This window comes from Enterocloster sp. (genome assembly GCF_057861365.1).
Genome location: NZ_DBMACH010000006.1, coordinates 1 through 57,671, shown reverse-complemented (window position 1 = coordinate 57,671; position 57,671 = coordinate 1). Strand labels below are relative to the sequence as shown.

Annotated in this window: 51 protein-coding genes, 1 riboswitch and 1 other annotated feature (1 of these 53 running past the window's edge); of the genes, 30 read left to right on the top strand and 21 right to left on the bottom strand. The window is 48.6% G+C overall.

Features of this window, described 5'->3' with window-relative positions; genetic code table 11:
* From ACZM6M_RS08065 to ACZM6M_RS08025, 9 genes are all read left to right on the top strand, one after another.
* A protein-coding gene (locus tag ACZM6M_RS08065; RefSeq protein WP_066550462.1) for a xanthine phosphoribosyltransferase crosses the window boundary here: on the top strand, positions 1-429 show its 3' portion. The gene continues 156 nt to the left of window position 1, outside the view; the window shows 429 of its 585 coding nt (coding positions 157-585); the start codon falls outside the window, past its left edge; it ends in the stop codon at positions 427-429.
* Complete coding sequence (locus ACZM6M_RS08060) at positions 407-1,213, top strand: HAD family hydrolase (RefSeq protein ID WP_337934239.1); 807 nt, start codon at positions 407-409, stop codon at positions 1,211-1,213. The genes ACZM6M_RS08065 and ACZM6M_RS08060 overlap by 23 nt, the downstream gene beginning before the upstream one ends.
* Positions 1,214-1,247: 34 nt before the next feature.
* On the top strand, positions 1,248-2,801 hold the full coding sequence (locus ACZM6M_RS08055) for a metallophosphoesterase (protein WP_484074131.1): 1,554 nt from the start codon (positions 1,248-1,250) through the stop codon (positions 2,799-2,801).
* Positions 2,798-2,901: riboswitch (TPP riboswitch) on the top strand. Its footprint overlaps the gene before it by 4 nt.
* Positions 2,902-2,964: 63 nt before the next feature.
* Positions 2,965-3,723: an ABC transporter permease gene (locus tag ACZM6M_RS08050; protein WP_417045640.1), complete on the top strand. Its 759-nt coding sequence runs from the start codon at positions 2,965-2,967 to the stop codon at positions 3,721-3,723.
* Positions 3,724-3,726: 3 nt separating this feature from the next.
* Positions 3,727-4,746 (top strand): ABC transporter substrate-binding protein, encoded by a 1,020-nt coding sequence (locus ACZM6M_RS08045; RefSeq protein ID WP_418763649.1) that lies wholly within the window; start codon positions 3,727-3,729, stop codon positions 4,744-4,746.
* A gap of 69 nt (positions 4,747-4,815) precedes the next feature.
* Positions 4,816-5,550, top strand: coding sequence for an ABC transporter ATP-binding protein (locus ACZM6M_RS08040; protein WP_296034582.1), 735 nt, complete (start codon positions 4,816-4,818; stop codon positions 5,548-5,550).
* A complete protein-coding gene (locus ACZM6M_RS08035; protein WP_417045638.1) occupies positions 5,547-6,413 on the top strand; it encodes a TatD family hydrolase in 867 nt (288 codons plus the stop codon). The genes ACZM6M_RS08040 and ACZM6M_RS08035 overlap by 4 nt, the downstream gene beginning before the upstream one ends.
* Positions 6,410-7,621: a MalY/PatB family protein gene (locus ACZM6M_RS08030; protein ID WP_066550435.1), complete on the top strand. Its 1,212-nt coding sequence runs from the start codon at positions 6,410-6,412 to the stop codon at positions 7,619-7,621. The genes ACZM6M_RS08035 and ACZM6M_RS08030 overlap by 4 nt, the downstream gene beginning before the upstream one ends.
* A gap of 37 nt (positions 7,622-7,658) precedes the next feature.
* Positions 7,659-8,870: a cation:proton antiporter gene (locus tag ACZM6M_RS08025; protein ID WP_337434476.1), complete on the top strand. Its 1,212-nt coding sequence runs from the start codon at positions 7,659-7,661 to the stop codon at positions 8,868-8,870.
* Here the strand turns inward: ACZM6M_RS08025 and ACZM6M_RS08020 are convergent.
* The gene (locus ACZM6M_RS08020; RefSeq protein WP_418497171.1) at positions 8,842-9,873 is read right to left on the bottom strand and encodes a DUF3810 domain-containing protein; all 1,032 of its coding nucleotides are present in this window, start codon (positions 9,871-9,873) and stop codon (positions 8,842-8,844) included. The two genes, ACZM6M_RS08025 and ACZM6M_RS08020, sit on opposite strands and share 29 nt — an antisense overlap.
* 256 nt (positions 9,874-10,129) lie before the next feature.
* Here ACZM6M_RS08020 and ACZM6M_RS08015 point away from each other — a divergent pair, with 256 nt between their 5' ends.
* Positions 10,130-10,525 carry a DUF6483 family protein gene (locus ACZM6M_RS08015; protein WP_417045637.1) on the top strand — a complete coding sequence of 132 codons (396 nt, stop codon included), beginning with the start codon at positions 10,130-10,132 and terminating at the stop codon, positions 10,523-10,525.
* Between the two features lie 23 nt (positions 10,526-10,548).
* Positions 10,549-12,540: a helicase-related protein gene (locus ACZM6M_RS08010; protein WP_066550424.1), complete on the top strand. Its 1,992-nt coding sequence runs from the start codon at positions 10,549-10,551 to the stop codon at positions 12,538-12,540.
* On the opposite strand, the gene ACZM6M_RS08005 is transcribed toward ACZM6M_RS08010, so the two are convergent.
* Genes ACZM6M_RS08005 through sfsA form a run of 3 tightly spaced genes read right to left on the bottom strand, consistent with a single transcriptional unit; the run spans position 12,493 to position 14,876 of the window.
* Positions 12,493-13,806, bottom strand: coding sequence for an MATE family efflux transporter (locus ACZM6M_RS08005; RefSeq protein WP_417045636.1), 1,314 nt, complete (start codon positions 13,804-13,806; stop codon positions 12,493-12,495). The genes ACZM6M_RS08010 and ACZM6M_RS08005 overlap by 48 nt on opposite strands.
* A gap of 19 nt (positions 13,807-13,825) precedes the next feature.
* A complete protein-coding gene (locus tag ACZM6M_RS08000) occupies positions 13,826-14,059 on the bottom strand; it encodes a FeoA family protein (protein WP_066550418.1) in 234 nt (77 codons plus the stop codon).
* 49 nt (positions 14,060-14,108) lie between these two features.
* Positions 14,109-14,876 (bottom strand): DNA/RNA nuclease SfsA, encoded by a 768-nt coding sequence (sfsA, locus tag ACZM6M_RS07995; RefSeq protein WP_337434481.1) that lies wholly within the window; start codon positions 14,874-14,876, stop codon positions 14,109-14,111.
* Between the two features lie 259 nt (positions 14,877-15,135).
* On the opposite strand from sfsA, the gene thrC reads away from it, so the two are divergent.
* The 17 genes from thrC (at position 15,136) to ACZM6M_RS07910 (ending at position 38,940) form a co-directional block, all read left to right on the top strand.
* Positions 15,136-16,632, top strand: a complete 1,497-nt coding sequence (thrC, locus tag ACZM6M_RS07990) for a threonine synthase (RefSeq protein WP_417045635.1) — start codon at positions 15,136-15,138, stop codon at positions 16,630-16,632.
* 145 nt (positions 16,633-16,777) lie between these two features.
* Positions 16,778-17,647 carry a class II fructose-1,6-bisphosphate aldolase gene (gene fba, locus ACZM6M_RS07985; RefSeq protein ID WP_066550414.1) on the top strand — a complete coding sequence of 290 codons (870 nt, stop codon included), beginning with the start codon at positions 16,778-16,780 and terminating at the stop codon, positions 17,645-17,647.
* A gap of 206 nt (positions 17,648-17,853) precedes the next feature.
* On the top strand, positions 17,854-19,968 hold the full coding sequence (locus tag ACZM6M_RS07980) for a glutamine synthetase III family protein (RefSeq protein ID WP_066550989.1): 2,115 nt from the start codon (positions 17,854-17,856) through the stop codon (positions 19,966-19,968).
* Positions 19,969-20,099: 131 nt separating this feature from the next.
* Positions 20,100-20,780: a response regulator transcription factor gene (locus ACZM6M_RS07975; protein WP_066550410.1), complete on the top strand. Its 681-nt coding sequence runs from the start codon at positions 20,100-20,102 to the stop codon at positions 20,778-20,780.
* Positions 20,770-22,014, top strand: coding sequence for a sensor histidine kinase (locus ACZM6M_RS07970; protein WP_417045634.1), 1,245 nt, complete (start codon positions 20,770-20,772; stop codon positions 22,012-22,014). Before ACZM6M_RS07975 ends, ACZM6M_RS07970 begins: the two co-directional genes overlap by 11 nt.
* Before the next feature lie 406 nt (positions 22,015-22,420).
* The gene (locus ACZM6M_RS07965; RefSeq protein ID WP_337434484.1) at positions 22,421-23,137 is read left to right on the top strand and encodes an MFS transporter; all 717 of its coding nucleotides are present in this window, start codon (positions 22,421-22,423) and stop codon (positions 23,135-23,137) included.
* Between the two features lie 36 nt (positions 23,138-23,173).
* Positions 23,174-24,166 carry an ABC transporter ATP-binding protein gene (locus ACZM6M_RS07960; RefSeq protein WP_066550396.1) on the top strand — a complete coding sequence of 331 codons (993 nt, stop codon included), beginning with the start codon at positions 23,174-23,176 and terminating at the stop codon, positions 24,164-24,166.
* Entirely contained in the window at positions 24,163-25,026 is an 864-nt protein-coding gene (locus ACZM6M_RS07955; RefSeq protein ID WP_489490092.1) for an ABC transporter permease, read from the top strand. The genes ACZM6M_RS07960 and ACZM6M_RS07955 overlap by 4 nt, the downstream gene beginning before the upstream one ends.
* Positions 25,026-26,444, top strand: a complete 1,419-nt coding sequence (locus ACZM6M_RS07950; protein ID WP_418762368.1) for a GldG family protein — start codon at positions 25,026-25,028, stop codon at positions 26,442-26,444. The genes ACZM6M_RS07955 and ACZM6M_RS07950 overlap by 1 nt, the downstream gene beginning before the upstream one ends.
* Positions 26,431-27,861 (top strand): DUF4340 domain-containing protein, encoded by a 1,431-nt coding sequence (locus ACZM6M_RS07945; RefSeq protein ID WP_418762369.1) that lies wholly within the window; start codon positions 26,431-26,433, stop codon positions 27,859-27,861. Before ACZM6M_RS07950 ends, ACZM6M_RS07945 begins: the two co-directional genes overlap by 14 nt.
* Before the next feature lie 144 nt (positions 27,862-28,005).
* On the top strand, positions 28,006-29,874 hold the full coding sequence (locus ACZM6M_RS07940) for a phosphotransferase (protein ID WP_418762370.1): 1,869 nt from the start codon (positions 28,006-28,008) through the stop codon (positions 29,872-29,874).
* Between the two features lie 132 nt (positions 29,875-30,006).
* Positions 30,007-31,050, top strand: coding sequence for a PspC-like choline-binding domain-containing protein (locus ACZM6M_RS07935; RefSeq protein ID WP_417045795.1), 1,044 nt, complete (start codon positions 30,007-30,009; stop codon positions 31,048-31,050).
* Between the two features lie 119 nt (positions 31,051-31,169).
* Entirely contained in the window at positions 31,170-33,032 is a 1,863-nt protein-coding gene (locus tag ACZM6M_RS07930; protein WP_418762371.1) for a GH25 family lysozyme, read from the top strand.
* A gap of 129 nt (positions 33,033-33,161) precedes the next feature.
* Positions 33,162-33,860: a polysaccharide deacetylase family protein gene (locus ACZM6M_RS07925; RefSeq protein ID WP_417302208.1), complete on the top strand. Its 699-nt coding sequence runs from the start codon at positions 33,162-33,164 to the stop codon at positions 33,858-33,860.
* A gap of 13 nt (positions 33,861-33,873) precedes the next feature.
* Positions 33,874-35,190, top strand: coding sequence for a replication-associated recombination protein A (locus ACZM6M_RS07920; protein WP_066550351.1), 1,317 nt, complete (start codon positions 33,874-33,876; stop codon positions 35,188-35,190).
* A gap of 209 nt (positions 35,191-35,399) precedes the next feature.
* A complete protein-coding gene (gene rho, locus ACZM6M_RS07915; protein WP_418497157.1) occupies positions 35,400-37,094 on the top strand; it encodes a transcription termination factor Rho in 1,695 nt (564 codons plus the stop codon).
* A gap of 109 nt (positions 37,095-37,203) precedes the next feature.
* The gene (locus ACZM6M_RS07910) at positions 37,204-38,940 is read left to right on the top strand and encodes a phospho-sugar mutase (protein WP_337434494.1); all 1,737 of its coding nucleotides are present in this window, start codon (positions 37,204-37,206) and stop codon (positions 38,938-38,940) included.
* A 62-nt stretch (positions 38,941-39,002) separates the two neighbouring features.
* Here ACZM6M_RS07910 and ACZM6M_RS07905 read toward each other — a convergent pair whose 3' ends face one another.
* From ACZM6M_RS07905 to ACZM6M_RS07875, 7 genes are all read right to left on the bottom strand, one after another.
* Positions 39,003-39,872: a putative ABC transporter permease gene (locus ACZM6M_RS07905; RefSeq protein WP_296034527.1), complete on the bottom strand. Its 870-nt coding sequence runs from the start codon at positions 39,870-39,872 to the stop codon at positions 39,003-39,005.
* Positions 39,873-39,903: 31 nt separating this feature from the next.
* Positions 39,904-40,758, bottom strand: a complete 855-nt coding sequence (locus ACZM6M_RS07900; RefSeq protein WP_418926361.1) for a tyrosine-type recombinase/integrase — start codon at positions 40,756-40,758, stop codon at positions 39,904-39,906.
* Positions 40,759-40,773: 15 nt separating this feature from the next.
* Positions 40,774-41,538, bottom strand: coding sequence for a tyrosine-type recombinase/integrase (locus tag ACZM6M_RS07895; protein WP_242963042.1), 765 nt, complete (start codon positions 41,536-41,538; stop codon positions 40,774-40,776).
* A 141-nt stretch (positions 41,539-41,679) separates the two neighbouring features.
* Complete coding sequence (locus tag ACZM6M_RS07890; protein WP_340275816.1) at positions 41,680-42,555, bottom strand: tyrosine-type recombinase/integrase; 876 nt, start codon at positions 42,553-42,555, stop codon at positions 41,680-41,682.
* A gap of 15 nt (positions 42,556-42,570) precedes the next feature.
* A complete protein-coding gene (locus tag ACZM6M_RS07885; protein WP_489490087.1) occupies positions 42,571-43,422 on the bottom strand; it encodes a tyrosine-type recombinase/integrase in 852 nt (283 codons plus the stop codon).
* A gap of 239 nt (positions 43,423-43,661) precedes the next feature.
* Entirely contained in the window at positions 43,662-44,831 is a 1,170-nt protein-coding gene (locus ACZM6M_RS07880) for an N-acetylmuramoyl-L-alanine amidase family protein (protein WP_296034524.1), read from the bottom strand.
* A 137-nt stretch (positions 44,832-44,968) separates the two neighbouring features.
* Positions 44,969-46,780: an argininosuccinate lyase gene (locus tag ACZM6M_RS07875; protein ID WP_489490085.1), complete on the bottom strand. Its 1,812-nt coding sequence runs from the start codon at positions 46,778-46,780 to the stop codon at positions 44,969-44,971.
* A gap of 389 nt (positions 46,781-47,169) precedes the next feature.
* Here ACZM6M_RS07875 and ACZM6M_RS07870 point away from each other — a divergent pair, with 389 nt between their 5' ends.
* Both ACZM6M_RS07870 and ACZM6M_RS07865 read left to right on the top strand, forming a co-directional pair.
* Positions 47,170-48,165, top strand: a complete 996-nt coding sequence (locus ACZM6M_RS07870) for a PD-(D/E)XK nuclease family transposase (RefSeq protein WP_417045411.1) — start codon at positions 47,170-47,172, stop codon at positions 48,163-48,165.
* A 182-nt stretch (positions 48,166-48,347) separates the two neighbouring features.
* Positions 48,348-48,902: a hypothetical protein gene (locus ACZM6M_RS07865; RefSeq protein ID WP_418762411.1), complete on the top strand. Its 555-nt coding sequence runs from the start codon at positions 48,348-48,350 to the stop codon at positions 48,900-48,902.
* Between the two features lie 102 nt (positions 48,903-49,004).
* Here the strand turns inward: ACZM6M_RS07865 and rplL are convergent, their stop codons facing one another.
* The 10 genes from rplL to ACZM6M_RS07815 form a co-directional block, all read right to left on the bottom strand.
* On the bottom strand, positions 49,005-49,379 hold the full coding sequence (gene rplL / locus ACZM6M_RS07860; protein ID WP_066550292.1) for a 50S ribosomal protein L7/L12: 375 nt from the start codon (positions 49,377-49,379) through the stop codon (positions 49,005-49,007).
* Between the two features lie 106 nt (positions 49,380-49,485).
* On the bottom strand, positions 49,486-49,986 hold the full coding sequence (gene rplJ / locus ACZM6M_RS07855; protein WP_066550294.1) for a 50S ribosomal protein L10: 501 nt from the start codon (positions 49,984-49,986) through the stop codon (positions 49,486-49,488).
* Between the two features lie 49 nt (positions 49,987-50,035).
* Positions 50,036-50,172: a sequence feature (ribosomal protein L10 leader region), on the bottom strand.
* A 108-nt stretch (positions 50,173-50,280) separates the two neighbouring features.
* Complete coding sequence (rplA, locus tag ACZM6M_RS07850) at positions 50,281-50,976, bottom strand: 50S ribosomal protein L1 (RefSeq protein WP_296039212.1); 696 nt, start codon at positions 50,974-50,976, stop codon at positions 50,281-50,283.
* 77 nt (positions 50,977-51,053) lie between these two features.
* Positions 51,054-51,479 (bottom strand): 50S ribosomal protein L11, encoded by a 426-nt coding sequence (gene rplK, locus ACZM6M_RS07845; RefSeq protein WP_066550301.1) that lies wholly within the window; start codon positions 51,477-51,479, stop codon positions 51,054-51,056.
* A 101-nt stretch (positions 51,480-51,580) separates the two neighbouring features.
* Positions 51,581-52,096: a transcription termination/antitermination protein NusG gene (nusG, locus tag ACZM6M_RS07840; RefSeq protein ID WP_066550304.1), complete on the bottom strand. Its 516-nt coding sequence runs from the start codon at positions 52,094-52,096 to the stop codon at positions 51,581-51,583.
* 21 nt (positions 52,097-52,117) lie between these two features.
* Positions 52,118-52,372, bottom strand: a complete 255-nt coding sequence (gene secE / locus ACZM6M_RS07835) for a preprotein translocase subunit SecE (protein ID WP_066550307.1) — start codon at positions 52,370-52,372, stop codon at positions 52,118-52,120.
* Positions 52,373-52,398: 26 nt separating this feature from the next.
* The gene (rpmG, locus tag ACZM6M_RS07830) at positions 52,399-52,563 is read right to left on the bottom strand and encodes a 50S ribosomal protein L33 (RefSeq protein WP_278284752.1); all 165 of its coding nucleotides are present in this window, start codon (positions 52,561-52,563) and stop codon (positions 52,399-52,401) included.
* Between the two features lie 142 nt (positions 52,564-52,705).
* Positions 52,706-53,440: a ComF family protein gene (locus ACZM6M_RS07825; protein WP_417045945.1), complete on the bottom strand. Its 735-nt coding sequence runs from the start codon at positions 53,438-53,440 to the stop codon at positions 52,706-52,708.
* Positions 53,428-55,716, bottom strand: a complete 2,289-nt coding sequence (recD2, locus tag ACZM6M_RS07820) for an SF1B family DNA helicase RecD2 (protein WP_417045944.1) — start codon at positions 55,714-55,716, stop codon at positions 53,428-53,430. Before recD2 ends, ACZM6M_RS07825 begins: the two co-directional genes overlap by 13 nt.
* A gap of 106 nt (positions 55,717-55,822) precedes the next feature.
* Positions 55,823-56,872 carry a rod shape-determining protein gene (locus tag ACZM6M_RS07815; protein ID WP_066550321.1) on the bottom strand — a complete coding sequence of 350 codons (1,050 nt, stop codon included), beginning with the start codon at positions 56,870-56,872 and terminating at the stop codon, positions 55,823-55,825.
* Positions 56,873-57,671: the final 799 nt, after the last annotated feature.

The window sequence follows — 57,671 nt, the reverse complement described above, 5'->3', positions numbered from 1 at the left end:
AAGATCCTCACCATCGAGGCATCCGGTATTGGAATTGCATGTATCGTAGCCCAGTATTTTGATGTGCCGGTGGTATTTGCAAAGAAAAACCAGACCAAAAATATCGCAGGAGAGGTTCACACCACCAAGGTAGAATCTTTTACCCATGGCAGGGTGTACGATATCATTGTGGCAAAGGAATTTTTAGGAAAAGGCGATAAGGTTCTTATTATCGATGATTTCCTGGCAAATGGCAAGGCGCTGGAGGGACTGATCGCACTGGTAAGAGATTCCGGAGCCGAGTTGGTAGGAGCTGGTATTGTAATCGAAAAGGGCTTCCAGGTAGGCGGAGATCTGATCCGTTCCGAGGGGATCCGTCTGGAGTCCCTTGCGATCGTAGACAGCATGGACGAGGAAACAAATACCATTGTATTCAGGGATGATGAATAAAATGAAGGCATTATTTTTTGACATAGACGGAACCCTTCTTTCTGAAAAGACGCGGCAGATTCCTGAGAGCGCAAAGGAAGCCCTTAAGGAAGCCAGACGCAGAGGCCATCTTGTATTTATCAATACGGGCCGCGTGTACTGCCACCTGTCTCAGATCCGCTCTGAGGTAGAGGCAGACGGCTTTCTCTGCGGCTGCGGCACCTGTGTGGTAGTTCAGGATCAGATTCTCTACCGCCACGCGATTCCCTATGAACGGGGGCTTCAGATGAAGCGCGATATTGATGCGTGCGGCCTGGACGGCATCCTGGAGGGAACAGAAGGGTGCTATATGCATAAAACGCCTTCCCGCATCCCAAGAGTTGAGGAGCTTAAGAATGCGATCCGGGCAGGCGGCTGTGTCATTCCCCATGACTGGGAGGATGAAGGCTATGTGTTTGACAAGATTTATCTTGGATCCGATGAAAACAGCCGTCCCAAAGAACTTTTTGGACGAATGAAGGACATGGAGATCATTGACCGGGGAAATGGCTTTTATGAATGTGTGCCAAGAGGTCATTCAAAGGCAACCGCTATTGACCAGGTGTTAAAGCACTGCGGCATTTCCCTGGAAGACGCCTATGTGTTCGGAGACAGCAGCAATGACCTGTCCATGTTCCGATATGCTTCCAACTGTGTCCTTATGGGCCATCACAGCCCGGTGCTGGAGCCCTATGCTTCCTTTGTTACAAAGACAGTAGAGGAGGACGGGATTGCGTATGCCATGAAGGAGCTGGGGATTATTTAGCCCCGGTTCGGAAATGGAAAGCAGGATATAACGGATGAAACAGAAAACCTGGATCATAAGTGCCCTGATGTGTGCCATGGTTATCATGGTATGCCTCGGGGTACTGCACCTTTTAAAGGAAATGACAGAAAACAATGCACCCTCAGGGACTGTGGCTGAGGAAAGCACAGACCATACAGAACCGGAAATCGATTTTGCAGAGGAAGAGGAAACGAAAGAGGACATAGCAGAGACGGGTCCGGAGGAAGAGGAAAGCGATGTTCCCGTAGAGAGGGAAGAAGGATACTATGGATGGAAGCAGGAGCTTCCCCAGATTTTTCCTTCTGTTCCGGAGGAGGTTCCCTATGAGCCGCCCAGGCTGATCCTTGCGACCGATCTTCACTATCAGAGCGCCCAGGCAGATGACGGCGGAGCCGCCTTTCAGCTTTTTGTGGAGCGGGGAGACGGCAAGGTGGTGGAATATCTGCCGGAGCTTTTAGAAGCATTTATGGATCAGGTCATAGAGGAACATCCCTCGGCTCTGGTTTTAAGCGGCGATATCACCATGAATGGGGAAAAGATAAACCATGAGGAGCTGGCCAGAGGGCTTATGCGGGTACAGGACGCCGGGATTCCGGTACTTATTGTTCCCGGAAACCATGATATCAACAATCCCCATGCAGCCGTGTATTTTGGTGAGGAAAAGGCAGAGGCAGATCCGGTGACGCCGGAAGAATTTTACAATATTTACCATATGTACGGCTACGACCAGGCTATCAGCCGGGATGATGCTTCTTTGAGCTATGTCTATCAGCTGGATGAGAGAAATCGTCTCCTGATGCTGGATACCTGCCAGTATGAGCCTAAGAATATGGTAGAAGGGCAGCTTAAGGTGGAAACCTTCCAGTGGGCAGATGAACAGCTTAAAAAGGCAAAGAAAGATGGGATAAACGTTCTTCCCATCGGCCACCACAATCTTCTGGCTCAGAGCCGGATGTACACGACCCAGTGTGCCATGAACAACAATGGCGATGTGATCGAGCTGTTCCAGAAGTATGAACTGCCGCTGTACTTAAGCGGCCACCTTCATGTTCAGCGGATCCGCAAGCATAAGGCAGAACCGGGAGCGGCAGATGATTCATACGGAATCATGGAGATTGTCACGGACGCACTCAGCATACCGCCCTGTCAGTATGCGCTTCTGGAATGGAAGCGGGACGGCAGTATGGAATACAGCACAAAGGCAGTGGATGTATCGGCCTGGGCGGCGCGTACCGGAAGCCAGAATCCGGATCTTCTGGATTTTGAGGGTTGGTCGGAGCTCTATATCCAGAAGCTGATCATTGACCAGATCCGGGGTATTGTAAAGAATCTGGGAAATGACGTGGAGCACTCCATGGCAGAGGTGTATGCTTCCGTTTATATTGATTATTATGCCGGACGCCGCATCGATGCAAAGGGTATAAGAAGTTCCAAGGGCTACCGCTGGTGGGAGAGAAATATGCCGGACAGTTATCTGTTAAAGGAGCTGGACGCCATGATCGACGACTCGGACCGCGACAACAATTACATGCTGCTGCCGGAGGTAAATGCCGCGGCAGAGGAATAAGACAACAGGGGAGCCTGTATACAGGCTGAGAGGAAATTGTAATTTCGACCCATAACCTGATTTGGATAATGCCAACGTAGGGAAATACAGAGTATATGAATGCTTTTGGCCTCTGTCCTGCGGGATGGAGGCCTTTTAACATATAAGGAGGATAAGATTGAACATGAAGCAGGTAAGCAGCCGGATGGCTCCGGCAGGTTATATTCTGGTGATTTTACTCCTGTGGGAGCTGGCGGTAAGGCTGTTTCATATCCCTCTCTATATTCTTCCCGCACCTACAGCCATAGCTGCTGCTTTGGGAGAAGAATGGCCGGTTCTGGCTTCCCATGGGGCCGTGACGGTATTGGAGGCACTGGCTGGTATTCTGATCTCTCTGATTTTGGCACTGGCCCTGGGAATCCTTATGGACCGGTTTCCGGCAGTGCAAAGAGGCATATACCCTCTTTTGGTCGTTACTCAGACCGTACCCATGATCGTACTTGCCCCGATTTTGATCATCTACATGGGCTTTGGTCCCGGCCCGAAGATTCTTACCGTGGTTTTGATGTGCTTTTTTCCTGTGGCGGTGAGCTTTTCAGACGGCCTGTCCCGTGTGGATGAGGAATACGTTCACCTGGTACGTTCCTATGGTGCGGGAAAATGGGGAGCGTACCGTCTGGTAAAAATTCCTGCTGCCCTTCCTGCGCTGTTGTCCGGTCTTAAGGTGGCTGCAACTTACAGTATCAGCGGGGCTGTGGTAGGAGAGTGGATTGGTTCCCAGCAGGGACTTGGATATTATCTGCTGCGGGTAAAAAACGGATATATGCTGGACAAGGTTTTTGCCTGTGTGGCTGTGATCATTGGTCTCAGCCTGTGCATGAATGGGGCTGTGCGCCTGCTTGGGCGGATCTGCCTTCCCTATGAAAGAAAGAGGAGGAAATAAGAGATGGGAAACTATGGAATATTTGTGAGAAAGATAGCGGCAGGGATTTTGGCTGCAGCAGTTGCAGCAGGATTGTCCGGCTGTGCAGACACTGCTTCTGAGAAGTCGGCAGAAGGAGAGAACCCCGAGAATGTTACGGTAATTCTGGATTATGTTGCCAATACCAACCACACAGGAATGTATGTGGCTCTGGATCAGGGGTATTACAAAGAGGCCGGAATGGATGTGAGTATCGTGGAGCCTACAGAGGGAGCCACAGCTACGCTGATTGCTGTGGGAAAGGGAGATTTCGGCATCAGCTATCAGGAGGATGTGACCATAGCCCGAACCTCGGCCGATCCTCTTCCGGTTAAAGCGGTTGCAGCTTTGATCCAGCACAATACCTCAGGCTTTGTGACCTATGGGGATAAGGATATCCATTCTCCGAAGGATTTTGAGGGAAAAACCTATGCAGGCTGGGGCGGTCCGGGAGAGGAGGCCGTGTTAAAGGCAGTGATGGCAAAGGACGGAGGGGATTTTTCAAAGCTGGATATGGTGATTTCAGACGGCTCCGGCTTTGAGGCGCTGAAGGATAAGGTTGACGTTATGTGGTTTTTTGAAGGATGGGACAATATAAAATGCCGGCTGAATGATTTTCCTATCAACTATATGGAGCTGCGTCAGCTGGACAAGCGTCTGGATTACTATACCCCTGTTATTATCGCCAGTGAGGATACGCTGAAAAATAAGCCGGAAATGACGAAGAAATTCCTGGAGGCTACTGCAAAGGGATATCGGTATGCAATCGAACATCCAAAGGAAAGCGCAGAGATCCTTCATAAATATGCACCGGATTATTCTCTGGAAATGCTTACCATGTCACAGGAATATCTGGCAGGCAAATACATGGAGGATACAAAACGCTGGGGCGAAATGAAGGATTCTGTATGGGATAATTACACGGATTTTCTGGTGGAATATGGCGTAATTGAAGAGGATATCCCGGCAGATCAGTGTTATACCAATGAATTTCTTCCCCAATAAAAATGCGGCGGATGATAAAACAGGACAGACCATAAAAAGGAGGGGCAGGAGCATTTCCCTGCAGATACAATGAAATTAGAGATTTCCGGTCTTACATTCAGCTATGAAAACAAAAAGATATTTGACGGTCTGGAATTTTCCATCCGGGAAGGAGAGTTTGTAAGCCTTTTAGGGCCCTCCGGCTGCGGCAAATCTACCCTTTTAAAGCTTCTTACCGGGGTGATCGCTCCTGAAAAAGGCCATATCCTGACAGATGGACAGGAAATCCGAGGGATTACGGAGCATTTTGCATATATGCCCCAGAACGACCTTTTATTTCCATGGAAAACCATTTTGGAAAATGTGTGTCTTTACGGCAGGATCCATGGAGGGCAGGAGCAGGTAAAAAAAGAAGCCCTGTCACAGATGGGAGCCTTTGGTCTGGAAGGCTATGAAAATGAATACCCCTCTGCCCTGTCCGGGGGAATGCGCCAGAGAGCTGCATTTTTAAGAACCCTTTTGTGCCGTGCGGATATCCTGCTTCTGGACGAACCATTTGGGGCGCTGGATGTGATCACCAGAGGAGAGATGCAGGACTGGCTTCTGGGAGTCCGAGCCAGATTAAACCGCACCGTTCTTCTGGTGACTCACGATATGGACGAGGCCATCTATCTATCCGATCGGATCCTGATCTTAGATCCCGGCAGAGGCAGGATCGGAAGCGAGATAGAGATTGCAGAAAAGAACCGGAGCCGGGACTGGCTTTACAGTCAGGGGGAACTGCGCCGCAGGATTTACAGAGAGATTATGGGAGACAGAACGTGAAAATAGGAGAAAACAGCACAGCAGAACAATATGTGACAGAGGCAGGCAGGTTTTGGGAAGAAGGGGATGGTCTGATCGATGCCCACGCTCATATAGGGACAGAAGAGGAGATCCGGGAACGCATTCGGGATGGAATCCCTTCTGTGATATGTGCGGGAAGCCCAAAAGAGGCGGAGCAATTAAAACGGCTGTTCAATCGTTTTGAGGTGCATCCGGTCATCATTCCTGCCACAGGGCTTCATCCGTGGAACAGCGATAAGTATCGGGCAGAGGAAATGTTTCCCTTTATGGAAGAATGGCCGGTCATGGGGGAAATCGGTCTGGACACGTTGTGGTGTGACGTACCTCTTAACGTACAGAAAGAGGCGTTTGAATGTCAGCTGGATTTTGCCGTCAAAAAGCGTAAACCAGCGGTTCTTCACACCAAGGAGCAGGAGGCTGAGATTGCCGGGATCCTGCGAAGATATCCTAACCGTTATCTGGTTCACTGGTATTCCTGCGGACAGCATCTGGAGGAGTATCTGGATCAGGACTGCTATGTCTCTATCGGGCCGGATGTGGTGTGGAATCCGGCGGTTCAGGAGGCAGCCAGACAGGTGCCTGAGGATCGGCTTCTCATAGAAACAGATGGTCTTGGGGCTGTGAAATGGGCCTGGGAGGAAGGAGAAAAGCATGGTATAATGGAGTCACAGTTCCATACAGCTCTGCCTGAACTTACAGTCCGCAGTTCTCTGGAGCAGACCTTACGGGAAGTATCCCGGCTCCGGGGAGTGGAGATGAATGTGCTTGCAAAAGCAATTAAGCGGAATTTCCGCAGATTTGTATGGGGAGACAATACCGGACAAAAGGAGGAGAACAGATGAAGTACGATTTTACAAGCATTATGGAACGTCATGGAAAAGATGCCATTGCAGTTGACGGACTTGGCACAATGCCGGGGTTCGCACCGGATCCTCCAAAAGAAGGCTTTGATATCATCCCCATGTGGGTAGCGGATATGAATTTTCCTACTGTACCTACAGTCCAGGAGGCTATGGCTGAACGCATCGGACATCCGGCGTTTGGATACTTTTCTCCGTCCGATGATTATTTTAATGCAATTATCCGGTGGCAGGAAAGGAGAAACGGGGTAAGAGATCTGGAAAAGAAGCATATTGGATATGAAAACGGTGTGCTGGGCGGTCTTCTCAGCGCCTTAAATGTATTTTGCTCCAAAGGGGATCATGTGCTTTTAAATTCTCCTACCTATATCGGCTTTACTAAATCTCTTGCCAATAACGGATACCGCGCTGTCCACTCTCCCCTGTATCTGGATGAGGAAAATGTATGGCGCATGGATTATGAGGACATGGAGAAAAAGATTGTGGAATATAAGATCCATGCAGCTGTTTTCTGTTCCCCCTATAATCCGGTCGGACGGGTGTGGACACGGGATGAGATCGAACGTGCTATGGAGATTTTTAAGAGGCACAATGTATTTGTTGTATCAGATGAAATCTGGTCGGATATCATCACTCTGGGCCATAAGCATATCCCCACACAGAGCGTCAGCGAGGATGCCCGCCAGCGAACCGTGGCTCTCTATGCGCCCAGCAAGACTTTTAATCTGGCAGGCCTGGTCGGAAGCTACCATATTATTTACAATGACTGGATCCGCGACCGGGTAGAGAAGGAGTCCTCCCTGTCCCACTACAATGAGATGAATGTGCTGTCCATGCACGCCCTGATCGGCGCTTACAGGCCGGAGGGATATGAGTGGGTGGACGAGCTGTGCGCGACCATTACGGGAAATATTGATTATGCGGCAGATTATATCGAAACTCATTTTGAAGGAGTAAAGGTTTCACGCCCGGAAGGCACCTATATGCTGTTTATTGATGTGGAGGAATGGTGCAGGAAACATGGAAAGACACTAGAGGAAGTGGAAAAAGCCGGCTGGGATGTGGGCGTGGCATGGCAGGACGGAAAGATGTTTTTCGGTCCCTGGAGCATCCGCATGAACCTGGCCCTTCCCTTAAGCCGTGTAAAGGAGGCCTTTGAACGGCTGAGAAGGTATGTATTTCAGGGGTAAGTCCGGGACGGTACATATTTATTAAGGAGAAACCAACATGCTCACATCCCTGTCATTTATTTTTCTGCTGGGGCTGGCTATGGCGGCTGTGTGTCAGCGGCTTAAGCTGCCCCGCATCATCGGTATGCTCTTAACGGGCATCCTTTTGGGGCCTTATGCGCTGAATCTGCTGGATCCTTCCATATTGGCTGTATCGGCAGACCTGCGCCAGATGGCTCTGATCATTATTTTGCTAAAGGCCGGATTGTCGCTTAATCTGGCAGATTTAAAACGGGTGGGCCGTCCGGCCGTTATGATGGCCTGCGTTCCCGCCAGCTTTGAGATTTTGGGATTTCTTATTTTTGCACCCCATATTTTGGGAGTTACAAGGGTAGAAGCCGCTGTCATGGGCGCTGTACTGAGCGCTGTTTCGCCTGCGGTGGTAATCCCAAGGATGGTTCAGCTCATGGAGGAGAGGTACGGTACAGATAAAAGCATCCCTCAGATGATCATGGCAGGAGCATCCTGTGATGATATTTTCGTCATTGTCCTTTTCTCCACCTTTGTCACCATGGCCCAGGGCGGAGCGGTTCATGGAACGGATCTGCTGAATGTGCCTGTTTCGATTATCCTTGGGGTTGCTTTGGGTGTGGGAACCGGGTACGCCTTAAGCCTGTTTTTTGAAAAAGCCTATGTCTGCGGCCGTTATGTGAGAAACAGCACAAAGGTTATTATTCTTCTGGGAGTATCCTTTCTGCTGATGGCAGTGGAAACATGGCTGAAGGAAATCGTATCCATATCCGGTCTTCTGGCTGTAGTAAGTACAGCTTGCGTGCTGAAAATAAGGAGCATTCCAGATGTATCATCCCGTCTTTCGGAAAAATTTGGAAAACTGTGGATCGCGGCAGAGGTTATTCTTTTTGTTCTGGTTGGAGCCGCTGTAGATATCCGCTATACGCTTGAAGCCGGACTTCCGGCACTGGCCATGATTGCTGCAGCCCTTGTGTTCCGTTCTCTGGGCACCATGTTCTGCCTGTTCGGAACCGCTTTGAATTTGAAGGAGCGCCTGTTCTGCATCATCGCTTATCTGCCTAAGGCCACGGTTCAGGCTGCCATCGGTTCCGTGCCCCTGGCCCTGGGGCTTCCCTGCGGAGCACTGGTGCTGTCCGTAGCAGTTCTGGCGATTGTTATCACAGCTCCTCTGGGAGCATTGGGAATGGATCTTACCTATAAGAAGTTTCTCAAAAAGAACGGTAGTATACCAGCATAAGATCCACCATCCGCCCATAGCTTTTGACCCCGTCGGTCTGGCTGTGGGCTTTTAAATAGGTGTCATTTACTTTCGTGGATACCTCTGCCACCGTTCCTTCAAACTGGTCCCAGAACCGGTTGTTTTCTCCTAAGTCCTCTATTGCTTGAGGATCTAATTGTTCATACAGGCGGCAGTAGCCCTCAAAATCCGCTTTTGCCAGGGCATTTCCCGCATAAACCCATCCGGTCAGATATCCGCTGTATTGAAACGCCTCTGCATCGGATCCGATACAGGCCAGATATCCGATAAAATTTGCCTCATCTTCTCTCATATACCCTTTTAGATGAGAAAGTTCATGGCAGATCGTATGGGGAATATTGTAAAATGGCATCTCGCTGTTGTAATTTGCTTCAATGGTAAAGGGAGAGTAGATTCCTGTAAGCTGTTGTACAGATAGAAGCCGGGGATTCAGTAACGGTTTGGTGTAAGGATACCAGCCCCCAAGCTGGGGAAAATCAGCCCCCAAATTTGCCATAGCCTCCTGTCCCAATTCCCCCATAGAACGGAAAAAGAAAGCATTGCGTTTGGGAGAGTCTTCCCCTGGCACAGTTTCATTTACCTGCTTTACCAGATATTCGCAGAGCGAATAAAGCTCCGCAGTCGTACTGCCTTTTTTTAATTCTTCAGAAAATCCGGCCTCTTCGGAAAAGGGCTTTCTGTAATAATTGATTCCGCAGTTTATTGTATAGATAAAAAATAAAAGCGAGGCAAGAAAAAAGGCATTTTTAAAAAGCAGGAGAGGGCGTTTTAAGCTGTGGAGTATCCAATACAGGCAGAAAGCCAGAAGAAGGTAAAGTCCTGCCTCAGACAGTGAAAATGGAAAAAGGCCGGAAAACCGTGCGATGGTATTTTTAAGACCGGCATAAATGGTTACGGAGTACCACTGGGCAAATACAGGAAATGTTCTGGCACAGCCCAGGAGCAGAACAGATAAAACGGCCAGAATGAGACTTGATGTCATTTTTTTGTCCGGTTTTTTTATAAAGGAAAATGGGGTTGTGTTCCTATCATTTAGTTTCATATACACATTTGTTCTCTTTCGTATTTTTTCCATTATAATTGCTGGGAAAATGGGAGTCAAGGGGAGGGAAAGGCAAAGGGGGAATGAAGCATCTTGACTCAGCTGGCGGTATCCCCTATACTTAGTAGAAAATAAGTCCCCAAAGGTCTGCTCTCTGGGACTGGAATGGGCAGCAAACAATCAGGAGTGAACAACTATGGCATATCAGGATGATTATGTAATGCGTACGATTACCGACCTTGTTCGGGCCATTGCCGGACTGGCACTGGGGAAAAATGAAATTGATTATGACCTTCCTCTCTCAGAGGCGGCTTACACGCCCGTGGATCGGGCTTACCGCCGTTTAAAGGATCTTGCAGATGCAGGAGACATTAACGGGGCTGAGAATGAGCTGTATGAATGTCTGGATACCAGTGACAGGGCGTATTTGGAAATGGCTCTGGCATTTTATATGTATTTAAACCAGCTGGATGATGATGCTCTTTATACCGCCAATTTTTCCAGAGAGGAAATTGCAGAAGGGATTAACAGTATCAGCGCTCAGTTTGGCATCTCCGGTTTTGAGAATTTCGTAGACACTACTATGGTATAAGCATGTCTGAAAGGGAGCGGTTAATGGAAATAAGAAATGAATGCGCCGTCTGTCTGGCCGACTGCTATAAGGAACTGTTTTTTGGTCCGTCCAACAGACGCTGCCGGGCCATGACAGGGGCAGAGCTGCGAAATCGTCTGTCCCGGTTAAATGATGCGTGTCTGGAAAAAATTATAAAACCAAACGAATTAAGCGATATACACGCCATGCTGGCAAAAGTCTGTGCGTTCCTGATGCATAAAGAGGGACGCATAAAGCCCGGTCCTCAGCTTACCCGGTGGGAGGAGAATTGCCGGTGTATGGAGAAATTCTGTGAGCATCTGGCAAAAAAGGATCTGGAATTTCTGCCGGAACTTACGCAGGAGGAGCTGGAGCACGTATTAAAAATGCAGGGGATCCGCAGATATCTTCTAACGAATTCACTGGAACGGGCTTATCAGCTTTTCTATATCCCCAAAACCATTAAAAAGGGGATCAGGGAGTCGGTCAAGCGCCGTCCGGAGGATGAATACCCGGAGACACGGGCCATGAAGCGCCGTTTTATCCTTCATATCGGCCCTACTAACAGCGGAAAAACACATGACGCACTGGAGCGGTTAAAACAGGCAGAGCACGGAGCCTATTTCGGCCCCCTTCGCCTTTTGGCGCTGGAGGTTTACGACCGTTTAAACAGTGAACATGTACCCTGCTCCATGATTACCGGAGAGGAGACGCTGGAGGTTCCCGGAGCGGTCTGTCAGGCCTGTACGGTGGAAATGTTAAATGATCACGAATACTTTGACGTAGCCGTGGTAGATGAATGTCAGATGGCAGCAGATCCTTACCGGGGCCATAACTGGACCCGTGCTGTGCTGGGGCTGCGTGCGGAGGAGATCCACCTGTGCATGGCTCCTGAGGCAGAAGATATCATGGTGCAGATGATCAAGCGCTGCGGGGATTCCTTTCAGATCGTGCGCCACAAAAGAAGTACGCGCCTTACCCTTGAGAAGAAGCCCTACTCCCTGAAGCGGGATCTGAAAAAGGGAGACGCTCTGATCGTATTTTCAAAGAAGTCCGTTCTGGCTCTGGCCGCCCATCTGGAAAATCAGGGGGTGCGCTGCAGTGTGATCTACGGAAGCCTGCCGCCTGCTACCCGGAGGGAGCAGGTGCGCCGTTTTCTGGAGCGTGAGACGGAGGTGGTGGTAAGCACAGACGCCATTGGGATGGGATTAAATCTTCCCATCCGCCGGATCGTGTTTGTGGAAACAAGAAAATTTGACGGCACGGCCAGACGCAGTCTTCTGCCGGAGGAAATCCGTCAGATCGCAGGACGGGCGGGCCGCTTTGGCCTCTATGACGAGGGCTTTGTGACGGCCATTGACGATATAGAAACCATTGAGGACGGCTTATCCGCCCGCCCTCTTCCCATTATGAAAGCCTATGTGGGTTTTCCTGAGCAGCTTTTGAACCTGCCTGCAGAGATTGACACTTTGGTAAAGATCTGGGCCGGTATGGAGGCGCCTGCCATTTATGAAAAAATGGAGGTGGATGAGCTGTTATCTCTCTACATGAGCTTTGAGCGGATCCACGGAGATCATCTGGAAGAATTTACCAAACAGGAGATCTATAAGCTTATTACCTGCTCGGTAGACATTGATAACCGTCTGGTGATGGATCTGTGGAAGGATTACTGCCGGGAATACAGAGAAGTGGATGAACTAGAATTTCCCTACAGTCCGGGAACGGATCTTTACGATATGGAAAGCTATTATAAAATGCTGGATCTTTATTTTCAGTTTTCACGGAAGACAGGACTTCCTGTCCAGGAAGAAAACCTGTTCCATGAAAGGCGGAGCACAGAGGAGGAGATCAGCCGTATCCTGCGCACAGAATGCGGCAGCTATACCCGGAAATGTTCCATCTGCGGCAGAGAGCTTTCCTGGGATCATCCATTTTCCATCTGTGAGCGCTGCTTTGAGCGGGGCCGTTCATCGCAGAAGCGCTCTCGTTTTCACGATCAGCGGTATAACCATTAAAACCCATACAACAGGCTCTGCCACGATGATTCCCCAGTACTTAAAAATATCCGCCAGAAGGAAGGCGGCAATGATTTTTCCAGCCAGTTCGATCATGCTGGAGCATATGGGAGTCACATGATCGCCCATGCCCTGAAGGCTGTTTCTCAAGATAGAAATAGCAGCCGGAGCAAAATAAAACAGGGTGTTGACCTTCAGATACAGAGCTGCGGTATTGAGAACCGTCTCGTTTTGGGAGCCTGTAACCATAGAAGCCAGCCGGGGAGAAATGGTCCAGCTTAAAAGGATTATTCCTACGGCCCAGATCCAGGTCAGAAGAAGGGATTGGCGGATTCCCGTCCGGATGCGGTCCATGCGGCCGGCTCCCGTATTCTGTCCGCAGTAATTTGCCATGGTTACGCCCATGACGCTGAAGGGAAGCATACAAAATTCTGTAATTTTCCGGGCGGCTGTATGGGCTACGATGATATCCTGGCCAAAGGTATTGATGGCGCACTGGAGCGACAGGGTGCCGAAAAATACAAGGGACATCATGGCAGCCATAGAGAGGCCGGAGGCGTAGAGTTTTTTGACCTGTTCTCCGGATATTTTAAAATCAGCCGGGCAGAAGCGGAAGATCCGGTATCTGCAGAACATATAGATCAGGCTTAAGCAGGCCGCCACCCCCTGGGACAGAACCGTAGCAAAGGCGGCTCCTTCTATGCCCCAGCCAAAGTACATGATAAAAACCAGATCTAAAACCACATTTAATACAGCTGCAAAAATCAGAAACAGCAGAGGGGCTGTTGTATCGCCTACAGCCCGCAGGACAGAGGCGCAGGCATTGTACAGCATGGTGACAAACAGTCCGGACAGAATGACGCGGATATAGCTGTCTGATTGGATAAGAAGCTCCTGGGGCACGTTTAAAAGTCCGAGGATCCATGGGAGGCCTGCGAGACAGGCCAGTGTGAGGGACAGGGCAGTCACAGCTCCAAGGAGCAGGCTGCCTGCGGCAAAGCGTTTTACTCCTTCTTTGTTTCCTGCGCCGAATTCTCTGGCGATTAGCAGAGAAAAGCCGTTTGTAAGGCCGGACAGAAAGCCGATAAAAAGAGTGCTGATGGAGGCGGTGGCCCCCACAGCTGCCAGAGCAGTTTCTCCCAGGGCGCTTCCTACTACGCGGGTATCAGCCAGACTGTAGCACAGCTGAAACATATTTCCAAGGGCTACGGGAACAGCAAAGCTGATCATGATCCGGGCCGGTGTGCCTTTTGTAAGATCCTTCATATGTAAATCCTTTCGTGTTTTAAGTGTTTTTCCGTACCAGAATTTCACGGGTGGTCCGCTGGCGGATCCCAACGACCCGTTTATGAAGACGATATGCCGACAAGCCTGCCGTTTTGCTTTTAAAAATACAGGTTACCGGCTCTCCGAAGCGAAAGCCCAGGCGGCTCAGACGGCGCTCCATGGCAGGCTCGGATATGATCCAGGCTACCTGGGCTGTTTCTCCGGCTTTCAGATCGCATAAGGGAAATACCATGTTTTATCCATCCTTTTGACCCTGATACCATAGTATATGATAACAGGACTTAAGAGAGACTGATTTTTACCTCTCTGCGGATTTTCATGGAAGCTTCCTCTACCTCACAGTCATAGGCCAGAATATGCAGTCCGGCTCTGGCTCCTGCCCGCAGGGCGTCCCCAAAGGCTTTGTGTGTTTCATCATTGGGACGAAATTCCCTTACTCCTTCCATCTGTATGACAAAGAGCACAAAGGCCTCAAAGCCTTCGGCAACAGCTTCGGACAGGCCCTGAAGGTGCTTTACACCCCGCTCTGTGGGAGCATCGGGAAAGCGGACGATTCCATTTTCTTCCAGGGTTACGCCCTTTATCTCCATGAAGGCAGGTTTTAAGGCTCCGGTCTGCTGGTTTTCCAGCATAAATGCCAGATCGAACCGGGAATCTTTGTGGACTACCTCCCGCCGGATCTTACGGGGCAGCCAGATGCTCCCAGATGGATCAAAGGGCTGGAGCATCCGGAGCGCGTTGTCGTTTGGCTCCTTTTGGGAGAGGTTCTCCATCCATTCCAGGGCAGCCCGGTTGGGCGCCTGGGAATCCATATTGATCAGAAGGTTTCCCTTATAGACCGCGATTAGGTCAAATTCTGTTTTCCTTCCCATTTCCCTGGCGTGGGGGTGAAATTCCAGCACCACGGTACAGCCGGAGGTAAGCAGTTCTCTGCAGCGTCCTGTATTTTTTACATGGCAGATAACACGCTGGCCGTTTACCTCCACATAGGCGATAAAGCGATTGGGACGTTCCAGAAAACGTCCCTTCACTGTATGTTCATATCTCATGTCAACCTCATTTTTCCGGAAAAATCCGGTTTTTGTTTCGGCTATCATAATAAGGCAAATTTTGGGTTCACGCAAGTGTTTCCTGCGGCCGTTTTCTTCTTTTACAACAGTAATTTCAAGAAAAATTCCCGTTCCTGCCCCTTAACAGTTGCACCTCTCATTAAAATATGCTAAACTTTCTGCAAATAAGGGTCCGGGGCTGTGCGTTCAGACTGGCAGTCCCTCAAAGTATACATCGCATAAAGAAAGGAAATTGATTATGGCATTATCTTACCAGAGTACCAGAGGCGGACAGACCGGGGTCACGGCATCCCAGGCTGTCCTTCAGGGTCTGGCTGCCGACGGCGGCCTGTTTATGCCCACTGAAATTCCGAAGCTGGATGTTTCCATGGAGAAGCTGGCCGGTATGAGCTATCAGGAGACCGCATACGAGGTGATGAAGCTGTTTCTCACAGATTATACGGAGGAGGAGCTGAGATCCTGTATTGCGAAAGCCTATGACAGCAAATTTGACACAGAGGAGATCGCTCCGTTAGCAAAGGCCGATGGCGCTTATTATCTGGAACTTTACCATGGGAGCACCATTGCGTTTAAGGATATGGCATTATCTATTCTGCCTCATCTGATGACCACTGCGGCAAAGAAGAACCATGCAGATAAGGAAATCGTGATCTTAACGGCTACTTCCGGCGATACCGGAAAGGCAGCTATGGCAGGCTTTGCGGATGTACCCGGCACCCGTATCATCGTATTTTATCCCAAAGGCGGCGTAAGTCCGGTGCAGGAGCGCCAGATGCGCACCCAGAAGGGGGAGAACACGGCAGTTGTCGCCATCCACGGCAATTTTGACGACGCCCAGACCGGAGTAAAGAATCTTTTCAATAACAAGGAGCTGGCAAAGGAGCTGGCAGAGAAGGGATTCCAGTTTTCCTCCGCCAATTCCATTAACATTGGCCGTCTGGTGCCTCAGGTTGTGTACTATGTATACGCCTATGCAAAGCTTCTGGCAAATGAGGAGATCGCTGCCGGGGAGGAGATCAATGTGGTGGTTCCCACAGGCAATTTCGGCAACATTCTCGCAGCCTATTTTGCCAAGAAAATGGGGCTTCCCATCCGTACTCTGATCTGTGCCTCTAATGATAATAAGGTGCTGTACGATTTCTTCACCACAGGCACTTATGACCGCAGAAGGGAGTTTATTCTTACCAATTCTCCGTCCATGGATATTTTGATCTCCAGCAATCTGGAGCGCCTGATCTATTTAAGTACAGGCTCGGATCCGAAAGCAAACGCCGCTCTGATGAAGGAGCTGGCAGAGGATGGCCATTATACCATTACGGATGAGATGCGGGCCTTTATGGCTGATTTTAAGGGCGGTTTTGCCACAGAGGAGGAAAATGAAGCTGCGATACGGACCATTTTCCAGGATACAGGCTATCTCATCGACACACATACAGGCGTGGCAGCGGCCGTATACGGACAGTATAAAAATGAAACAGGCGATCAGACAAAGACGGTTATTGCGTCCACGGCCAGTCCCTTTAAGTTCTCACGCAGTGTAATGGATGCTGTAAAGGGTAAAGCGGCCACAGAGGGAAAGGATGAGTTTGATGTGGCCGATGAGCTGGCTGCAGCTGCCGGCCTTGTGCTTCCAAAAGCGGTAGAGGAGATACGTACTGCGCCCATCCGCCATGACAGAGAGTGCGCTGTGGATGAGATGGAGGAAACCGTTAAGAATATCCTTGGGATTTCATAAAAGTTCTTCCATTTTTGGATGGTATGGTTTATAATGAATTCGAAACTGTTAAAAACATAACAAAGTAGAACTGCGTTCCAGGGCTGTTATCCGGGTTCCGGGTTCATGCAGCTGGGGGAGCGCCCAAGTATAAGGAGGAAATATTATGTTAGTATCAGCAAAAGATATGCTTGAAAAAGCAAGAGCAGGCAAATATGCAGTAGGTCACTTCAATATCAATAATCTGGAGTGGGCAAAAGCAGTTCTTCTGACTGCAGAAGAGCTTCAGTCCCCGGTTATCCTGGGTGTATCCGAGGGTGCAGGCAAGTACATGACCGGATTTAAGACCGTAGCAGCTATGGTTTCTGCTATGCTTGAGGAATTAAATATTACCGTACCGGTGGCACTTCACTTAGACCACGGCTCCTACGAGGGCTGCTATAAGTGCATTAAGGCCGGATTCTCCTCTATTATGTTTGACGGCTCTCATTATCCGATCGAAGAGAATGTGGAGAAGACAAAAGAGCTGGTTAAGATCGCTCATACAATGGGCCTGTCCTTAGAGGCTGAGGTAGGCTCTATCGGCGGCGAGGAAGACGGCGTGGTAGGCGCAGGCGAGTGTGCAGATCCTGCAGAGTGCAAGGCTATCGCTGATCTGGGTGTTGACTTCCTTGCAGCAGGTATCGGAAATATCCACGGCAAGTATCCGGAGAACTGGCAGGGCTTAAACTTCGACGTACTGGAGAAGGTTAAGGAAGCAACCGGCGATATGCCGTTAGTTCTTCACGGCGGTACAGGTATTCCCGAGGATATGATCAAGAAGGCTATCAGCCTGGGCGTTGCAAAGATCAACGTAAATACAGAATGCCAGCTTTCCTTCGCAGAGGCTACCAGAAAGTACATCGAGGCAGGAAAGGATCAGCAGGGCAAGGGCTTTGACCCAAGAAAGCTGTTAGCTCCCGGCGCAGAGGCAATCCGCGCAACTGTAAAAGAGAAGATGGAGCTGTTTGGTTCTGTTGGAAAGGCAAATGCATAAGCTCTGTGAATTAAAACTTATTAGAATAAACTGATTCTGTTTTTGGAAAAACCGCTTGCATTTTCACGGGAAATGGTTTATTTTATAACAAAAGAACGAGGGCGTTCTCTTTTTGAAAAAGGAGAGAACGCCTTTTGCTGTACAAAACCGCCTTTTGGGGTGCATTGGGGAAAGGGGACACCATGAAAAGAGAGGATGGAGAATCTATGAGCAAAGTAATAAGTGTTACAGAGATGTTTGGCAAGGATGTGTTTAATGATGCCGTGATGAGAGACCGTCTGCCTAAAAGCGTATATAAGAAGCTTAAAAAGACCATTGAGGATGGCGCAGAGCTGGATCCCAGTATTGCAGATGTGGTAGCTCATGCTATGAAAGACTGGGCGATTGACCATGGTGCAACCCATTTTACTCACTGGTTCCAGCCTCTTACAGGCGTTACGGCTGAGAAGCACGATTCCTTTGTTTCCGCTCCCGTTGAAGGCCGTGTGATCATGGAGTTTTCTGGAAAAGAACTCATAAAGGGTGAACCGGATGCTTCCTCCTTCCCCTCCGGCGGCCTGCGCGCAACCTTTGAGGCCAGAGGCTATACGGTATGGGACTGTACCTCTCCGGCTTTCTTAAAAGAGGACGCTATCGGCGTGACCCTCTGTATTCCTACCTCCTTCTGTTCCTATAAGGGTGAGGCTCTGGATAAAAAGACCCCTCTGCTGCGCTCCATGCAGGCCATCAATGAGCAGTCCCTGCGGATCTTGCGCTTGTTTGGAAACACCACTGCAAAACGGGTCAATCCTTCCGTGGGACCAGAGCAGGAGTATTTCCTGGTTGACCGCCAGAAGTATCTGCAGAGAAAGGATTTAATTTATACCGGCCGCACCTTATTCGGCGCTATGCCGCCAAAGGGGCAGGAGATGGACGACCACTATTTCGGCATCATCAGAGAGCGGATTGGCGCCTATATGAACGATGTAAATAAGGAACTGTGGAAGCTGGGAGTGCCTGCCAAGACCCAGCACAACGAGGCAGCCCCGGCCCAGCATGAGCTGGCTCCCATCTATGAGGGCGTGAACCAGGCCGTAGACCACAATCAGCTGGTGATGGAGACATTAAAAAAGGTAGCCGGACGCCACGGCATGGCCTGCCTTCTCCACGAAAAGCCTTTCTATGGGGTAAATGGCTCCGGTAAGCACAACAACTGGTCCCTGACTGCCGACGACGGCACCAACCTGATGAACCCCGGCGATACGCCCCATGAGAATATCCAGTTCCTTCTGGTTTTAGCCTGCATCATCAAGGCCGTAGACCGCCATGCAGATCTGCTCCGTGAATCTGCCTCTGATGTGGGAAATGATCACAGACTGGGAGCAGACGAGGCTCCGCCGGCAATTATTTCCATTTTCCTTGGAGAGCAGCTGGAGGATGTGATCGACCAGCTCTGCGACACCGGAGAAGCGACCCATTCCAAGAAGGGCGGAACTCTGCGCACCGGCGTAAATATCTTGCCGGATCTGGACAAGGATGCCACCGACCGGAACCGCACCTCACCCTTTGCTTTTACAGGCAATAAATTTGAGTTCCGTATGGTAGGTTCCTCTGATTCCGTAGCATCTGCCAATACGGTGTTAAATACCATTGTGGCAGAAGCCTTTAAGGAAGCGGCTGATCAGCTGGAGCAGGCCGAGGACTTTGATATGGCAGTCCATGACCTCATTAAAGAGCTTTTGGCAGCTCATAGAAGAGTTATCTTCAATGGAAACGGCTATTCTGAGGAGTGGGTAAAGGAAGCCGAACAGAGAGGGCTTCCCAACCTTCGCTCTATGGTAGACGCGATCCCGGCTCTTGTGACAGACAAGGCGGTAAAGCTGTTTGAGGAGTTCGGCGTATTCACCAGAGCCGAGCTGGAGTCCAGAGCCGAGGTAGAGTACGAAAGCTATGCAAAGAGCATTAACATTGAGGCAAAGACTATGATCGATATGGCAGGAAAGCAGATCATTCCTGCAGTGATCCGCTACACCACCCAGCTGGCAGGTTCCATTTCCGCGGTGAGAAATGCCTGCCCGGAGGCAGACGTGAGCACACAGACAGAGCTTTTGCTGGAATCCTCAGACCTTCTGGCTGAGACAAAAACAGCCCTGTCTGCCTTGGAAGATGCAACGGCCCGCTGCGCAGCCATGGAAAGCGGAAAGGATCAGGCACTGGCATACCACAGTGAGGTCGTTCCTGCCATGGAGGCCTTAAGGACTCCTGTAGACCGTCTGGAGATGCTGGTGGACAAGGATCTGTGGCCCATGCCAAGCTACGGCGATCTGATTTTTGAAGTGTAATACGACAATTGTTTAACTGGTCATTTTAGAAGACAGAGCCTGCGGCTGCCCGGAAGGGGATAGCTGCAGGCTGTTTTCTTTGGCCGCTTTGCTGTATAATAGGGATATTATCAGTAAGTAAGGGGATGTATATGAAAATTCTGATCATAGAGGATGAGCGGCTGCTGGCCGGTTCTATAAAAGATCTTTTAGAGATCCAGGGTTTTGAGGCCGAGGCTGTATATGACGGAGAAACCGGTTTTACATATGCAGGCACCGGGATTTATGATCTGATCATACTGGATGTGATGATGCCGGGAAAAAGTGGCTATGAGGTGGCAAGGGAGCTTCGGGCCAGCCGTCTGGGAACGCCCATTCTAATGCTTACGGCCCGTTCTGCTCTGGAGGATCGGATCGCAGGGCTGGATGCCGGGGCAGATTATTATCTGACAAAGCCCTTTGACGCCAGAGAGCTTACTGCCTGCGTCCGCGCCTTGCTTCGCCGCCAGGGAGGACAGGTGGATGAGGTAGGGATGGGAAAGACCTGTTTGGATCTTTCGACGGCTGTTTTAAGCTGCGGGGACAGACAGATCCGGCTTTCTGCGAAAGAGTTTGATATTATGCGCCTTTTATTTCAGTCCGGGGCAGGAAATCTTTCTAAGGAAATGATCCTGGAAAAGGTGTGGGGCTATGATTCAGATGCAGTGGAAAACCATGTAGAGGTTTATATTGGTTTTTTGAGGAAAAAGCTGTTAAGCATTGGGTCAGATGTACGTATTGAGTCCATCCGGCGAATGGGATATCATCTGGAGGTGGCAGAACATGATTTATAGGCTGAGAGTGAAGTTTGTAGTTATCAACATGACGATAGTGGTTCTGATGATGAGTGTGGTATTCGGCCTGGTGTACCATTTTACAAGAGCAGATCTGGAAGAAAAGAGCATCCGCATGATGGAAAAGATTGCAAACCGACCCTTTCAGATTGAGATGCCCGGAGAACAGAGCGAGCAGATCCGTCTTCCTTTTTTTATCCTGCATCTGGGAACCGGGGGAGAACTGATCGCCAGCAGCGGCGGCTATTTTGATCTGTCTGATCAGGAATTTCTCATGGATCTCATTGTAAGGGCACGTTCCTCCCATCAAAAGGTAGGAGTGATAAAGGAATACGGCTTTCGGTACTATAAGACCAATACGCCCTACAGGTATAGCCTGGTATTTGCGGATATTTCCAGTGAAACGGCGGCGCTAAAGGGGCTGGTGAGAACCTGCGCCCTGATCGCGGGTCTGAGTTTTATCCTATTTTTAGCCATCAGCATCTGGCTTTCCGGCTGGGCGGTGCGGCCGGTGGAAAAGGCCTGGAAACAGCAGCGCCAGTTTGTGGCCGACGCCTCCCACGAGTTAAAAACGCCTTTGACTGTAATTATGACCAATGCGGAGCTTCTGCAGTCCTCCGGCTGTGGGGAAGAAGAGCAGAGACGTTTTTCCGAAGCCATCCTTGCCATGTCACGGCAGATGAGGGGGCTGATCGAACAGATGCTGGATCTGGCCCGTGCTGACAGCGGACAGGCAGAAGCAGCTTTTGAACAGGTGGATTTAAGCCGGACAGCAGAGGATTCGCTTCTTCTTTTTGAACCCCTTTATTTTGAACAGGGATTAACGCTTTATGCAGAAATAGAAGAAGGTATTCTGATCTGGGGCTTAAAGGACAGGCTGAGCCAGCTTCTGGATATTCTTTTAGACAATGCCTGCAAATATTCGAGCCAGGGCGGAACCACCTGGGTAAAGCTTAAAAAACAGGGAAAAAGCCACTGCATACTCACTGTAGAAAATCAGGGTCCTTCGATTGATCCCGAAGACTTAAGCCAGATCTTCAAACGCTTTTACCGCGCCGATCCCGCCCGCAATACCTCCGGAAGCTACGGCCTGGGCCTTTCCATTGCGGAAAAGACCGTACAGCTTCATCACGGAAAAATACACGCTGAAAGCAGGGATGGGATCAATCGATTTTGGGTGGAGCTGCCCTGTGTTCTGGGGCCTGGTGTGCAGGGCTACGGTTTCCGGCTATAAAGTCGGATGATTCCCTCTTGCATCCATATATTTCCAGTGCTATACTGAAGCCATACTTCAGATTTTTAAAGGAGAGGCCAGATGTTAATTTGATCCATTTATTTTGACGCATGAAGATTTGTCTGTGCAGGCGCAATACCGTGAAAGCGTCCTGTTATTTCATGTTGCCCAAAATGGATCGGATATCAGGTTCTCTCTTTTTATGCCGTATATTATACCGCACACGCCAGCCGCCCATCTTTCAATGGGCGGCTGGCTGCTGGGCCCGGCCCTATCTAAAAGAGAAGATACTATGCAGAGATCCTTTGGCAGCAGAGGGTCTCTGTTTTTTTATTTCACAGGAAAGTGCGGTCTGACACAGGTGGAAAAGCATATAGCAGCATATATTTTAAGAGGATAATTAGAAATGAAAACAATATTTGAGAAAATGTTCGGCCAGTACAGAGGTATGAGAAGAGAATTATATATTCTTTTCTGGGGAAAGGCAGCAACAAATATGGGAGCTATGATATGGCCCATGCTGACGCTGATTTTAAGCAATAAGCTGGGAATGAATGCACAGGAGATCGCCAAGATCACCATAGCTATGGGAGTGGTACAGTTTCCTGCAAACCTGCTGGGAGGAAAGCTGGCAGACTGCTGCAATAAGAAAAAGCTCATCATTATCTGCGATTTGGTAACGGTCATCTGTTACCTGACAGCAGCGGTTCTTCCTGTATCCATGGCACAGATCCTGCTGTTTTTTACAGCAGGAATCTTTCAGACAATGGAAAATCCGTCCTATGACGCACTGGTAGCCGATCTGAGCACCTCCGAAAACAGGGAAAAAGCCTACAGCCTTATGTATCTGGGACTCAATCTGGGGATCATTCTGTCCCCAACCATAGGAGGAATCCTGTTTGAGAACCATCTGGGCCTTGCTTACGCCATTGACGGGCTCACGACCCTGTCGTCCACCATTTTGATCCTTCTTTTTATAAAGGACATCACTCCGGTAAAGGAAAAACAAACCATTTATGAAGAGGCAAAAGAAACCCAGTCCACATGGAAAATCCTCAGGGAGCAGACGGGAGGCGGCGTATTCCATAAATTTTCAGCCCCATTTCAGCATAAATTGTTATAATGCCAGAAAAACAAAAATCCAATCAGGAGGTCAACCATGATACAGGTAGAGCATTTAACAAAATGCTATGGGGATGTGACAGCGGTAGATGATCTGTCCTTTGAGATAGAAGGCGGCCATGTATACGGCTTTTTGGGTCCAAACGGCGCAGGAAAATCCACCACCATGAACATCATGACAGGATGTCTGTCAGCCACAAAGGGAAGCGTAAAGATTGACGGCTTCGACATTTTTGAAGAACCGGCCCAGGCAAAGAAACGGATCGGCTATCTTCCGGAGCAGCCGCCCCTTTATATGAACGAGACACCGGCAGAGTATCTGCGCTTTGTAGGAGAAGCAAAGGGGCTTAAGGGAAAAGAGCTGCACAGCCAGATTGACAGTGTGATCGGGAGGACAGGTCTAGACCATGTGCGAAACCGCAGGATCAGCGCCCTGTCTAAAGGATATAAACAGAGAGTCGGGATCGCTCAGGCCCTTCTGGGGGATCCGAAAGTGATCATACTGGATGAGCCGACAGTAGGACTGGATCCCTTACAAATCATAGAGATCCGCGATTTGATCAAAGATCTGGGAAGAGAGCATACGGTCATTTTCAGCTCCCACATTCTTTCCGAGGTTCAGACTATCTGTGAGAAAATCCTTATTATTGCCAGAGGAAAGCTCATCGCCTTTGACGAGCCGGAAAACCTTGAAAAACGCCTCCTTTCACCGGGAGAGATTACTCTGGTAGCAGAGGCGGACGCCAGGGAAACAGAAGAACTTCTCTCCGGTATGGAGCACATTACAGAACAGACCATAGAAGAAAAGGAGATAGGACGGACCGCAGCTACCCTCCATTCGGACTGCGAGGATATCTATGAGGTGTCAAAAGCCCTGTTTAAGCGTTTTTCAGCCGCCGGCAAACCCCTTCTTGAAATGAATGTGAAAAAGGCGGATCTGGAGGAAATATTTATTGAGCTGACAGAGAGCGCCCAAACAGAAGATATTAAAACCGAGGAATCCGAAGCAGGAGAGGAGGAAATGGCATGACCGCCGTATTAAAGCATGAGCTCCGCAATTATTTCCATACCCTGACCGCCTATGTATTCGGCGCATTTTTGCTGGCCTTTATCGGTCTGGGAGCCACCTTATATAATCTTCAGGCAGCAGTAAGCAATTTTGAGTTTGTATTAAGCTTCGGCAGCCTGGTATTTGTAGTAATTGTACCTATTTTAACCATGCGCGTCATTGCAGAGGAGAAGAAGCAGAGAACAGACCAGCTGTTATACTCCCTTCCCATTACCACCACAGAGGTTGTACTGGGAAAATATCTGGCGCTTCTTGTTGTATATCTGATCCCTTTGGCGGTTGTTTCCGTATATCCGCTGATATTTGCCCGCTATGGAGATGTATACCTTTTGACCTCCTACGGCTCTATCTTTGCCTTTTTTGTTTTGGGCGCAGCCTTGATCGCTCTGGGAGTATTCATTTCCTCCCTGACAGACAATCAGGGCTTTGCGGCAGGAATCGGCATTGCGGTGATCCTGCTCAACTACTACAGCGCCAGTCTGTCCGAGTATGTATCTTCTACTCCGGCAGGCGCCCTGATCGTAGCCTTTGCTCTGGTGATCGTCCTGGGAGTGGTAATACGCCATTTAACAAAAAATGAACATCTGGCTTATGGATTTTATTTCCTGGCTGGCGGCGCAGTGCTTATTTTATATCTGGCAGACCCGGAAGCTTTTTCCGGACTTCTGCCCTCAGTTATGAAAACGCTTTCCCTGTTTGAACGTTTTTATGTGTTTGTAAACGGGGTGTTTGATCTCACTGCGATCGTATATTTTGTGACCTTTGCCGCATTTTTCCTGTTTTTATCGGTGCAGTCACTGGAAAAAAGGAGGTATAACTGATGAAACAGAACCGTAATGCCTTTTGCGGCGGAGCCTATTCCCTGATTCTTTCCGCAGTGGTTCTTACAATCCTTATTGTAGTCAATATACTGGTAAACGCCCTTCCGGAGAATCTGACAAAATACGATATCAGCGCGGCAAAGCTCTATTCCATTACCAGCAATACAAAGGCGGTGGTAAACGGGTTGGATGAGGATGTAACCATTTACTGGATCGTGCAGGCAGACAAAGAGGATGCGGTCATTGAAAACCTGTTAAATAAATACGACAGCCTTTCAGACCATATCCAGATCGTAAAGAAAAATCCGGATGTATATCCTACCTTTGCAGAGCAGTACACAGATGAAGAGGCCGCCAACAACAGCCTGGTTGTAGAATGCGGCGAACGCAGCCGTTTTATCGGTTATGATGATATTTATGTTCAGGAGGCAGATATCTACTCCTATTCCTACAATACCTCCTTTGACGGAGAGGGAGCCATTACTTCTGCCATTGACTATGTGGTAAATGAAGAGCAGCCCAAAGTATATCTTTTAGAGGGACATGGGGAAAGAGAACTTCCCGCCTCCTTCAAGGAGCAGATTGAAAAGGAAAATATCCAGTTAGAGCAGCTGTCTCTTCTGAATGTAGATTCCATTCCTGAGGATGCAGCCGGAATTATGATCTATGCGCCCTCCAGCGACATTTCCGGAGAAGAACAGACCATGCTTGCAGATTACACCAAAAAGGGAGGAAAGCTTTTTGCGGCAGCAGGGCCTGTAAAGGAAGGAAATCTTGACAACCTTCACGGCCTTTTAGAGGAATACGGCGTTACCGCACAGGACGGAATCGTAGTAGAGGGAGACAGAGAGCGCTATGCTCTTCAGACGCCTTACGCCCTTCTTCCTCAGATGGAGAGCAGCGATATTACAGACGCTCTCATTGAAGAGCACTATTATCCCATTCTTCCCATTGTCCAGGGATTAAAGGTAGATGAAACGAAAGCCGCAGGCCGGGTGACAACCCTTCTGTCAACCACAGACCAGGCTTTCAGCAAGATGGCAGGCTATGAGCTTTCCACCTATGAACGGGAGGAAGGAGACGTTGATGGCCCCTTTGCGGCAGCTGTGTCGATTTCCTGTGAAAATGAAGGACGGATCCTCTGGTTTGGCTCCTCAGACTTTTTAGAGGATATGTATAATGCCCTTTCCTCTGGTGCAAACGGGGATCTGGGAATGAATGGTCTTTCTTCCATGATCGGAGAGAGCGAGGCTATGGCGATCCGGAGCAAGTCCTTAAACTATAATTATCTTACCATCAGCGAATCTGCTTCTGCCATGCTTCAGGCGGTAATGATCGGTGTTTTCCCGCTTGCATACCTGGGAATTGGCATTTGTGTGGTAATGAGAAGGAGGAGAATGCAGAATGAAGCGGGCTAAACGGTTATATATCCTTCTGGGAGTTCTGGCGGTGCTGTCCGTGGCGGCCATCGCGGTGATCCAGAGGGAGGAGCATAAGGAAAAGATCAAAGACAGCGGTGAAACCATCCTTCAGATTCCCTATGAGGGTGTCACGGCCCTTTCGTGGGAAAATGAGTCGGAAAGCCTTTCGTTCCATAAGGGAGAGGACGGAGTCTGGACCTATGACGAGGATGAAAAATTTCCTGTGAGCGAAGAAAAGATAAAAGAACTCTTAGAGCCCTTTGAGGAATTTGCAGCAGCCTTTGTGATCGAAGAGGTAGAGGATTACAGTCAGTACGGTCTGAATGATCCTGTCTGCACGATTCATCTGGAAAATGGGGAGCAGGAGCTTGAAATAAAGCTGGGCAATTTCAGCAATATGGATTCCCAGCGCTATGTGTCCATCGGAGACGGAAAAGCTTATCTGGTAAAGGACGATCCCCTGAATTATTTTGACGCGGTGTTAAAGGATATGCTGAAGCAGGATGAGATCCCTGAGCTTGAGACAGTAAGCAGCCTGCGGTTTACAGGACCGGAGACCTATGAAGCAGTCCGCATAGAGGACAGCGGGGCTTCCTACAGCAGCGAGGATGTTTATTTTAAGAAGGATGAGGAAAACCTGCTTCCCTTAGATCCGGTACAGGTGGATGAATATATCAGAACCCTCCAGAATCTGGATCTGTCTGACTACGCTTCCTACTATGTTTCAGAGGAAGAGTGGAGCACCTATGGACTGGATGCGCCGGAGCTGTCCTTAGAGGCCGATTATACCTTTGAAAATGAGGACAAAGAGAACGTATCCGGTACGCTTACCGTAAGCGTAAGCCGTGATCCGAAGGAAAAAGAAAAGGCAGAGAAGAAGGAGAACTTTGAGGAAAACAGCGGGGAAGAGGAAGAAATTACCGCATACGCAAGAGTAAATAATTCCCAGATCGCCTATAAGCTGACTGCCGAGGATTACAAAGGCCTGATGGCCATGAAATATGATGACCTGCGCCATAAAGAAGTATTCTGGGGCGATACAGAGGAGATCACAGGAATTGACATTTCCTTAGAGGGAGCTGACTACAGCCTTACTTCCAAAGGCAAAAAGGATGACCGCACCTGGACGTATCAGGAGGAGGAAATAGAGGCAGATGAACTGCTCTTTGCTCTGGAAGGCTTAAAAGCAGACCGCTTTACAGAAGAGGAGCCAGGACAAAAGGAGGAAATCCGCCTCACTCTCCATCTGGATAATGAAGTTTCTCCTCAGGTAACCATCGTTCTTTATCGCTATGACGGCAGCAGCTGTCTGGCAGAGGCTGATGGAAAGACCGTTTCTCTGATTCCCAGATCTCAGGCAGTGGATCTCATCGAGGCAGTAAATACCATTGTTTTGGGAAATACAGAGGATTAGCCCTTGCATTTCCCTGCGTCCGTGCTATAATGTTCATATAAAATAAAAATATAATAGAAATGAACAAAAATGTCAGTGGACAGGGGAGCAAAGATTCCTCTGTCCGCTGACAGTGCATATACAGGATGAAGAATGGAGGATCATATGGACAGATTGGGGTTGATATGCAGAAACATTTTGGAGGAGCCATATATTACTCAGCGGGAGCTGGCAAAGAGAATGGAGCTATCTTTAGGGACCATTAACGGGCTGATCAAAGAATGTACGGAAAAAGGCTATATCAGAGAAGATGAGGATCAGAGAGGAAAACGGCTTGCTCTTACAGAAACGGGACAGGCTGTTTTAGCGCCCTATAAGGTAGACGGAGCTCTGATCATTGCCGCAGGCTTTGGCTCCCGTTTTGTCCCTCTTACCTTTGAAACGCCCAAGGGGCTTTTAGAGGTATTTGGAGAGCGTATGATCGAACGCCAGATCCGCCAGCTCCATGAGGCCGGAGTATATGATATTACCATTGCAGTCGGGTATCTGAAAGAGAAATTTGAATATCTGATCGACAAATATGATGTAAAGCTTCTCTACAATCCGGAGTATTCCTGCAAAAATACCCTGGCTACGGTTTACAGAGCCAGACATCTGTTAAAGGGCCGCAATATGTACATTTTATCCTCTGATAACTGGCTGCGGGACAATATGTACCACGCCTATGAGTGCGGAGCCTGGTACAGCGCCTCCTTCCAGAAGGGGGATACCAAGGAGTGGTGCTTTACCTTTACTAAAAAGGGAAGGATTACAGATGTAAATGTAGGCGGAAGGGATCAGTGGGTGATGTACGGCCCGGTCTATCTGTCCAGAGAATTTTCAGCCCGGTTCCTTCCGGTATTAGAAGCCTACTATGAAACTCCGGGAACGGAACAGTTTTACTGGGAGCAGCCCTTTGTAGATATGCTCAAGGGAGAGGCAAAGCGCCGTCTGGAGGCAGAAGGGGGAACGCTTCTTGCCCGCGCAGAAGAGGCTTCCGGCTGGAAGGCGTCTCAGTGGGATCAGATCGAGATGGATGTAAACCGTCAGCCTGAAAACCAGGTGTATGAATTTGAAAATCTGGAGGAGCTGCGCCTGTTTGATGAACGCTATCAGAACCATTCGGATAATGCGGCAATGGATCTGGTATCCAGGGTATTTAAGGTGCCTGAGTCCCATATTACAGATATCCGCTGCCTGAAAGCCGGAATGACAAATAAATCCTTCTTGTTCCGGGTGGATGGCGCTCACTGCATCTGCAGGATTCCGGGGCCGGGGACAGAGCTTTTAATCAACCGCAGGGAGGAAAAAGAGGTTTATGATACCGTAGCCTCTCTGGGGATTACGGAAGAAGTGCTGTACATGAACCCGGATACCGGCTATAAGATTGCACGGTACTATGAAAACGCCCGGAATGCAGCGGCAGATAACTGGAAAGATATGGAAATCTGTATGGGTATTGTAAGAAAGCTTCACCAGTCTGGTCTTACAGTCGATCATTCCTTTGATATTCGGGAACGGATAGATTTTTATGAAAGGCTCTGCCTGCAGCATGGAGGAATCCCTTTTGAAGATTATGAGAAGGTCAGAGGCTGGATGAATGAGCTGATGGATCGTTTGGATCAGATGGATCGTCCACAATGTCTCTGCCATATTGACGCAAATGTGGATAACTTCCTGATGTTTGAAGACGGCAGTGCAAAACTGCTGGATTGGGAATATGCGGGAATGTGCGATCCCATTATGGACATTTCCATGTCGGCGATCTATTCGTACTATGACGCAGAACAGACAGAAAAGCTTCTGGAGATTTATTTAGAGAGAAAGCCTTCGGAAGAAGAATATTATTCCGTATTTGCAAATGCGGCCCTGGGCGGTTTCCTCTGGTGTTTGTGGGCTGTATACAAGGCAGCTTTAGGAGAGGAATTTGGAGAATATACTATCATCATGTACCGGTATGCAAAGGGCTATTATAAAAAATTAAAGGCTCTGTAGCAGGTATGAAAATTTACGGAAATTGTAATAAAATTGTTACCTTCCTTACAGATAATCTGTGCTATAATTAAAAGGATGAAAACCCGAAACAGACAAAGGGGCTTATATACAGAAGAATGAGGAGGAAAAGGCATGAAACGTAAGAAATGTCTGGCGGCTTTGACCGCAGCTGGCGTGATCAGCGCCATGGCCCTGGGAATGGCGGTTACATCCTATGCGGCAGACGGCTGGACCAAGACAAACGATCACTGGACCTATATTAACCAGGGAAAGACCCACACAGGCTGGCTTCAGACCAGCGAGGGTTATTACTATATGGATCTTTCTACCGGCTATATGACCACTGGTTTTAAGCAGATTGATGGAAAATGGTATTTCTTCCGTCCGGGCGGCCTGATGGCAAAGGGCTGGATCAATCCGGAATACGGCAAATGGTACTATATGCTGGAGGACGGCACCATGGTTACGGGTTGGCTGCGTATTGGCGATGATTACTATTTTATGCGCGGCGACGGCAGCATGGGAACCGGCTGGCGTGAGATGGACGGAGCCTGGTATTATTTCCAGGAAAACGGCAAGTGTGTTGTGAACGCATGGGCTCAGATTCAGGACAACTGGTATCTGTTCGGCACAGACGGAAAGATGATGACCGGCTGGGCAAAGGTAGACCAGGATTACTTCTATCTGAATACAGACGGACGTATGCTCATCGGCTGGCTCAGCGACAGCGAGGGCAGCAAGTATTATATGGATATGACAAACGGAAAGATGTCTGTAGGCTGGAAGCAGATCGACGGCAAGTGGTACTACTTCAACAGCAACGGTCACCTGATGACAGGCTGGATCCTGGTCGACAGCAAGTATTATTACTTAAATCCGGCAGACGGCGGCGTGATGACAGCAGGAACTACCTTAAATATCAACGGTACCTCCTACAATTTTGACGCATCCGGCGTATGCCAGAATGCAAACGGCGTATCTGCACAGACGCCGGCTGCAGGAAACCAGTCTTCCGGAGGCGGCGTAACCGGTGAAAACGGCGGCCCCGGCGTATCAAAAACTTCTGGCAGTTCCAGCTCATCTGGTCCAGGTTCCAGCAGCTCCGGAACCACCAGCTCCAGCGGTCCTTCCAGCAGCGGCTCTCTGGAAGCCGGACGCACAGATGGACCAGGCTGATAAGAGAAATCCGATATGGAAACATGTGACAAGGACAAGTTGATAAGGGGGGATGCTGCGGCGGGACTGGCTGACAGCATCCTCCGTTTTTGCTATCAGTACGATATAAGGAGAGGAAAATGAAAAAGAGACAGGAGATGAGAAAGCGCTGCCAGGCACTCGTCCTGGCTGGAATTCTGGGCGCAGGAACCCTTGGGTCTGCGTATACGGCCTACGCTGCAGGGCCGGGAGAAATGCCGGCGTCTGTTGGAGCGTCTGCTGCAGGAGGCCCGGGAGAAACAGGAGGATCCGGAGGAACCGGCAATGTGCCTTCTGCCTCCAGCACTTCTGAGAATGCAAAAGGAGCAGACCAGACCAATCCAAATGCATGGAAAAAGGTAAACGGCGTCTATCAGATGCCGGACGGAAGTGCCATTCAAAATGTGCTTGCCAGAGGAATTGACGTATCCAGATGGCAGGGGGAGATCAACTGGAGCCAGGTCGCAGCAGATGACGTGTCCTTCGTGATGCTGGGAACCCGTTCCAAGGGAGCGGTAGATCCCTATTTTCACCGGAATATCCAGCAGGCCAGCGCTGCCGGCGTGAAGGTGGGCGTGTATATTTACTCACTGGCTACAACGGTGGAAATGGCAGAGGCAGAGGCCGATTTTGTGCTGGATCTGATCCATGATTATCCTGTTTCTTATCCTGTAGCTTTCGATATGGAGGATTCTACTCAGGGAAACCTTTCAAAAGAGGAGCTGGCAGCGATCGCAAATGCGTTCTGCAAAAAGATATCCGATTCCGGATATTATCCGATTGTCTATGCAAATGAAAACTGGCTGAAAAATAAGCTGGATATGAGCCTGATGGATTATCCCGTATGGGTAGCCCGTTATTCTGCCCGTCCCAGCTACCAGAACCCTGTTATGTGGCAGGCGACCAGCACCGGTTCTGTAAAGGGAATCAATGGAAATGTGGATATTGATTTCCAGTTTAAGGATTTCTCCGGCCAGATTCCGGCCAATACCTGGCGTACCATTAACGGGAAACGGTATTATTACAGCAACTATGCCAAACAGAAAAACGCCTGGGCTCAGGATAGTTCAGACTGGTATTATATGGACAGCGAAGGCCTTGCGTCCACGGGCTGGATCACGGTATCCGGCAGCCGTTATTATCTGGACGAGACCACGGGAAAGATGCAGACTGGCTGGCGTCAGGATCAGGGAAAATGGTACTATCTGGGAAGCTCAGGAGCTGTTAAAAAAGGCTGGATAGAGGACAATGGAGCCTGGTATTATACAGACTCCAACGGTATCATGCAGACCGGCTGGCTGGATGCAGACGGAAAGCGGTATTATATGGAGTCTTCCGGAAAAATGGCGGTTGGATGGACAAACCAAAACGGCAAATGGTACTATCTGGACGCATCAGGTGCCCTGGCAAAGGGCTGGATCCAGGATAATGGCTCCTGGTATTGCTCAGATACAAACGGCGTGATGCAGACCGGCTGGCTGAGTGAAGGCGGAAAGCGGTATTATCTGAAGGGCTCCGGCGTGATGGCGACCGGCTGGCGTGAGATGGATGGAGCCTGGTATTATTTTGACGGAAGCGGAGCGATGACCACGGGCATGATCGAGGTAAACGGTCTCCATTATTATATGGATCCCTCCACAGGACGCATGGCTGCAGGACAGACGCTGGAGATCGGCGGCGCTGTTTATGAGGCAGCAGCAGACGGCCATCTGATTCCTCAGGGGCAGGAGGAAAGCGGTTCCACAAACCAGGAGAGCGCGTCCGACAGTGCAGGAACGGCTTCCGGCAGCTCCGGCACATCCTCTAACCCCATTATTATCCCGTCAAACGGAAGCGGAAACAGCTCTTCCTCCCAAAACGTTCCAGAGCCCTCAGCTCCTGTTACAGGAATCAACGGCGGCCCCGGTGTCAGCTCTGCTCCCTCCCAGGGGCAGGTAGCGGCGGGGGAGAAGCCGGGAGTGTAGAAGGCAGGTTATAAAAGGAGCACAGGAAAGAATAAGGCAGTACACAGGCCGGGAGCATGACTTCCGGCCTGCTTCTATTTTTGTATGGAACTGCATATAATAAATCAATCTACCAATCTGCCCGGAGGCCTGAATGTGAAGTGGAAACACAGGGTCCATCTGTTGTCGGCTGTTCTGTCCGCCGATTTTATCCTTCTGGCATATCTGATCTGCCTTTTGGCTGCTCCGGTTACGGTCAGGGAGGCATCAGCACCTGAGGGTACGTTTGAGCCGGAAAAATATCTCGCTCTTACTTTTGATGACGGCCCCCATCCCGTCCATACGCCGGTTCTTTTAGATGGTTTAAAGGAACGGGGAGTACCTGCTACCTTTTTTCTCATGGGAAGCTGTATACCGGGAAACGAGGCTCTGGTAAAACGGATGCAGGAAGAAGGCCACCTGATCGGAAATCACAGCTATAATCATGTGCGCCTTACAAAAGCGGGTCCTGCGGCTGTCTGTGAGGCGGTAGACCGCACCAGCGGGATGATCGAGGACATTACGGGCTCCCGACCTCAATATATGCGTCCGCCCTACGGAGACTGGAACGAGGAGCTGGAGTGTCAGTCCGGCATGACGACAGTCCTCTGGTCTGTGGATTCCCTGGACTGGAAGCTCAGAAACCAGAAGCGTATCGTAAAGAAGGTCTTGAAAGAAGCTGAGGATGGGGATATTATATTGATGCATGATATATTTGATACATCTGTGTCAGCGGCTCTGGAGCTGATCGATATCCTCCAGAGAGAAGGATATACCTTTGTTACAGCCGATGAACTGATGATTGACTGAAAGAGAGATAAAGATGAATCTGTTTGATTATATGAGAGAAAATACAATGGAAAAGGAAGCGCCTCTCGCTTCCCGTCTCCGCCCAAGGACGTTGGATGAGGTGGTGGGGCAGCAGCATATCATTGGAAAGGACAAGCTCCTTTACCGCGCCATCAAAGCGGACAAACTTGGATCTCTTATTTTCTACGGCCCGCCAGGAACCGGAAAAACCACGCTGGCAAAGGTTATTGCCAACACCACCAGCGCTGAATTTAAGCAGATCAACGCCACAGTGGCCGGAAAAAAGGATATGGAGGAGATTGTGGCCGCCGCAAAGGACAGCAGGGGAATGTACGGCAAAAGAACCATTTTGTTTGTAGACGAGATCCACCGCTTTAACAAGGGACAGCAGGATTATCTTCTTCCCTTTGTAGAGGACGGCACCTTGATCCTTATCGGCGCTACGACGGAAAATCCTTATTTCGAGGTCAACAGCGCTCTTATCTCTAGATCCCGCATTTTTGAGCTGAAGCCTCTGGAAACGCAGGATATTCTGGAACTGATCCAAAGGGCCATTACGGATGTGGAACGGGGGATGGGTACATATGATGCAGTGATCGAGCCGGATGCAGCCCGGTTCCTGGCAGATGCGGCCAATGGAGATGCCAGAGCTGCCTTAAATGCAGTCGAGCTGGGTGTACTTACTACAGACCGAAGCCCGGACGGGAAGATCCACATTGATCTGGCAGCGGCTCAGGAATGCATCCAAAAGCGGGCTGTGCGCTACGATAAGGACGGAGACAGCCATTATGATACCATTTCCGCTTTTATAAAAAGTATGAGGGGCTCTGATCCGGATGCAGCTGTGTACTATCTGGCGCGGATGATTTATGCAGGTGAAGATATTAAGTTTATTTCCCGCCGGATTATGATCTGCGCTGCAGAAGATGTGGGAAATGCGGATCCCCAGGCATTGACAGTAGCGGTAAGCGCCGCTCAGGCCGCAGAGCGCATCGGTCTGCCGGAGGCTCAGATCATCCTTTCGCAGGCAGTGACCTATGTGGCCTGTGCACCCAAGAGCAATGCGGCCTGCTGCGCTATTCAGGATGCCATGGAGGCGGTAAAGACGGAGCGTGCCATGCCTGTTCCCGTGCATCTTCAGGACAGGCATTATAAGGGCGCAGGAGCCTTAGGACATGGAGACGGCTATCTCTACGCCCATGATTATCCCAAGCATTATGTACGCCAGCAGTATCTTCCTGATGGCATGGAGGGCCGTATCTTTTACAGGCCGTCGGACAATGGATATGAAACACAGATGAAAGCCCATATGGAATGGCTTAAAAATTAAACTTTACAATCACAGGGGAGAGCGTTTATAATGTCTGTATAAGCAATCAGGGCGCTTTCCCCGCATATTCCAGGGGCTTTCTGTCTGAGATATCAGCGCCCGGACTCATTCACGGTCAGAACCGTTCCGGTTTTGTACCATTCCCACTTTTGATTACATTTAGATAATTCAGGATCAATACAACTGTTCGTAAAATTAAGGAGAATCATATGCGAGAAAAATTACAGACCCTTCCTTTAGCGGAGCTCAAGGAATTGGCGAAATCTCAGGGGCTTAAAGGCATCAGCACCCTCAGAAAAGCTGAGATCATAGAACTTTTGTGCCGGGAAAATGAGGCGGCCGCACAGTCTGAAGCTGTTTTGCAGCCGGATTCCGGTTCCAGTGAAGGCCGTGAGGCACAAAGCAGCCGTGAACCCCAAAGCAGCAAAGAAAACGGTGAGCCGCGGGACAGCGAAAAGTCACGGGACAGCGGAAAGCCGCGCGATGGACGCCCACAGCGTGACTCCTCACGTCAAACCCGTTTTGTCAGACAGCCCCGGACTTCATACGGGCAGCAAAATTCCAGAGAAGCTTCCAGGGATTCAGCAGAAAGCAGGGAGCCAAAGGAGAACCGGGAATCCAGAGACAACAGGGAGTCAAGAGAGAGCCGGGAATCCAGGGAAACAGGAGACATTCGTGACACCAGAGAGACACGGGCAGACGTCCGCGAATCCCGTCCAGAGCCTCGCAGTGACGCTTCCGGCATTGCCGGTCAGGATATGGCAGAGCTTGACAGCGGAATTGAGGCAAACGGTATTCTGGAAGTTATGCCGGATGGCTTTGGCTTTATCCGCTGCGAAAATTTCCTTCCGGGAGAAAATGACGTTTATGTGGCTCCTTCACAGATCCGCCGGTTCAATTTAAAAACAGGTGATATCATTGTAGGAAACAGAAGGATCAAAGCAGTAACGGAGAAATTCGCTGCTCTTCTTTATATCAAAACAGTGAACGGATATCCCTTAAGCGCCACAGAACGCCGTCCGAATTTTGAAGATCTTACTCCCATTTTCCCAAATGAGCGTCTTCATATGGAAACACGGGGAGAGCGTAACTCTGTAGCAATGCGTGTGCTGGATCTTTTATCGCCCATTGGAAAGGGCCAGAGAGGCATGATCGTTTCTCCGCCCAAGGCAGGAAAAACCACCCTTTTAAAGCAGGTCGCCAGAGCAATTACTGTAAATCATCCGGATATGCACCTGATGATCCTTTTGATTGATGAACGGCCAGAGGAGGTAACGGACATCCGAGAGGCGATCGTAGGGCCAAACGTAGAGGTTATCTATTCCACCTTTGACGAGCAGCCGGACCGTCATAAGCGTGTATCAGAAATGGTGATCGAAAGGGCAAAGCGCCTGGTAGAACACGGGAGAGATGTGATTATCCTTTTAGACAGTATTACCCGTCTTGCAAGGGCTTATAACCTTACCGTAGCTCCCAGCGGCCGTACCTTATCAGGAGGCCTTGACCCGGCTGCTCTTTATATGCCGAAGCGTTTCTTCGGAGCCGCCAGAAATATGCGGGAGGGCGGCAGCCTTACCATTCTGGCTACGGCTCTGGTAGATACAGGAAGCCGTATGGATGATGTAGTATATGAGGAATTTAAGGGAACCGGAAACATGGAGCTGGTTTTAGACCGCCGCCTGTCAGAAAAGCGGATTTTCCCGGCCATTGACATTTTAAAATCCGGTACCCGAAGGGATGACCTTCTTCTTAACCGGCAGGAAGCAGAGGCCGTAGACATAGTGCGGAAAGCCACCAATTCCCTGAAGCCCGATGAAGCCGTAGAGCGTATCCTGGATCTTTTCTCCAAGACAAGAAATAACTATGAATTCTGCGAAATGGTAAAGAAGATACGCCTGCTGTAAGGGAAGTTTTACTTGGCATCTACTTCCCTTTTTTTCCCTGGTGTAGTATAATCAAAGGCATAAAAATGCAGGTATTACGATGCATGGGAAATCAGGAGGGAGTATAGAAATGAAAGATTACATGAAGATCTATCAGGAATGGCTGTCCAATCCGTATTTTGATGAAGCCACCAAAGCCGAGTTAAAGGCCATTGAAGGCGATGAGAACGAGATCAAAGAGCGTTTTTATATGGATCTGGAGTTCGGAACCGCAGGCCTTAGGGGGATCATCGGAGCAGGAATCAACCGTATGAATATTTATGTAGTAAGACGGGCCACACAGGGACTGGCAAACTACATTATCAAGCAGGGCGCTGCAGACAAGGGCGTAGCCATTGCCTATGACTCCCGCAATATGTCTCCTGAATTTGCCATGGAGGCGGCTATGACTCTGGCAGCCAACGGAATCAAGGCATACAAGTTTGAATCCCTGCGCCCCACACCGGAGCTGTCCTTTGCTGTCCGCGAGCTGGGCTGCGTGGCAGGCATCAACATCACTGCCAGCCATAATCCGCCGGAGTACAACGGCTACAAGGTATACTGGGAGGACGGCGCACAGTTTACACCGCCTCACGACAAGGGCGTGACAGAGGAGGTTCTTGCCATCGAGGATCTGTCCAGCGTAAAGACCACAGACGAGGCTTCTGCCATCGCAGCGGGCAAGTATGAGGTTATCGGAAAAGAGATCGATGACAAGTACATCGCTCAGGTAAAGGCTCAGGTTGTAAACCAGAAGGCCATTGATGAGATGCAGGATCAGATCCGCATTGTATATACCCCTCTTCACGGCACTGGAAATATTCCTGCCAGAAGAGTGATGAAGGAGATCGGCTTTACTCACGTATATGTAGTTCCCGAGCAGGAGCTTCCGGACGGAAATTTCCCTACTGTAAGCTACCCAAACCCTGAGGCCAAAGAAGCCTTTGAACTGGGCTTAAAGCTGGCTAAGGAAAAGGACGCCGACCTTGTACTTGCCACAGACCCGGATGCCGACCGCCTGGGCGTATATGTAAAGGATGCAAAGTCCGGCGAATACATTCCTCTGACCGGAAATATGTCCGGTTCCCTGCTGTGCGAATATGTATTAAGCCAGAAGCAGGCTGAGGGCAAAATCCCGGCAGACGGACAGGTTGTAAAGTCCATCGTATCCACCAATCTGATCGACGCGGTAGCCAAAGCCTACGGTGCAGAGCTGATCGAGGTGCTTACAGGCTTTAAGTGGATCGGAAAGCAGATCCTTAAAAATGAAACCACAGGAACAGGAACCTATCTCTTTGGCATGGAAGAGAGCTATGGCTGCCTGATCGGCACCTATGCCCGTGATAAGGACGCTATTTCCGCTACGGCCGCTCTCTGCGAGGCAGCTGCCTACTATAAGCAGAAGGGAATGACCCTGTGGGATGCCATGGTAGCCATGTATGAGAAATACGGCTATTACAAGGATTCTGTCAAGTCTATCGGTTTATCCGGCATCGAAGGTCTGGCAAAGATCCAGTCCATCATGGAAACTCTGAGAAATAATACCCCTGCAGAGGTAGGAGGTTACAAGGTAGTATCAGCAAGAGACTACAAGCTGGATACGATCAGGGACATGGAGACAGGAGCGGTAAAGCCAACCGGACTTCCGGCCTCCAATGTACTGTACTATGACCTGGAGGACGGCGCATGGATCTGCGTAAGACCTTCCGGTACAGAGCCGAAGATCAAGTTCTACTTTGGCGTAAAGGGAACCTCCTTAGAGGATGCAGACCAGAAGGAAGCAGACCTTGGAGCAGCTGTTATGGCTATGGTAGATAAGATGATGTGATATAAAAGCAGTATAAAGATCAGCCGCCGGACAGTACGCACTGCCCGGCGGCTGATCGACGTTTATTTGTGAAGCTGTTTTTCTGCAATCTCCCGCAGTTCTTTAAATGCGGTTTCGAACCGTGTGGAACGGGCTCCCGGATTACGCTTCAGGATCCCTCTCTGGTATAAATCTATGTGGAGGGCCATATGCTGTCTCTGATGCGCCAGCTCAGACATCCTCCTGGTAAGAGAGCGGATCTGCTCTTCTTTGGAAGTCCTGTAAAGTGCAGCCTCGGCTTTTGCGGCAGCCAGCTTATGGGAAGCCTCTTCCTGGATATTGGCAAGTTTCTGGTTTGTTTCTGCTTTGAGCAGGGCTAACTGCACCTGTATATCTTCCAGTTCTGCCAGCATATGGGTCATGGAATCCAGTACCTTTGCCAGATTGAGGGCAGCCTGTACTGATTGTACGGTATCAAGGATGAAAAATACGGATATAAACAGAACCCAGAGCAAAAGCAGAGCTTGTGAGGTGTTTACGATCCAGAATTCCACCGGCTTATGGATTACCTCTGTCAGAAGCAGGGTAAGAACCCCCCAGGCAATAGAAGAAGAAAGGCAGATATATCCGTGTAAATTAAAAGCCTGGCTGCTGTAGTCCCAGTAGCGTACCCGGAACAGCTGTTCCATGCACCAGCCGGTTATATATTCAAGAGCAGTAGAAGCGGTCATGCCGGCCAGAAAGACCAAAAGGAGATGTTCTCTCAGAGGGAGGGATACCCACAGCATCATCACAGCTCCCGTACCATACAGAGGGAGCAGAGGCAGCCGCAGAAATCCCCGGTTTACAGGACGCCTTTCTTTTAGAGAAACATAGGATGATTCAAAGATCCACCCTAAAAAACAGTATAGATAGAAAATAAACAGCCATTGATACCAGGTGTATTGATACATATAATTATCCTCCATTAATGGTTGTATTATATTACCAGGTTACTACCCGGTCAATCACCTTTTGCTGTTCCTGTGAGGAACGGGTCAGATAGATGCGCGTGGTTTCGATGCTGTCATGTCCCATAAGGTCTGCCAGCAGGGAAATATCATTGAATTTTTCAAGAAAATTTTTTGCATACCGATGGCGGAAGGAATGGGGATATACCGTTTCAGGCCGGATCCGGTATCGTTTTGCAAGCACTTTAAGCTGTAAGCCGATCCCTCTGGGAGTAATGGGCTTTCCGCAGCGGCTGGTAAATATATATCCGGATGACAGTTCTCTCTGTTTTAGCCACACAGCCATTTCCCTGCAAAGCTGTCTGGGAAAATAAATACGGCGCATTTTTCCCCCTTTCGTGTACAGATCCATACAGCCTACGGCAATGTGTTCTGCCTTGATCTGAACCAATTCGCTTACTCTGGCTCCTGTAGCGCCCAGGAACCGCACTACAAAGTACCAGAATAGATCCTGATCCTTCAAAAGTCCCTTTTTCAGTTTTTCATAATCCCGTTTTGAGATTATATTGTTGAGAAATGGTTTCTGCTGGCACCGCACAGGAGGAAGCCGGAAATCTTCCGGAATTCCACTGTTTTTTTGGTACTTCACATATTGGTTGATCCCATAGATCCGTGTATTTACTGTTGCAGGCCGGTATTTTTTCAAAAGCTCTCTTTTATAGTCCTGTAATTCGTCTACGGTCAGCTCCTGATGATTTTTATAAAATTCCCGCACAGACGCCGCATATACCCTTACCGTATTTTCCGACGCTCCATTTTCTGAAAGCATGCTTTTAAATTCCTCGATTCGATCCTCCGGGAGCAGGGAGTTTCCATTGTTCACATTCATCCCATATGTCTCCTTTCACCAGTCTACTACCTTATTTACGATCCTGTATTGTTCTGCGCTGCTTCTGCGCAGATAAATCCGCGTAGTTTCAATGCTCTCATGTCCCAAAAGATCTGCCAGCAGAGAAATATCCCCGCAGGCTTCAATAAAGTTTTTGGCGAACCGGTGGCGGAAAGAGTGGGGGTACATTACCTCCGGATCCAATCCATACCGTGCGGCAAAGGTTTTCAACCGCGAGCGTATGCCGGAGGGAGTAATAGGAGCTCCAAAGCGGTTTAAAAACAGGGCTCCATCTGTACGGGCTGTAAAGTCATCCCATTTAAAAAAGGCTTTTCGAAGATTTGAAGGAATATAAATCCTCCTCATCTTATCCCCTTTGGAATACAGATCCTTAAAACCGCAGTGTACATCCCCTACCTGAAAGGTTACAAGCTCGCTGACCCTGACTCCGGTAGCCGCCATAAGACGAACGAGGAAATAATAGACCATTTCCTCATCCTCTAAAAGCCTCTGTTTCAGATATTCATAATCGGCCTGACTGATAATCTTATCCAGCCAGGTTTTCTGCTGGATCCGTATCATGGGGGCAGGAGAAGACCGGAGCTTTTTATCTTCTATAAAACAGTTTATTGCCCTGAGTCTTAAGTTTACAGTCTGGGGCTTATAATGCTCAAGCAGATAAACTTTGTAAAGCTGCAGATTTCTGGAAGTAAGCTGGGGATAGAGCCTGTAAAACTGCTCCACAGCATAGCGGTAAACGCAGATGGTGTTATCGGACATATTTTTCTCCTGAAGGTGCTCCAGGAAAACCTCCAATCCCCGGACAGATGATGATTTTGTAATCGCATTCATAATGAATCCTCCTTTTTTCATCCATCCTAGACCGATTTTTTAGAAAATGTAAGTGTGGGGGCTGGATAGCTACCAGGTTACGATAGAATCAATGATCTCACGCTGTTCCTGGGAAGATTTTGTCAGATAGATCCGCGTGGTTTCAATACTTTCATGTCCCATCAGATCCGCAAGCAGAGCAATATCATTGCAGCGGGCCAGGAAATTTTTAGCGAACCGGTGGCGGAAGGAGTGTGGATATACCGTTTCCTCCGGAATACCATACTGTCTGGCACGGAGCTTAAGCTGGCTATTGATCCAGCGGGGAGAAACGGCTCCGCCTTTTCGGTTGCGGAACAGAAAACCGGATCCCATGTTCTGCGAGTCCATCCACCCGGAAGCTTCTGAACAGAGATAGTCGGGGAAATAAATCCTGCGCACCTTTCCGCCTTTTGTATACAGATCCATATATCCAAGCTGTATATGCTCCCGTTTGATCTGGATCAGCTCACTGACTCTGGCTCCAGTACAGGCCAGGAACCGCACTGCAAAATACCATTTCATATCCCGGTCTTTTTTCAGATTGTCTCTAAGCTTTTCATAATCCTTTTCTGAAATAATATTATCCAGAAATGGAGGATTCTGGCTGCGGATTACGCCAAGGCGGAAATTTTTTTCCGGAAGTGCCCATTTCCCACTTGTTTCATAAGAGTTTTTACACTCAGAACAGTAAGCCAGAAAGCGGTTTATACCATAGATCCGGCTGTTTACGGTAGAAATTTTATAGTGCTCCATCAGATACCGTCTGAATGCATCCAGATTCTCTGCGCTGATTTCTCCATAGAGCCTGAAAAAGAGCCGGAGAGCAGCCAGACAGCTGTCAACGGTGTGTTCTGATGCCCCATGCTCCTTCAGATACAGGATAAATTCCTCCTCCGGTTCCTTCGGCTTTTTTCGTTGTCCCATGATACATCCCGCCTCCTACCAGTTTACGACCTGATTGAAAATCCGCGCCTGCTCAGTGCTGGTCCGCCGCAGATAAATTCGGGTAGTTTCAATGCTTTCATGTCCAAGAAGATAGGATAAAAAAGAAATATCTCCGCCGCTTTCAATAAAATTTTTGGCAAACCTGTGGCGCAGTGAATGGGGATATACAACTCTTGGGTCAAGTCCATAGCGGCATCCAAGTACCTTTAACTGTTTGCGTACTCCTGAGACAGACATACGGCATCCGCTGTGATTCAAAAAAAGAGGCCCCTTTTTTCGGCCTTCATTGGAAAGCCAGTCCTTCAGCCTGATTTGCAGTCCTGACGGAATATATACACGCCTTATTTTATTGCCTTTTGAAATGATGTTCCGGTATCCGTGGGCGACGTCTTCGCAGTTAAATTCCACCAGTTCGCTGACCCGTACGCCTGTGGCTGCGATCAGACGCACGATATAGTAAAAGGTCAATTGTTCATCCTCCAGAAGCCGTTGCTTCAGATACTCATAGTCTCCCTGGCTGATCACATATTCGGTATATTTTTTTTGTTGAATTTTTAAAAGCTGCGTATTCATATTTTCTTTTTGCTGGAATCTGAGAAATGAATTCAGAGCACGTATTCTGGCATTTACAGTCTGCGGACGGTAGTGATCGATAAGATAGGCTTTGTAAAGGCTGATATGTTCCGGGGTGATCTCGCCGTACCGTTCAAGAAAATCCTTGGCTCCGAACATGTAAGAGGAAATCGTATTTGGGGACATATCACGGTTTTGAAGAAAGATTTGAAAGGCGGTCAGCGTTTCCGCCATGGCGTCTTTCCCTGTGACATTAGATGGCAGCTGTTTCATGCTGTGCCTCCTTAAAATAAATTTTGAAAATGATAATATCACAGATACAATTGAAAATGAAATAGTCAAATTGTTAATAAAGTACAAAAAATATATAAAAATAGTATATTTGTCATCTGTTTTATGAAAATTTAACAAAGATAGACAAAAATAAACAAAACTGTCATCTTATGTGTCTGAAAAAAGGCATGAGAACGATTCTCCCATGCCTTTCTATTTTGTCGGTATTTGATTTTGTTTTATTCAGCTGTCTCAGGAGCAGCTGCATCCTGCTGCCATACACCGTTTTCATCTACATAGAAGCCGTCCGGCGTAGTAGTATCCTTTAACATCCAGCCGTCCTCGTTGAGATAATACCATTTTCCGTCCGGATCCTGTTTCCAGCTGTTGGTGAGATAAGAGCCGTCAGACTGCCTGAATTTCCAGCCGATATCGACAGGCTCCCAGCCGGTTGCGACGCCGGGCCCCAGATTTACGGTTTCTTTTACAACCGTAGAAGCATTCCCGTCCCATACGCCGTTTTCATCTACATGATATCCGTCCGGAGTATCTGTATTTACAGCCATCAGGGCCGCCATATTGAAGTAATAGTATTTTCCGTCTGTATCCTGGAACCAGGAGTTTGCCAGATAATAGCCGTTCTTCTGGATGTAGCGCCAGCCGTCCGTATCCTGGAACCAACCTGGCATATAGGACACGCGCTTGCCTTCCGGCGTTACATAATGGCCGTCCGGCGTAACGGTATCCTTAAGCATTACTCCGCGTTCATCCATGTAATACTGCTCATCTTCCAGAGTAAGCCAGCCATTTGTAATATAGGTTCCATCGGGCTTTAAGTATTTTTTCGAGCCGTCTGCTTCTGTCTGCCATCCGGGAGTAACCGTACCATTGTAAGCGCCGGCATCGGAACCATCTACATTGATGAGGTATTTGCGTACCTCCGGCGGGAGAGAAGAGGTGTCAGTGCCGTTGGGAAGATGGACTACATTGATATAGCGTTTATCCGTATCCAGATTTTTATTATTAGTTTTAAGGATGATCTGGAGCACCGGTTGAGTGCCTTCCGGCAGACTTCCCCAGTTTTCAGGAATCGCCCAGACTCCATCGGTATTTACCAGATCCGGCACAGTACCCCATGGTCTTGCATAGGTCATGGGATCAAAGGTATAGGCATAATCATAGCCTCTGTTTAAGATCACATTGCTTTCAGTAATGGTATTTCCGCCTACAAGAATTGCAAAATAATTTCCATTTCCGCAGTCAATGGGACGCCATTCAAAGAGATAAGCGCCGCAGTTTTCCATAGATGTACTGGAAAAGGATGTATTTACGGCAGCAAAAGCCGGAAGAGAAGAGGACGCAGCCATCACAGCGGCCAGTCCAAAGCACAATAAACGTTTTCTGATCATGAAAAGCCTCCTTTTGGTATCATTTTGAAGGGTATATTGAAATATAAAAAGAAGCGCTACAGCTAACATATCTCTATATCAGCTATAACGCTTCCCCCTTATGTCATATTAAATCTGACTGAATGTTGATCCGAAGATTAGTCCTCAACGTAGATAGCAACAATGCTGTTCTCGCCGTTAGCCTTCTTCTCGGTTACATAGTAGTAATCGCTGCCGTCCTTGTTCTTGCCCTTGCCATCAACGATCTTACCAGAGGTATTTACAAGGATGTACTCCTTCTTGTCGCCCTTGGAATTAGCCTCGGTCTTGTAGGTGATGGAGTATGCCTCGGACAGATCCTCAGCCTTCTTGGTGTTACCGTTTCCGATATTTACAGCCTCATTACCATTCTTGCCGTCTAACTCATCCTTAACAACTACGCCTTCAGCGTTCATGAACTCCTTAGCGTCATCCAGCTTGCGGTAGGTGCTGTACTCAGCCTTGCCGTCAGCATTTACATGAGTTGTCTTCTCAACAACGATGTACTTGTCATCGGAATCAGCCTTTAACAGCATACCGGACTGGTACAGCTTGTCATCTTCCTCACCAGTTACACCAGCACCCTTGTTGCCGCCGGACTTCTCGAAGTAGAAGTTGTGGTTCTCGCCGTCGATCTCAACGTTGGTCTTGTTGGTTCTCATAGCGCCGTCATCTCCGTCACCGAAGTAGAAGCACTTGTAGCCTTCTGGCTCATAGAACTCAGCTGCGTGATCAAGGAAGTCATCCTCGTTATCGAAGTTCCATGTATCATCATCATCAGCGTATACGCTCAGGCTCTGGTTGTCAGCATCTTCCTTGATGAACTTCAGGCCATTCAGCATACGGCCGTCGTTACGGAATGCATACTTCTTGCCCTTGATGGTCTTGAACTCGCCTGCGTACAGGTTGCCGCTGCCATCTGCATAGTACCAGAAGTCCTCGTCATCGTTGTACTTATCTTCGTTCAGGAACTCAGCAGGAACTACCTTGAACCAGCCCTTGCTTACACGAGCACCGTCTTCAACACTGCTGAAGTACTTCCAAGACTCGGTATACTTGGAATCGAATGCCTTACCTGTGATTACCTCTGCGGAAGAAGCTACGCTGGAAGTAAATGCCTGAGGATTGGTACCCAGATCTTCTTCATCCAGAGACCACTCAGCTACCATTGCGCCGTACTCGTCAAATGCATACTTCTTACCATTGATGGTCTTATCCTTGGTTCTGTCGCCGTCCTCAGCGAAGATCTTCTTACCATTGGACTTGAAGTAGAACCAACGTGTCTGATCCTCATCATCGTTGAATGCAGCAGCAGTGTACTTGTAGTCATCTGTTGTTGCCTCATCGTATGTGATGTCAAGCTGTAACCAACCAGTGGTCATAGCACCGTCATCTTCGCCGCCGAAGTAGTAAACGCCTTCCTTGAAGCCGTCACTGTCTGTATCGTCAACGCGCTCTGCGCTGTCTTCGTCAACCCAGCCGTACAGCATCTTACCTTCGTCATCGAAAGCGTACTTCTTACCGTTGATGGTCTTTAAGGAAACCTTATCGTTGTCACCATTGGTTAAAGCCTTGCCGTTTGCCTGGAAGTAATACCAGTAGTGCTCTGGCTCGTCATCCTCGCCAGCATCCTCGTTCTCAATTGCAACCCACTGGTTAGAAGCCATAACGCCGTTGATATCTACGTAGTAGTAGTTATCGCCGTCCTCGATGAGCTGATCGATCGCCATCTCACCGTCGCTGTCTAAGTAATACCAGTTGTTTCCGGACTTCTTCCAGGAATCGGTTGCTCTCTCGCCGTCACGGTCATAATATACCCATGTTCCGTCTTCCTCTGCCCAGCCAGTAGCTGCGAAAGAAGTCATGGAAGCGCCGATAGCGAGCAGTGCTGCTGTTGAAAGTACAGCAACTAACTTTGTCTGCTTCTTCATAATGAATGCACTCTCCTTTTTGTTTTTGAAATACTTTTTGAAATTCCTTAATTGCATTACGAGTAGATTATACTTCCGATAAGGAAAATTATCAATACTTTTTTTGCATTTTTTGCAAAAACTGCTTATTTTTAGGAATATTGATATTTCCCGGATGAATAACCAGCTCCATCACATGACATAGTATATTATAAATTCCGAAAAAAAGCCATAACTTTTACCTGTGCATTTTCTTACGTAATTATTACAAAAGTATTGAATAAGTGTATTATTGTATTTATCTGTGTACATGGATGTAAATTTAATGAAAAGAAAACTGTTTCCGTTGCTCTTGCGTCTTAAATAGCCGGATGCTATAATCAAAACAGGAGTGCGTGGGAAAGGACGGAATGAATTTACAAAACACATATACGGCTAATACAATTCTTTCGGCGGGTTCTGACGCCCAGAAAACAGATCATGTATGCAAGGCCGTTTTGAAGTCACGATGGGTTTTGGCAAATATACTGAAAGGTGTTATTCCTGAATATGCGGATACACCAGTCCATGAAATTGCCGAAACCTATATCGAACCAGATCAGATAGAACTTTATCTGCCGGTAAATGGTTTCCCGGAACAGATTCAGGGACTCGACAAGGAAGATACTGCTTATTTACAAACCACGGTATACTATGATGTCCGGCTGCGGGCACTGCTGCCAAACCGTACGAAAACTCAGGTGTATTTGTATATTGATGTGGAAGCCCAGAATGCTGCGCGTGAAAGCCGTCTTGGATATCCGCTTGAAAAAAGGGCCATTTATTATATGTCCCGTATGATTTCAAATCAGCTTCAAACGGTTTCAAGAGATACGAATTATAATGTGATTCAAAAGGTCTACAGCATATGGATCTGTATGGGAGATGATATCCCTAAAAATATGCAGCAGTCTATTACAGGGTTTACCATAGCCAAAAAGGATATTTATAGGAAAATAGATATCCCTAAGAAAAACTATGATCTGATGAGCGCTGTTTTCATACGGCTGGGGCATGGCGAAACAGAGGAACATCTGCTTGGAATGCTGCAGACCATTTTCACAGATAATGCACCGCCGGAGGAGCGGCTGAAAAAGCTTGAAACCGAATACGGCATTCCCAGAACAAAGGAATTTAATGAGGAGGTGTCAAAGATGTGTACGTACAGCCAGTTTATGTTGGACAGGGGAGAGAAAGAAGGGCTAGAAAAAGGATTAAAGACAGGTCTTGAAACCGGTAAATACAAAACCTACTACGATCTCATTTCTGATGGGACTTTGACCTTAAAACAGGCAGCTGAAAAGTGCAGTCTATCCCCGGATGAATTTCAAAAGAAGCTGATTGAGTTAAAAATCACAGAAGCATGATACATTGACACGTATATTTGGAGAGGTTTTAAAACAGGTCCGGCGCATGCGGCAGGATGTATTTTCTGCTGCGTCTGCCGGGCTTTTTTACTGCATTTTTTAATTGACAGAATTTGACGACGGATATACTATATCATTATGAAACGTTAGTTTTCAGACGATTATCAGAAAGGAGAAGAGTTATGAAACGTTTTACAAAAACAATGGCTGCTTTGGGGTTGGCAGCAGTGATGGGAACCGGATCTGCTTTTATAAGTCTGGCAGATGTAACAACTTCTGTAAATCCGGTGGCTACTTCCAGAAAATCAGGATGGGTGGACGTACAGAATCACTGGTATTATTTTGATGCAAACGGAAATCCCGTGAAAAACCAGTGGATTCAGGACGGAAACAACCGCTACTGGATGCAGGAAGACGGGGAAATGTCAAAGCAGAAATGGGTCTATACCGAAGGCCAGTGGTACTGGGTAAATGCCCAGGGTGCTCGGGCCAGCAATATCTGGGTTGAGGACGGCGGCTCCTGGTATTATATGGGAGGCGACGGACGGATGATGACCAACACCTGGTTGGATTATGCAGGAAAATGGTATTATCTCACAGAAACCGGCGCTGCTGCCAGAGGATGGAAAGAACTGGGAGAAAAATGGTATTTCTTTAATGATTCCGACTGCAGTATGGCAAAAGATACCATGGTCGGCCAGTACCGTGTAGATGTAAACGGTGTATATATTGCATAGTATAAAAAAGAACCGCAGGATCCATTTTCACAGATCTGCGGTTCTTATTATATCCGTTGATACAGGAATGATATCTCAGGACGTTATCAGCGAAAAGCCAGATTACTTCAGAGTAACCTTTGCTCCCTCTGCCTCTAACTTTGTCTTGATATCCTCTGCCTCTTCCTTGGAAGCGCCCTGCTTTAATACCTTTGGTGCGCCGTCAACTACGTCCTTAGCTTCCTTCAGGCCAAGACCGGTAGCTTCACGAACAACCTTGATAACCTTAACCTTGTTAGGACCAACCTCAGTCAGCTCTACGTCGAACTCAGTCTTCTCCTCAGCTGCTGCTGCGCCAGCACCTGCTGCTGCAACTACAACGCCTGCTGCTGCAGATACGCCAAACTCTTCCTCACATGCCTTTACTAACTCGTTCAGTTCTAATACGGATAATTCCTTGATAGCTTCGATAAACTCAGCGGTTGTTAACTTTGCCATTTTAATTTCCTCCTGTTTATTATTTACTTTCGATAATATGGTCTTTCATCTTATGCGGCCCATGCCGGTCTAAGCGGCTGCGGGCGGCCAAATTTTGCATTGAAGCTTATGCTTCTGCTGCGCCACCGTTCTTTTCTGCGATCTGGTTGAGAACGCGTGCCAGATTGGTGATTGGGGACTGGATGCTTCCAAGCAGCTTGCCAAGAAGTACCTCTCTGGATGGGATTGTAGCGATCACCTGAGTACCAGCCTGATCGTAGTAGGTTCCTTCTACTACGGAGCCCTTCAGTTCCAGATTTGGAGCTGTCTTTGCGAACTCAGCAAGGATTCTTGCAGGTGCAGTAGCATCATCCTTGGATACTGCAAGAGCAGTAGGTCCTTCCAGATGTGGATCCAGAGCTGCGAACTCTGTTCCTTCTGCGGCACGCTTGATCAGGGTATTCTTGTATACCTTGTAAGACACGCCAGCTTCTCTTAACTGCTTACGCAGTCTTGTATCCTGCTCAACTGTCAGGCCGCGGTAGTCAACAACAACTGCGCCGCATGCGCCGTCCAGCATAGCCTTGATCTCGTCAACGATTGGCTGCTTTAATTCAACTTTTGCCATGAATGGTTTACCTCCTTATAGTATTTGTGCATTGAAAACCATAGCATGGGAACGGATATAAAAAACCTCCCTGCCACATGGACAGAGAGGACGCAAAATCTCGATCAGAGTTTTGTATGTTCCTCGGCAGGCGTTAAACTTACACCTTACGGTACCTGCTGTCTTCGGGCATTCAACACTTGTACTAAGATAGCACATTTATTTTAAAATGTCAACTTATTTTTCAAGAAAATATAAAACAGCGGACCCGCAAAAATGCGCTGTCCGCTGTGATTCTATATTCTGGACTCCAAATTAGTTGGAAAGCTTTGCTACGTTCAGCTTTACGCCAGGACCCATAGTAGAGGTAAGAGCTACGCTCTTTAAGTATGCGCCCTTTACAGTGCTTGGCTTTGCCTTTAAGATAGCGTCCATAAGCGTCTGGAAGTTGTCCGCTAACTGCTCCTCGGTGAAGGAAGCTTTTCCTACTGGCACATGGATAATGTTTGTCTTGTCAAGTCTGTATTCGATCTTACCAGCTTTGATATCGTTGATAGCCTTGGTTACGTCCATGGTTACGGTACCAGCCTTTGGGTTTGGCATTAAGCCCTTGGGTCCAAGTACACGGCCCAGACGACCAACAACGCCCATCATGTCAGGAGTTGCTACTACAACGTCGAAATCCAGCCATCCTTCGTTCTGGATCTTCGGGATCAGCTCCTCAGCTCCTACAAAGTCAGCTCCTGCTGCCTGTGCCTCGTCAGCCTTTGGTCCCTTTGCGAATACCAGAATACGAACGGTCTTACCGGTTCCGTGAGGAAGTACAACAGCGCCGCGGATCTGCTGATCAGCGTGACGTCCGTCACATCCTGTTCTGATATGAAGCTCTACAGTCTCGTCAAATTTTGCAGAAGCGTTCTTCTTAACGATAGAGATAGCGTCTGCTACGTCATAAAGTGCAGCGCGGTCTACGTTCTTCATAGCCTCTGCATATCTTTTTCCTGATTTCATTTAAAATAACCTCCTAGTGGTATTGACGGGGAATCTCCCTCCCACGTTCTCTGTTGCAAATACAACGGGTATTCCTATTACTCCTCGATGGTAACGCCCATACTTCTTGCAGTACCGGCTACCATGCTCATAGCTGCTTCCAGGCTTGCTGCGTTTAAGTCTGGCATCTTTGTCTCTGCGATCTTCTGCAGATCAGCCTTCTTTAATACGGCAACCTTGGTCTTGTTAGGAACGCCGGAACCGCTCTTAATGCTGCAGGCCTTCTTGATCAGAACTGCTGCAGGCGGAGTCTTTGTGATGAAGCTGAAGCTTCTGTCAGCGTATACGGTAATAACTACAGGGATGATCATGTCGCCCTGATCTGCTGTTCTAGCATTGAACTCCTTGGTGAACTGTACGATGTTTACACCGTGCTGACCAAGAGCCGGACCAACTGGCGGAGCTGGTGTAGCCTTGCCTGCTGGAATCTGTAATTTGATATATCCTGTTACTTTCTTTGCCATCTTAGGCACCTCCTAAAATCATGTGGTATTGTCGGGAATGTCCCTCCCACCAGCCTTCGCACCCGCAAAAGCTGATCTTTTTGTCTGTTCCACAGATCTGCTTACATCTTCTTGACTTCAGCAAATCCCAGCTCGACCGGTGTCTCGCGGCCGAACATTTCTACATTGATGGTGATGGTCTGTTTACTGTCATTGACAGCCTTAATGGCGCCTACAGTATCCTTCCATGCACCGGAGATAACGGTTATCATATCTCCCACTTCAAAATCGACTAAGACATCTGTCTTTACGAAGCCCAGACTTGCCATCTCTTCTTCTGTCAGAGGAACCGGTTTGGAGCCCGGACCAACAAAGCCTGTAACGCCTCGGGTATTGCGTACTACGTACCATGTGTCATCATTCATGACCATGTTGATCAGTACATAACCCGGGAACATCTTTTTGTCGGCTTTCTTCTCCACGCCGTTTTTCAGCTCTACTACAGGGAGCATGGGCACAGACACTTCAAGGATCTGATCCTGAAGATTTCTGTTTTCAATGGTCTTCTCGATATCGACTTTGACTTTGTTCTCATAACCTGAGTAGGTATGGACTACATACCAATGTGCTTCTGACATACAATCACCCTCGCCTTTGAATTAAAGAATAAAACTTAAACCGAATTTCATAACCATGTCCAGTACGCCGATCAGTACACCGATGAAAATGGACATGATCACCACTGCAACTGTCTGCTTGGCTACGGTTTCCTTATCAGCAAAGACGATCTTTTTGTACTCTTTTTTCAGGCCCTTGAAAAAGCTTGGCTTTTTCTCGTGCTTAGCCGTTTTCTTGTCAGCCCTGGCCGCTTTTTCGGTGGTTTCTACAGCAGTATTCACTGTATTTTCTTCCATAATTTCACGTCCTTTACTGAACAGGATTACTTTGTTTCCTTGTGTAACGTATGTCTCTTGCAGAATCTGCAGTACTTCTTGGTCTCCATGCGGTCCGGATGAGTCTTCTTATCCTTCGTCATGTTGTAGTTACGCTGCTTGCATTCTGTACATGCCAGTGTGATCTTTGTGCGCACGACTTCCACCTCCATTTAATTTATCGTAAATCATTGAGTTGCTTCAGGTCTTAATTTTGAGCATAAAAAAAAGACCTGTCTTCCATTCGCCCGTATAATATAACACAAAAATCCGGCGTTCGTCAAGAGGAAGGACGGTCTTTTTTATGAAGAGTTTTTAACGGCCTGAGCCGATACAGATGACCGCAGGGATAATCCGCTCTGCCCCGGCATTCTTTAAGGCTCTGGAGCAGGCTTCCATGGTGCTTCCGGTGGTGTAGATATCATCCACCAGAAGTACGGTGCGTATTCCGGACGGGAGCCTGCCGCATACAAAGGCCTGTTCCAGATTTTTGAGGCGTGCTCCCGCATCCAGTTCCTTTTGGGGCAGAGTCTTTTTTGTACGTTTCAGAAATTCAGTTCTCATGGAAATCCCGGTCTTTGCTGAAAGGCGGATCCCCAGCTCCTGAGCCTGATTAAATCCCCGCTTTTTCAGGCGGCTTTTATGGACGGGCACAGGGATAATGCAGTCAGGAGAAAGGCGGCGGATCGCCGGGCCAAAGCGCCGGAACATGGCCTCGGAATAAAAATCCAGATATTCCCTGCGTCCGTGGTATTTGATCAGGGCCATGGAACGGCTGGCTGTATCATTGTAATTGATCAACGCCATCCCTGAATCAAAGGAATGGGGATGTCTGGTACAGTCAAAGCAGTATTCGGCCTCAGGGCTTATAATCTCTTTGCCGCAGCATTTGCACACGGGACGGCGGACAAAGGCCAGCTTTTCCATACAGTCCGGGCAGATCAGATTTCCTTTCGGCATGACAATTTCAGAGCACACAGGGCACCGGCGGGGATAGAGAAGATCCAGAAAGCCGGCATACAGACGGGACAGGGGCATTATTGGGTGCATGATTCCTCCTTATAGATTTCTTCGATTCGCACCTTTAAGCCGGAACAGCGTTCCTGTTCCATTGCATTTGAGGCCATGGTGTAAAATGCATCGGGCCGTCCTACCAGACAGACACAGGAACGGGCTCTGGTGACGGCGGTATAGAGGAGATTTCGGGTCATAAGCATCCGAGGGCCGGAATACATGGGGATAATGACAGCCGGATACTCGCTTCCCTGGGATTTGTGGATGGTAATGGCGTAGGCTAATTCCAGCTCCTCCAGCTGCTTAAAGCTGTATTCCACCAGTTTCCCTTCGTCAAATTCCACGGTAAGGAGCTCTGCATACTCGTTGATTTCCCGTATCACACCCATATCGCCGTTGAAAACGCCGGAGCCCTTGTCAATAGGGATACCATAGCGGCTGCGGATTTCCCACTCCAGCTGATAGTTGTTGCGGATCTGCATGACCTTGTCTCCGGTGCGGTAAATAATCCCTCCGGCCTCTTTTTCCTTTTTCTCCGGCGAAGGGGGATTCAAATGGTTCTGCAGGATCTGGTTCAGCCGTTCTACCCCCAGAGCGCCTTTCCGCATAGGCGTCATGACCTGAATTTCATTTTCCTGTGCCTGGACGTAGCCGGGAAGCTTTTTCTGAATCAGAGTAATGGCGGCACTTATGACAGCATCAGGATTGTCGCGGCGGATGAAAAGAAAATCCCGGCTTCGCTTGGACAGATCTACCGTCTCGCCTTCGTTGATGCGGTGAGCATTTACAATGATATCGCTCTGAGCTGCCTGACGGAAGATACGCGTCAGCTTTACTACATTAAAACAGCCGGAGCCTATGATATCTTTTAAAACATTTCCGGGGCCTACGCTGGGGAGCTGATCCACATCACCTACCAGAATCAGCCGGGTTCCCACGTTGACAGCTCTCAAAAGAGAGTGCATCAGGCTGATATCCACCATAGACATTTCATCAATAATGATCACGTCTGCATCCAGGGGATTCTCTTCATTCCGGTCAAAACGCATACCCGCTGTGGAATTGCCGGAGGATGCGTTATTTCCAGAACCGGTTATCCCGATGGGAACCAGCTCCAGCATGCGGTGAATGGTTCTGGCCTCCCAGCCGGTAGCTTCGGTCATGCGCTTGGCTGCGCGGCCGGTAGGCGCTCCCAGAAGGATTTCCATGCCCTCAGCCTCAAAATAACGGATGATCGCGTTGATCGTGGTGGTTTTTCCCGTACCGGGACCGCCGGTGATGACTAAAAGCCCGCTGTTCACTGCCTCGTAAACCGCCTGTTCCTGAAGCTCGTCCAGGTGGATCTTTTCCTGCTTCTGGATTTTCAAAAGGTTGGTTTTAATCTCTGTTTCCGGGATATCACCCCGGATGTTTAAGTCGTGAAGCATACGGGCAGTATTTAATTCCAGATAGTAATAATGGGAGGAGTAGATCAGCGGATCAGCGGTCTGGCCTTCTTCGCAAAAGGGCATTTTTACTACCAGTTTCCGGTCGATCTGCATATCCATCAGGTGCTTGTCCATGGTTTCGGGCGCCACCTTTAAAAGCTCCGACGCCTGTTCAAACAGCCGGCTCTTTGGCAGATAGGTATGACCGTTTGCAGACGCCTGCAGGAGCACATACAGGATACCTGCTTTTATCCGGTAATCGGAATCTGTGAAAATTCCCACTTTCCGGGCTATTTCGTCTGCCATTTTAAAGCCAACGCCCGGAATATCGTCCGCCAGACGATAGGGATTTTCCTTGATAATGCTGTACAGCTTCGGGCCATATTCCTGATAAATTTTAGCAGCCAGATTCAGGGTGATGCCGTAGTTTTGAAGAAACATCATGGCCTGACGCATATCCCGCTTTTCCTGAACCTGTTCTCCGATAGCCATAGCCATTTTTTCGCTGATGCCCTTAATCTCTGACAGGCGTTCGGGTTCTTCCTCCATGATCCGGAAGGTATCTGCCTTAAAACGGCGCACGATCCGGGCTGCCAGAGCTGCGCCTACCCCCTTGATGGCTCCGGAACCCAGATAGCGCTCCATAGAAGCGGCATCTTCGGGGTTTTTCAGCTCATAACTTTCAATCTGAAGCTGTTCACCGTAAACAGGGTGCTCTGTCATACGGCCTGTGGCCTGGATCATATCGCCTTCTGCGGCATAGGAAACCGTTCCCACCATCACAACTTCGTCTCCGTCGCTCTGATCGATGACAGTCATAATGGTGTAACCGTTTTCTTCATTCCGAAATTTTATTTTTTCAATAAATCCTGTGATGGTTGCCATAGTAAGGATACCGCCTTTTGCTTCTGTATGGATTCTTCCCTCGGATGGGGACCGGTGATAAAAAGAACCCGGCTGAAATCCGGGTTCTTCTATGGTTTATAAAGCTTTAATAATCGTCCCGCTCTTTGCCGCCGCCGATTCCCATGGAAGCCTCCAGAGCAGAAGTCATACCATGAGCAAATTCGATGAATTTACCGGTTCCGATGGCTACGGCTGTCAAAGGATCCTCAGCGATCACAGTGGTAATGCCTGTCTTTTCTTCAATCAGCGCATCCAGACCGCTTAAAAGGGAGCCGCCGCCTGTCATAACAATACCGCGGTCGAAAATATCCGCTGCCAGCTCCGGCGGAGTACGCTCTAATACATTGTGTACCGCGTCTACAATCTGAAGAGCCGGCTCTCTGAGCGCTTCCAGTGTCTCCTCAGAGGAAACTACAATGGTTTTTGGAAGGCCTGTCACCAGGTTCCGGCCTCTGACCTCCATGGTCAGAACCTCCGGACGGCGGGAGGCCGCACCAATATTGATCTTGATTTCCTCAGCAGTACGCTCACCGATCAGAAGATTGTGTTTCTTTCTCATATAGCGAACCAGAGCCTCGTCAAAGTCATCACCGGCAATTTTGATGGAGGTGCTTACAACCGGGCCTCCCAGAGAAATCACAGCGATATCTGCGGTACCGCCTCCGATGTCAACGATCATATTTCCGCAGGCCTTTCCAATGTCAATGCCTGCTCCGATAGCTGCGGCTACGGGTTCCTCAATGATGGCAACCTCACGGGCGCCTGCCTGGTAGGTTGCATCCTCTACTGCCTTTTTCTCTACCTCAGTCGCGCCGCTGGGAATACATACGCTGATGCGGGGCTTCCTTAAGGTACGCTTGCCAACTGCCTTGTTAATGAAATACTTCATCATCTTTTCCGTAATCGTGTAATCGGAAATAACGCCCTGACGCAGAGGACGGACTGCTACAATATTGCCGGGAGTACGTCCGATCATAAGACGGGCTTCCTCGCCGATCGCCATGATCTTATTGGTATCCCGGTCAATGGCAACTACTGACGGCTCTTTTAATACAACGCCCTTACCCTTGATATATACAAGGATACTGGCGGTTCCTAAGTCGATTCCAATGTCATTTGACATCATTGAAAACATATGAATATTTCCTCCTCATTATCTCCAGGTGCAGTGCGGAAGCATTCCGCAGGGCAGGCAAAAACAGCCCGGCTCAGTTTTCATCTGTGCAAAAGGCTGTGGATAGTTACGTTTTAATTGATAGTACCTATTATATACAATATTGTCCAGTTTTCAAAGACTTTTTTTCTTTATTTATTTTATTTATGATTTTTTAATAGTGTGTACATCTTTTAGACATAATTATTGTTTATGATGAACACTGTTCACCGAGAGGTGGACAGGCCTTTGTTTCAAGTGATTACTTGAAATCACAAAGCTTTTTCATACTCATACCGGACGGAGTGATCCGTCCGGCCCCCCTAAAATAACATCCCCCTATTTATGAATGTATCCCGTCCGGCAAGTCCGGACGGGATTTTTATATTGTGCTTCACTGCAGTTTTGCGTTGTAATTTTCCCGTAATAATTTTATAAGGAATTTCATCTTTTTTTTATAGAACGTCCATATTTTTATCACATTTTTAGGGCATACTATAGAAGAATTAGTTACAAGCTTTTTCATACTCATACCCGGACGGAGCGATCCGTCCGGTCCCCCCTTTTTTAACATTTTCTTTTTTATTATACCTACCATTCCATTGCATGACATTTGTCAGGCAGAACCGCCCTCCGGTACGCCAACACCGGAGGGCGGTTTTTTGGTGCACTCCCTATATTTTTCCTTATCGGAAGTATAATCTACTCGTAATGCAATTAAGGAATTTCAAAAAGTATTTCAAAAACAAAAAGGAGAGTGCATTCATTATGAAGAAGCAGA

Bases quoted from the DNA above. Each gene is read 5' to 3' on its own strand.
- ACZM6M_RS07980 (WP_066550989.1), top strand. From the start codon at position 17,854: ATGAGCAAAGTAATAAGTGTTACAGAGATGTTTGGCAAGGATGTGTTT.
- ACZM6M_RS07880 (WP_296034524.1), bottom strand. From the start codon at position 44,831: ATGATCAGAAAACGTTTATTGTGCTTTGGACTGGCCGCTGTGATGGCT.
- ACZM6M_RS07935 (WP_417045795.1), top strand. From the start codon at position 30,007: ATGAAACGTAAGAAATGTCTGGCGGCTTTGACCGCAGCTGGCGTGATC.
- ACZM6M_RS08005 (WP_417045636.1), bottom strand. From the start codon at position 13,806: ATGAAGGATCTTACAAAAGGCACACCGGCCCGGATCATGATCAGCTTT.
- ACZM6M_RS07815 (WP_066550321.1), bottom strand. From the start codon at position 56,872: ATGTTTTCAATGATGTCAAATGACATTGGAATCGACTTAGGAACCGCC.
- ACZM6M_RS08000 (WP_066550418.1), bottom strand. From the start codon at position 14,059: ATGGTATTTCCCTTATGCGATCTGAAAGCCGGAGAAACAGCCCAGGTA.
- ACZM6M_RS07895 (WP_242963042.1), bottom strand. From the start codon at position 41,538: ATGTCCGATAACACCATCTGCGTTTACCGCTATGCTGTGGAGCAGTTT.
- ACZM6M_RS07875 (WP_489490085.1), bottom strand. From the start codon at position 46,780: ATGAAGAAGCAGACAAAGTTAGTTGCTGTACTTTCAACAGCAGCACTG.
- secE (WP_066550307.1), bottom strand. From the start codon at position 52,372: ATGGAAGAAAATACAGTGAATACTGCTGTAGAAACCACCGAAAAAGCG.
- rplL (WP_066550292.1), bottom strand. From the start codon at position 49,379: ATGGCAAAGTTAACAACCGCTGAGTTTATCGAAGCTATCAAGGAATTA.
- ACZM6M_RS07865 (WP_418762411.1), top strand. From the start codon at position 48,348: ATGAAACGTTTTACAAAAACAATGGCTGCTTTGGGGTTGGCAGCAGTG.
- nusG (WP_066550304.1), bottom strand. From the start codon at position 52,096: ATGTCAGAAGCACATTGGTATGTAGTCCATACCTACTCAGGTTATGAG.
- ACZM6M_RS07930 (WP_418762371.1), top strand. From the start codon at position 31,170: ATGAAAAAGAGACAGGAGATGAGAAAGCGCTGCCAGGCACTCGTCCTG.
- ACZM6M_RS08020 (WP_418497171.1), bottom strand. From the start codon at position 9,873: ATGACATCAAGTCTCATTCTGGCCGTTTTATCTGTTCTGCTCCTGGGC.
- rplA (WP_296039212.1), bottom strand. From the start codon at position 50,976: ATGAAATCAGGAAAAAGATATGCAGAGGCTATGAAGAACGTAGACCGC.
- ACZM6M_RS08050 (WP_417045640.1), top strand. From the start codon at position 2,965: ATGAAGCAGGTAAGCAGCCGGATGGCTCCGGCAGGTTATATTCTGGTG.
- ACZM6M_RS07870 (WP_417045411.1), top strand. From the start codon at position 47,170: ATGAATTTACAAAACACATATACGGCTAATACAATTCTTTCGGCGGGT.
- thrC (WP_417045635.1), top strand. From the start codon at position 15,136: ATGGCATTATCTTACCAGAGTACCAGAGGCGGACAGACCGGGGTCACG.
- ACZM6M_RS08040 (WP_296034582.1), top strand. From the start codon at position 4,816: ATGAAATTAGAGATTTCCGGTCTTACATTCAGCTATGAAAACAAAAAG.
- recD2 (WP_417045944.1), bottom strand. From the start codon at position 55,716: ATGGCAACCATCACAGGATTTATTGAAAAAATAAAATTTCGGAATGAA.
- sfsA (WP_337434481.1), bottom strand. From the start codon at position 14,876: ATGAGATATGAACATACAGTGAAGGGACGTTTTCTGGAACGTCCCAAT.
- ACZM6M_RS07900 (WP_418926361.1), bottom strand. From the start codon at position 40,758: ATGAATGTGAACAATGGAAACTCCCTGCTCCCGGAGGATCGAATCGAG.
- ACZM6M_RS07975 (WP_066550410.1), top strand. From the start codon at position 20,100: ATGAAAATTCTGATCATAGAGGATGAGCGGCTGCTGGCCGGTTCTATA.
- ACZM6M_RS08015 (WP_417045637.1), top strand. From the start codon at position 10,130: ATGGCATATCAGGATGATTATGTAATGCGTACGATTACCGACCTTGTT.
- ACZM6M_RS07905 (WP_296034527.1), bottom strand. From the start codon at position 39,872: ATGTATCAATACACCTGGTATCAATGGCTGTTTATTTTCTATCTATAC.
- fba (WP_066550414.1), top strand. From the start codon at position 16,778: ATGTTAGTATCAGCAAAAGATATGCTTGAAAAAGCAAGAGCAGGCAAA.
- ACZM6M_RS07955 (WP_489490092.1), top strand. From the start codon at position 24,163: ATGACCGCCGTATTAAAGCATGAGCTCCGCAATTATTTCCATACCCTG.
- ACZM6M_RS07945 (WP_418762369.1), top strand. From the start codon at position 26,431: ATGAAGCGGGCTAAACGGTTATATATCCTTCTGGGAGTTCTGGCGGTG.
- rho (WP_418497157.1), top strand. From the start codon at position 35,400: ATGCGAGAAAAATTACAGACCCTTCCTTTAGCGGAGCTCAAGGAATTG.
- ACZM6M_RS07885 (WP_489490087.1), bottom strand. From the start codon at position 43,422: ATGAAACAGCTGCCATCTAATGTCACAGGGAAAGACGCCATGGCGGAA.
- ACZM6M_RS07960 (WP_066550396.1), top strand. From the start codon at position 23,174: ATGATACAGGTAGAGCATTTAACAAAATGCTATGGGGATGTGACAGCG.
- ACZM6M_RS08055 (WP_484074131.1), top strand. From the start codon at position 1,248: ATGAAACAGAAAACCTGGATCATAAGTGCCCTGATGTGTGCCATGGTT.
- ACZM6M_RS07920 (WP_066550351.1), top strand. From the start codon at position 33,874: ATGAATCTGTTTGATTATATGAGAGAAAATACAATGGAAAAGGAAGCG.
- ACZM6M_RS08045 (WP_418763649.1), top strand. From the start codon at position 3,727: ATGGGAAACTATGGAATATTTGTGAGAAAGATAGCGGCAGGGATTTTG.
- ACZM6M_RS07940 (WP_418762370.1), top strand. From the start codon at position 28,006: ATGGACAGATTGGGGTTGATATGCAGAAACATTTTGGAGGAGCCATAT.
- ACZM6M_RS07950 (WP_418762368.1), top strand. From the start codon at position 25,026: ATGAAACAGAACCGTAATGCCTTTTGCGGCGGAGCCTATTCCCTGATT.
- ACZM6M_RS08030 (WP_066550435.1), top strand. From the start codon at position 6,410: ATGAAGTACGATTTTACAAGCATTATGGAACGTCATGGAAAAGATGCC.
- rpmG (WP_278284752.1), bottom strand. From the start codon at position 52,563: ATGGAGGTGGAAGTCGTGCGCACAAAGATCACACTGGCATGTACAGAA.
- ACZM6M_RS08010 (WP_066550424.1), top strand. From the start codon at position 10,549: ATGGAAATAAGAAATGAATGCGCCGTCTGTCTGGCCGACTGCTATAAG.
- rplJ (WP_066550294.1), bottom strand. From the start codon at position 49,986: ATGGCAAAAGTTGAATTAAAGCAGCCAATCGTTGACGAGATCAAGGCT.
- ACZM6M_RS07825 (WP_417045945.1), bottom strand. From the start codon at position 53,440: ATGCACCCAATAATGCCCCTGTCCCGTCTGTATGCCGGCTTTCTGGAT.
- ACZM6M_RS07965 (WP_337434484.1), top strand. From the start codon at position 22,421: ATGAAAACAATATTTGAGAAAATGTTCGGCCAGTACAGAGGTATGAGA.
- ACZM6M_RS07890 (WP_340275816.1), bottom strand. From the start codon at position 42,555: ATGGGACAACGAAAAAAGCCGAAGGAACCGGAGGAGGAATTTATCCTG.
- ACZM6M_RS08025 (WP_337434476.1), top strand. From the start codon at position 7,659: ATGCTCACATCCCTGTCATTTATTTTTCTGCTGGGGCTGGCTATGGCG.
- ACZM6M_RS07970 (WP_417045634.1), top strand. From the start codon at position 20,770: ATGATTTATAGGCTGAGAGTGAAGTTTGTAGTTATCAACATGACGATA.
- ACZM6M_RS07910 (WP_337434494.1), top strand. From the start codon at position 37,204: ATGAAAGATTACATGAAGATCTATCAGGAATGGCTGTCCAATCCGTAT.
- rplK (WP_066550301.1), bottom strand. From the start codon at position 51,479: ATGGCAAAGAAAGTAACAGGATATATCAAATTACAGATTCCAGCAGGC.